Source organism: Streptomyces sp. NPDC006879, assembly GCF_042869595.1.
In the GTDB taxonomy this organism is placed as follows: domain Bacteria; phylum Actinomycetota; class Actinomycetes; order Streptomycetales; family Streptomycetaceae; genus Streptomyces.
In genome coordinates, this window is sequence record NZ_JBIAGC010000011.1 from 1 (window position 1) to 54,191 (window position 54,191).

General features: G+C 70.8%; 53 protein-coding genes, 1 tRNA gene and 2 pseudogenes (1 of these 56 running past the window's edge). 29 read left to right on the plus strand and 27 right to left on the minus strand.

The window, feature by feature from the left end:
* Nucleotides 1-648: 648 nt before the first annotated feature.
* Nucleotides 649-776: pseudogene (locus ACFYMC_RS11340) on the minus strand (IS5/IS1182 family transposase); the annotation flags it as partial.
* Between the two features lie 49 nt (nucleotides 777-825).
* Between ACFYMC_RS11340 and ACFYMC_RS11345 the strand changes: the two are divergent.
* Entirely contained in the window at nucleotides 826-1,815 is a 990-nt protein-coding gene (locus ACFYMC_RS11345; RefSeq protein ID WP_388522313.1) for a YgfZ/GcvT domain-containing protein, read from the plus strand.
* A gap of 77 nt (nucleotides 1,816-1,892) precedes the next feature.
* Here ACFYMC_RS11345 and dtd read toward each other — a convergent pair whose 3' ends face one another.
* On the minus strand, nucleotides 1,893-2,318 hold the full coding sequence (dtd, locus tag ACFYMC_RS11350; protein WP_388522316.1) for a D-aminoacyl-tRNA deacylase: 426 nt from the start codon (nucleotides 2,316-2,318) through the stop codon (nucleotides 1,893-1,895).
* 124 nt (nucleotides 2,319-2,442) lie between these two features.
* Between dtd and ACFYMC_RS11355 the strand changes: the two genes are divergently transcribed.
* On the plus strand, nucleotides 2,443-3,024 hold the full coding sequence (locus ACFYMC_RS11355; protein WP_388522319.1) for an ABC transporter substrate-binding protein: 582 nt from the start codon (nucleotides 2,443-2,445) through the stop codon (nucleotides 3,022-3,024).
* Between the two features lie 75 nt (nucleotides 3,025-3,099).
* Entirely contained in the window at nucleotides 3,100-4,392 is a 1,293-nt protein-coding gene (locus ACFYMC_RS11360) for a GNAT family N-acetyltransferase (protein ID WP_388522322.1), read from the plus strand.
* A gap of 27 nt (nucleotides 4,393-4,419) precedes the next feature.
* On the opposite strand, the gene ACFYMC_RS11365 is transcribed toward ACFYMC_RS11360, so the two are convergent.
* The 7 genes from ACFYMC_RS11365 to ACFYMC_RS11395 all read right to left on the minus strand — a co-directional run bounded on the left by ACFYMC_RS11365 (nucleotide 4,420) and on the right by ACFYMC_RS11395 (nucleotide 8,975).
* A complete protein-coding gene (locus ACFYMC_RS11365; RefSeq protein ID WP_388522325.1) occupies nucleotides 4,420-4,917 on the minus strand; it encodes a GNAT family N-acetyltransferase in 498 nt (165 codons plus the stop codon).
* A 9-nt stretch (nucleotides 4,918-4,926) separates the two neighbouring features.
* Nucleotides 4,927-5,838, minus strand: coding sequence for a class A beta-lactamase (gene bla / locus ACFYMC_RS11370; protein WP_388522328.1), 912 nt, complete (start codon nucleotides 5,836-5,838; stop codon nucleotides 4,927-4,929).
* Between the two features lie 132 nt (nucleotides 5,839-5,970).
* A complete protein-coding gene (locus ACFYMC_RS11375; protein WP_388522330.1) occupies nucleotides 5,971-6,567 on the minus strand; it encodes a dihydrofolate reductase family protein in 597 nt (198 codons plus the stop codon).
* Nucleotides 6,568-6,737: 170 nt separating this feature from the next.
* Nucleotides 6,738-7,205: a hypothetical protein gene (locus ACFYMC_RS11380; protein ID WP_388522332.1), complete on the minus strand. Its 468-nt coding sequence runs from the start codon at nucleotides 7,203-7,205 to the stop codon at nucleotides 6,738-6,740.
* 224 nt (nucleotides 7,206-7,429) lie between these two features.
* Entirely contained in the window at nucleotides 7,430-7,843 is a 414-nt protein-coding gene (locus tag ACFYMC_RS11385) for a VOC family protein (protein ID WP_388522335.1), read from the minus strand.
* 10 nt (nucleotides 7,844-7,853) lie between these two features.
* The gene (locus tag ACFYMC_RS11390) at nucleotides 7,854-8,273 is read right to left on the minus strand and encodes a helix-turn-helix transcriptional regulator (RefSeq protein ID WP_388522337.1); all 420 of its coding nucleotides are present in this window, start codon (nucleotides 8,271-8,273) and stop codon (nucleotides 7,854-7,856) included.
* A 105-nt stretch (nucleotides 8,274-8,378) separates the two neighbouring features.
* A complete protein-coding gene (locus ACFYMC_RS11395) occupies nucleotides 8,379-8,975 on the minus strand; it encodes a DinB family protein (RefSeq protein ID WP_388522340.1) in 597 nt (198 codons plus the stop codon).
* Nucleotides 8,976-9,096: 121 nt separating this feature from the next.
* Between ACFYMC_RS11395 and ACFYMC_RS11400 the strand changes: the two genes are divergently transcribed.
* From ACFYMC_RS11400 to ACFYMC_RS11415, 4 genes are all read left to right on the plus strand, one after another.
* Nucleotides 9,097-9,690, plus strand: a complete 594-nt coding sequence (locus tag ACFYMC_RS11400; protein WP_388522343.1) for a hypothetical protein — start codon at nucleotides 9,097-9,099, stop codon at nucleotides 9,688-9,690.
* A gap of 493 nt (nucleotides 9,691-10,183) precedes the next feature.
* The gene (locus ACFYMC_RS11405; RefSeq protein WP_388522345.1) at nucleotides 10,184-10,561 is read left to right on the plus strand and encodes a helix-turn-helix domain-containing protein; all 378 of its coding nucleotides are present in this window, start codon (nucleotides 10,184-10,186) and stop codon (nucleotides 10,559-10,561) included.
* Between the two features lie 26 nt (nucleotides 10,562-10,587).
* Nucleotides 10,588-11,199, plus strand: coding sequence for a hypothetical protein (locus ACFYMC_RS11410; protein ID WP_388522348.1), 612 nt, complete (start codon nucleotides 10,588-10,590; stop codon nucleotides 11,197-11,199).
* A 116-nt stretch (nucleotides 11,200-11,315) separates the two neighbouring features.
* The gene (locus ACFYMC_RS11415) at nucleotides 11,316-11,657 is read left to right on the plus strand and encodes a DUF2516 family protein (RefSeq protein ID WP_388522350.1); all 342 of its coding nucleotides are present in this window, start codon (nucleotides 11,316-11,318) and stop codon (nucleotides 11,655-11,657) included.
* Between the two features lie 26 nt (nucleotides 11,658-11,683).
* On the opposite strand, the gene ACFYMC_RS11420 is transcribed toward ACFYMC_RS11415, so the two are convergent.
* Both ACFYMC_RS11420 and ACFYMC_RS11425 read right to left on the minus strand, forming a co-directional pair.
* A complete protein-coding gene (locus ACFYMC_RS11420; RefSeq protein ID WP_388522352.1) occupies nucleotides 11,684-13,021 on the minus strand; it encodes a PP2C family protein-serine/threonine phosphatase in 1,338 nt (445 codons plus the stop codon).
* 288 nt (nucleotides 13,022-13,309) lie between these two features.
* Nucleotides 13,310-14,353: an NlpC/P60 family protein gene (locus ACFYMC_RS11425; protein WP_388522689.1), complete on the minus strand. Its 1,044-nt coding sequence runs from the start codon at nucleotides 14,351-14,353 to the stop codon at nucleotides 13,310-13,312.
* A 317-nt stretch (nucleotides 14,354-14,670) separates the two neighbouring features.
* Between ACFYMC_RS11425 and ACFYMC_RS11430 the strand changes: the two genes are divergently transcribed.
* On the plus strand, nucleotides 14,671-15,153 hold the full coding sequence (locus tag ACFYMC_RS11430) for a hypothetical protein (RefSeq protein ID WP_388522355.1): 483 nt from the start codon (nucleotides 14,671-14,673) through the stop codon (nucleotides 15,151-15,153).
* On the plus strand, nucleotides 15,150-16,379 hold the full coding sequence (locus ACFYMC_RS11435) for a hypothetical protein (RefSeq protein WP_388522358.1): 1,230 nt from the start codon (nucleotides 15,150-15,152) through the stop codon (nucleotides 16,377-16,379). The genes ACFYMC_RS11430 and ACFYMC_RS11435 overlap by 4 nt, the downstream gene beginning before the upstream one ends.
* Before the next feature lie 34 nt (nucleotides 16,380-16,413).
* Here ACFYMC_RS11435 and ACFYMC_RS11440 read toward each other — a convergent pair whose 3' ends face one another.
* Complete coding sequence (locus ACFYMC_RS11440; RefSeq protein WP_388522360.1) at nucleotides 16,414-17,226, minus strand: class I SAM-dependent methyltransferase; 813 nt, start codon at nucleotides 17,224-17,226, stop codon at nucleotides 16,414-16,416.
* Between the two features lie 297 nt (nucleotides 17,227-17,523).
* Between ACFYMC_RS11440 and mshA the strand changes: the two genes are divergently transcribed.
* Together mshA and ACFYMC_RS11450 are read left to right on the plus strand one after the other, a co-directional pair.
* Nucleotides 17,524-18,888 carry a D-inositol-3-phosphate glycosyltransferase gene (mshA, locus tag ACFYMC_RS11445; RefSeq protein ID WP_388522363.1) on the plus strand — a complete coding sequence of 455 codons (1,365 nt, stop codon included), beginning with the start codon at nucleotides 17,524-17,526 and terminating at the stop codon, nucleotides 18,886-18,888.
* Entirely contained in the window at nucleotides 18,881-19,420 is a 540-nt protein-coding gene (locus ACFYMC_RS11450; protein ID WP_388522365.1) for a YbjN domain-containing protein, read from the plus strand. Before mshA ends, ACFYMC_RS11450 begins: the two co-directional genes overlap by 8 nt.
* 45 nt (nucleotides 19,421-19,465) lie before the next feature.
* On the opposite strand, the gene ACFYMC_RS11455 is transcribed toward ACFYMC_RS11450, so the two are convergent.
* A complete protein-coding gene (locus tag ACFYMC_RS11455) occupies nucleotides 19,466-20,803 on the minus strand; it encodes an MDR family MFS transporter (RefSeq protein WP_388522367.1) in 1,338 nt (445 codons plus the stop codon).
* A gap of 149 nt (nucleotides 20,804-20,952) precedes the next feature.
* Here ACFYMC_RS11455 and ACFYMC_RS11460 point away from each other — a divergent pair, with 149 nt between their 5' ends.
* Nucleotides 20,953-21,714 carry a phosphoglyceromutase gene (locus ACFYMC_RS11460; RefSeq protein ID WP_388522369.1) on the plus strand — a complete coding sequence of 254 codons (762 nt, stop codon included), beginning with the start codon at nucleotides 20,953-20,955 and terminating at the stop codon, nucleotides 21,712-21,714.
* 140 nt (nucleotides 21,715-21,854) lie between these two features.
* On the opposite strand, the gene ACFYMC_RS11465 is transcribed toward ACFYMC_RS11460, so the two are convergent.
* Together ACFYMC_RS11465 and phoU are read right to left on the minus strand one after the other, a co-directional pair.
* Nucleotides 21,855-22,049 (minus strand): hypothetical protein, encoded by a 195-nt coding sequence (locus tag ACFYMC_RS11465; RefSeq protein ID WP_388522714.1) that lies wholly within the window; start codon nucleotides 22,047-22,049, stop codon nucleotides 21,855-21,857.
* Between the two features lie 68 nt (nucleotides 22,050-22,117).
* A complete protein-coding gene (phoU, locus tag ACFYMC_RS11470; RefSeq protein ID WP_388522371.1) occupies nucleotides 22,118-22,789 on the minus strand; it encodes a phosphate signaling complex protein PhoU in 672 nt (223 codons plus the stop codon).
* A 186-nt stretch (nucleotides 22,790-22,975) separates the two neighbouring features.
* Here phoU and ACFYMC_RS11475 point away from each other — a divergent pair, with 186 nt between their 5' ends.
* Complete coding sequence (locus ACFYMC_RS11475; RefSeq protein ID WP_388522373.1) at nucleotides 22,976-24,229, plus strand: sensor histidine kinase; 1,254 nt, start codon at nucleotides 22,976-22,978, stop codon at nucleotides 24,227-24,229.
* Nucleotides 24,226-24,906 (plus strand): response regulator, encoded by a 681-nt coding sequence (locus tag ACFYMC_RS11480; RefSeq protein WP_388522376.1) that lies wholly within the window; start codon nucleotides 24,226-24,228, stop codon nucleotides 24,904-24,906. The genes ACFYMC_RS11475 and ACFYMC_RS11480 overlap by 4 nt, the downstream gene beginning before the upstream one ends.
* Before the next feature lie 91 nt (nucleotides 24,907-24,997).
* On the opposite strand, the gene ACFYMC_RS11485 is transcribed toward ACFYMC_RS11480, so the two are convergent.
* Entirely contained in the window at nucleotides 24,998-25,618 is a 621-nt protein-coding gene (locus ACFYMC_RS11485; RefSeq protein WP_388522379.1) for a DUF461 domain-containing protein, read from the minus strand.
* Between the two features lie 639 nt (nucleotides 25,619-26,257).
* Here ACFYMC_RS11485 and ACFYMC_RS11490 point away from each other — a divergent pair.
* The 6 genes from ACFYMC_RS11490 (at nucleotide 26,258) to ACFYMC_RS11515 (ending at nucleotide 32,707) form a co-directional block, all read left to right on the plus strand.
* Nucleotides 26,258-26,740 carry a CarD family transcriptional regulator gene (locus tag ACFYMC_RS11490; RefSeq protein ID WP_003953493.1) on the plus strand — a complete coding sequence of 161 codons (483 nt, stop codon included), beginning with the start codon at nucleotides 26,258-26,260 and terminating at the stop codon, nucleotides 26,738-26,740.
* A 364-nt stretch (nucleotides 26,741-27,104) separates the two neighbouring features.
* Nucleotides 27,105-27,884 (plus strand): 2-C-methyl-D-erythritol 4-phosphate cytidylyltransferase, encoded by a 780-nt coding sequence (gene ispD / locus ACFYMC_RS11495; RefSeq protein ID WP_388522382.1) that lies wholly within the window; start codon nucleotides 27,105-27,107, stop codon nucleotides 27,882-27,884.
* Entirely contained in the window at nucleotides 27,874-28,404 is a 531-nt protein-coding gene (ispF, locus tag ACFYMC_RS11500) for a 2-C-methyl-D-erythritol 2,4-cyclodiphosphate synthase (RefSeq protein ID WP_388522385.1), read from the plus strand. Before ispD ends, ispF begins: the two co-directional genes overlap by 11 nt.
* 105 nt (nucleotides 28,405-28,509) lie before the next feature.
* A complete protein-coding gene (gene cysS / locus ACFYMC_RS11505) occupies nucleotides 28,510-29,913 on the plus strand; it encodes a cysteine--tRNA ligase (protein WP_388522388.1) in 1,404 nt (467 codons plus the stop codon).
* A 119-nt stretch (nucleotides 29,914-30,032) separates the two neighbouring features.
* A complete protein-coding gene (gene rlmB, locus ACFYMC_RS11510; protein WP_388522391.1) occupies nucleotides 30,033-30,995 on the plus strand; it encodes a 23S rRNA (guanosine(2251)-2'-O)-methyltransferase RlmB in 963 nt (320 codons plus the stop codon).
* Between the two features lie 137 nt (nucleotides 30,996-31,132).
* Complete coding sequence (locus ACFYMC_RS11515; protein ID WP_388522394.1) at nucleotides 31,133-32,707, plus strand: DoxX family protein; 1,575 nt, start codon at nucleotides 31,133-31,135, stop codon at nucleotides 32,705-32,707.
* Between the two features lie 105 nt (nucleotides 32,708-32,812).
* Here ACFYMC_RS11515 and ACFYMC_RS11520 read toward each other — a convergent pair whose 3' ends face one another.
* The 3 genes from ACFYMC_RS11520 to ACFYMC_RS11530 form a co-directional block, all read right to left on the minus strand.
* Nucleotides 32,813-33,574, minus strand: coding sequence for an NDP-sugar synthase (locus tag ACFYMC_RS11520; protein WP_388522395.1), 762 nt, complete (start codon nucleotides 33,572-33,574; stop codon nucleotides 32,813-32,815).
* A gap of 216 nt (nucleotides 33,575-33,790) precedes the next feature.
* Nucleotides 33,791-34,201: a hypothetical protein gene (locus ACFYMC_RS11525; protein WP_388522398.1), complete on the minus strand. Its 411-nt coding sequence runs from the start codon at nucleotides 34,199-34,201 to the stop codon at nucleotides 33,791-33,793.
* 414 nt (nucleotides 34,202-34,615) lie between these two features.
* The gene (locus tag ACFYMC_RS11530) at nucleotides 34,616-35,704 is read right to left on the minus strand and encodes an ABC transporter ATP-binding protein (RefSeq protein WP_388522401.1); all 1,089 of its coding nucleotides are present in this window, start codon (nucleotides 35,702-35,704) and stop codon (nucleotides 34,616-34,618) included.
* A 207-nt stretch (nucleotides 35,705-35,911) separates the two neighbouring features.
* Here ACFYMC_RS11530 and ACFYMC_RS11535 point away from each other — a divergent pair.
* Nucleotides 35,912-35,989 (plus strand) — tRNA-Thr (locus ACFYMC_RS11535).
* A gap of 354 nt (nucleotides 35,990-36,343) precedes the next feature.
* Nucleotides 36,344-38,068 (plus strand): FG-GAP repeat domain-containing protein, encoded by a 1,725-nt coding sequence (locus ACFYMC_RS11540; protein WP_388522403.1) that lies wholly within the window; start codon nucleotides 36,344-36,346, stop codon nucleotides 38,066-38,068.
* A gap of 46 nt (nucleotides 38,069-38,114) precedes the next feature.
* Here ACFYMC_RS11540 and ACFYMC_RS11545 read toward each other — a convergent pair.
* Nucleotides 38,115-39,521, minus strand: a pseudogene (locus ACFYMC_RS11545) (NAD(P)/FAD-dependent oxidoreductase).
* Nucleotides 39,522-39,674: 153 nt separating this feature from the next.
* Here ACFYMC_RS11545 and ACFYMC_RS11550 point away from each other — a divergent pair.
* The gene (locus tag ACFYMC_RS11550; protein ID WP_388522406.1) at nucleotides 39,675-40,151 is read left to right on the plus strand and encodes a GNAT family N-acetyltransferase; all 477 of its coding nucleotides are present in this window, start codon (nucleotides 39,675-39,677) and stop codon (nucleotides 40,149-40,151) included.
* 47 nt (nucleotides 40,152-40,198) lie between these two features.
* Here the strand turns inward: ACFYMC_RS11550 and ACFYMC_RS11555 are convergent, their stop codons facing one another.
* Nucleotides 40,199-41,563, minus strand: coding sequence for a CoA transferase (locus tag ACFYMC_RS11555; protein ID WP_388522409.1), 1,365 nt, complete (start codon nucleotides 41,561-41,563; stop codon nucleotides 40,199-40,201).
* A complete protein-coding gene (locus tag ACFYMC_RS11560; RefSeq protein ID WP_388522412.1) occupies nucleotides 41,535-42,908 on the minus strand; it encodes a hypothetical protein in 1,374 nt (457 codons plus the stop codon). The genes ACFYMC_RS11555 and ACFYMC_RS11560 overlap by 29 nt, the downstream gene beginning before the upstream one ends.
* A 275-nt stretch (nucleotides 42,909-43,183) precedes the next feature.
* On the opposite strand from ACFYMC_RS11560, the gene ACFYMC_RS11565 reads away from it, so the two are divergent.
* Together ACFYMC_RS11565 and ACFYMC_RS11570 are read left to right on the plus strand one after the other, a co-directional pair.
* The gene (locus ACFYMC_RS11565) at nucleotides 43,184-44,086 is read left to right on the plus strand and encodes a YhjD/YihY/BrkB family envelope integrity protein (protein ID WP_388522415.1); all 903 of its coding nucleotides are present in this window, start codon (nucleotides 43,184-43,186) and stop codon (nucleotides 44,084-44,086) included.
* A 59-nt stretch (nucleotides 44,087-44,145) separates the two neighbouring features.
* Nucleotides 44,146-44,814: a pentapeptide repeat-containing protein gene (locus tag ACFYMC_RS11570; RefSeq protein ID WP_388522417.1), complete on the plus strand. Its 669-nt coding sequence runs from the start codon at nucleotides 44,146-44,148 to the stop codon at nucleotides 44,812-44,814.
* Nucleotides 44,815-44,859: 45 nt separating this feature from the next.
* Here ACFYMC_RS11570 and ACFYMC_RS11575 read toward each other — a convergent pair whose 3' ends face one another.
* Nucleotides 44,860-45,360 (minus strand): hypothetical protein, encoded by a 501-nt coding sequence (locus ACFYMC_RS11575; protein WP_388522691.1) that lies wholly within the window; start codon nucleotides 45,358-45,360, stop codon nucleotides 44,860-44,862.
* 145 nt (nucleotides 45,361-45,505) lie between these two features.
* Between ACFYMC_RS11575 and ACFYMC_RS11580 the strand changes: the two genes are divergently transcribed.
* On the plus strand, nucleotides 45,506-46,927 hold the full coding sequence (locus ACFYMC_RS11580) for a M1 family metallopeptidase (protein WP_388522420.1): 1,422 nt from the start codon (nucleotides 45,506-45,508) through the stop codon (nucleotides 46,925-46,927).
* Nucleotides 46,928-47,072: 145 nt separating this feature from the next.
* Here the strand turns inward: ACFYMC_RS11580 and ACFYMC_RS11585 are convergent, their stop codons facing one another.
* Entirely contained in the window at nucleotides 47,073-47,648 is a 576-nt protein-coding gene (locus tag ACFYMC_RS11585; RefSeq protein WP_388522423.1) for a TerD family protein, read from the minus strand.
* A gap of 146 nt (nucleotides 47,649-47,794) precedes the next feature.
* On the opposite strand from ACFYMC_RS11585, the gene arfB reads away from it, so the two are divergent.
* On the plus strand, nucleotides 47,795-48,220 hold the full coding sequence (gene arfB / locus ACFYMC_RS11590) for an alternative ribosome rescue aminoacyl-tRNA hydrolase ArfB (RefSeq protein WP_388522426.1): 426 nt from the start codon (nucleotides 47,795-47,797) through the stop codon (nucleotides 48,218-48,220).
* 137 nt (nucleotides 48,221-48,357) lie between these two features.
* Here the strand turns inward: arfB and ACFYMC_RS11595 are convergent, their stop codons facing one another.
* On the minus strand, nucleotides 48,358-48,843 hold the full coding sequence (locus tag ACFYMC_RS11595) for a flavin reductase family protein (RefSeq protein ID WP_388522694.1): 486 nt from the start codon (nucleotides 48,841-48,843) through the stop codon (nucleotides 48,358-48,360).
* 373 nt (nucleotides 48,844-49,216) lie between these two features.
* Here ACFYMC_RS11595 and cdgB point away from each other — a divergent pair, with 373 nt between their 5' ends.
* Together cdgB and ACFYMC_RS11605 are read left to right on the plus strand one after the other, a co-directional pair.
* Entirely contained in the window at nucleotides 49,217-50,905 is a 1,689-nt protein-coding gene (cdgB, locus tag ACFYMC_RS11600; RefSeq protein WP_388522429.1) for a diguanylate cyclase CdgB, read from the plus strand.
* A gap of 79 nt (nucleotides 50,906-50,984) precedes the next feature.
* On the plus strand, nucleotides 50,985-51,977 hold the full coding sequence (locus tag ACFYMC_RS11605; RefSeq protein WP_388522432.1) for a CBM35 domain-containing protein: 993 nt from the start codon (nucleotides 50,985-50,987) through the stop codon (nucleotides 51,975-51,977).
* Between the two features lie 164 nt (nucleotides 51,978-52,141).
* On the opposite strand, the gene ACFYMC_RS11610 is transcribed toward ACFYMC_RS11605, so the two are convergent.
* Both ACFYMC_RS11610 and nagA read right to left on the minus strand, forming a co-directional pair.
* Complete coding sequence (locus ACFYMC_RS11610) at nucleotides 52,142-53,095, minus strand: 1-phosphofructokinase family hexose kinase (protein ID WP_388522435.1); 954 nt, start codon at nucleotides 53,093-53,095, stop codon at nucleotides 52,142-52,144.
* Between the two features lie 204 nt (nucleotides 53,096-53,299).
* On the minus strand, nucleotides 53,300-54,191 hold the 3' portion of the coding sequence (gene nagA / locus ACFYMC_RS11615) for an N-acetylglucosamine-6-phosphate deacetylase (protein WP_388522437.1). The gene runs 266 nt beyond the window's last position; 892 of the gene's 1,158 nt are visible here — the last part of the coding sequence; the start codon falls outside the window, past its right edge; it ends in the stop codon at nucleotides 53,300-53,302.

Genomic DNA, 54,191 nt, shown 5'->3' on the forward strand with positions numbered 1-54,191 from the left:
TGCCCCTTCCCAGGGGGTGTTGGCGGTGCCGGCCCCGGCTCGGGTGTCGTGCTCGCGCATCCACGTTATGCAGACCTGCCGCCCGCGAACTGTCCGGCATTGCGCCGGACCGGACGGTGGCCGGACCTCTGATCAGCGTCTCCGACGAACACCCCCGGACCCGGTGACACCACCCCCCAGGTCATGCCTTCGACAGGGGGACACAGCCATGCCGGGCCCAGAGGCCAGCGGCCCCATTGCGGAACCGCAGAAAACATAACGGGGGGGGCCTTGCTTGCACTTCTTGCAGTCGCCGCCCAAAGGGACGGTCGACCTACCATCGGCGGCGGCGACGCGGTCGTGCTCCCCGTCCTTAGGGGAACCAGCTGCCGCCGTCGGCAGCGCCAGACCGGTCACCGCCAGACAGACCAGAACTCCGCAGGAGGCCCATGTCCACCGCCTTGTCGAGGTGCCGCGAGTCGGCTCCGACCTGAAGGGATTTCGCATCTCACTTCCTTCCAGCTGGAATCTGCGAAATCCTTACTTCCTTAATGTGTAGTTAGTTAGGCAGTAGATTCAGCTATGTCACCCCGCTGGCTGAGGGTGGGAGCGCGCATCATCTTCGGTTCGCCCCAGCCGTGGGTGGTCGTGGTGCGGCCCATCGGCCCATCCAGCGAGGGCGAGGGCGTGCATGCGGGCGATGCCGAGCGTGGCGTGATGGACTCCACCACCCTTGGGTAGTCGCGGAGGATCTTCCAGACCTTCGTGCGGGCGAGGACGCGCTCGGCTCGGGCCTGCCGGGGATCGCAGGAGAGCCCTTCAGGGCCTGGCCGTACGCTTGGCCGTATGCAGCCTCATGCGACGTCTTCGCCGACCAGCCCCCTGCTGTCCCTGCCCGGCGCTGTTCCCGCCGAAGGGCGGGACGAGGGAGTAGCCGCCCACTACGGTGATCTCTTTCGAGAGCAGCGCTCTTTGGCGGATGGTCGCGGATTCGTTGATCTCTCCCACCGCGGCGTGATCGCCGTCAACGGACCCGAACGGCTCAGCTGGCTGCACCTGCTCCTCACCCAACACGTCAGTGACCTGCCCGTAGGACAGGCCACCGAGGCCCTGGTCCTGACCGCCCACGGTCACATCGAGCACGCGCTCTACCTCGTCGACGACGGCGAGACGGTCTGGGCCCACGTGGAACCGGGCACCCAGGAGGCGCTCATCGGCTACCTGGAGTCGATGAAGTTCTTCTACCGGGTCGAAGTGGCCGATCGCACCGCCGACTTCGCCGTCGTCCACCTCCCCGCCGGCTCCATCGCCGAACTCCCCCGGGACACCGTCGTACGGGAGACCGCGCACGGCCGGGACGTGTTCCTGCCACGCACCGAATTGGCGGGCTTCGCCGCCGAGCACGGCCCGGCCGCCGGCATCCTGGCCCACGAGGCGCTGCGCGTGGAAGCCCACCTACCCCGGCTGTCCTTCGAGACCGACCACCGCACCATCCCGCACGAACTGGGCTTGATCGGCACGGCCGTGCACCTGCAGAAGGGCTGCTACCGCGGACAGGAGACGGTCGCCCGAGTCCACAACCTGGGCAAGCCGCCGCGCCGGCTGGTCTTCTTGCACCTCGACGGCAGCGAAGTGCTGTTGCCCGCGCACGGCACCCCGATCCGGCTGGCCGCCGACGGTGAGGACGGTCGCCAGCTCGGCTTCGTCACCACCTCGGCGCGCCACCACGAGCTCGGCCCGATCGCCCTGGCCCTGGTCAAGCGGAACGTACCGGTCGACGCGGCGTTGCTGGCCGGCACGACCGCGGCCTCCCAGGAGGTCGTGGTCGCCCCCTGACGACAGCGGCCCCGGGGGAACACCGGCCCCTCGGGGCACCACGCCCGTGCACGGCGCGGCGCCCCCGTAGGACGCCGTCAGATGTCGATCAGAACCGTGAACGGACCGTGGTTGGTCAGCGTAACCCGCATGTCGGCGCCGAACCGGCCGGTCGCCACCGTGGCTCCCAGTGCCCTCAACTGTGCCACCACCTCTTCAACCAGCGGTTCGGCGACGTCCCCGGGTGCCGCCGCGTTCCACGTGGGGCGACGGCCCTTGCGCGCGTCCCCGTACAACGTGAACTGGGAGACGACCAACAGAGGGGCGTTCACGTCCGAGCAGGACTTCTCGCCCTCCAACACCCTGACGGACCACAGCTTCCGCGCCAACTGCGCGGCCTTCTCCGGGGTGTCCTCGTGCGTCACACCGACCAGGACGCACAGCCCCTCGCCGACGATCTCGCCCACTGTCTCTCCGGCGACGAGGACGCGTGCGCCGTCGACCCGCTGAACCACTGCTCGCATACCTCCTGTGTAGCAGGCGTGCACCCGTCCGGGGCCGATCGGGTGCAGCCGACTGCACGTGCACCACGGAGAGTGGCACCATGCACGCGTGCGGTTCGCCGCACCGGTCGAGGGAGACGTATCCATGCATTCATCCGGCGCCGGACACTCAGCCTCCGGTCCTGCCTCCGCCCCGGCGGCGCTGCGGCCACCGGCCCAGCGCAACGCCGAGTGCCTCACCGTGGCCCCACGCCCCGATCTGGCGCTGCTGCGACTGCCCGAGCTGCGAGCGCTGCGTCGGGAAGCACAGCGCGACGAGGCGGATCTGAGCTACGTACGCCGCATGTTGCACGGTCGGATCGACATCCTGCGCGCCGAGCTGGCCCGCCGGGCCGACCCGGAGGCGCGGGTCCTGGACCGACTGCCGGAGATCCTCGCGGACGCCCCCTCCTCGCGCAGCGCCTCGGCCCGGCACGTCACCCTGGGCACGCCGCACAGCGAGGAGGTCAGACGCCTCGCCGCGGAGATGCTCGCCGACGTGGAGCTCTCGGACCTCGCCGCCCGCACCGACGAGGAACTGCACCAGGCGATGGCCCAGTTCGTCCGCTACGAGCAGCAGGTCTCGCGTAGCAGGCAGCAGCTCCAGACCACGGCCAACGGCTGTAGCGCGGAGATCACCCGCCGGTACCGGGAGGGTGAGGCGCAGGTGGACGACCTGCTGGCCTGAAGCGCCCTGAGCACCTCGAAGGGCGCCGGTATTGCGTTTGCCAAGGGGGGCGGGGCAGCGCCTAGCGTGAGCGATATGACGCCCAGCCAGGAGACCCAGCAACCCTCACCACGCGACCTCGAAGTCCGTACCGTCCAGGAGGCCGAACTGGCCTCCTGGCTGGGAGCCGTACACGTCGGCTTCCTGACTCCGCCGGCGATGACGGAGGCCGACGTGGCCCTGCGCGCCAAGCAGTTCGACCCGAGTCGCACCCTGGGCGCCTTCGAGTCGCCGGAGTTCGGCGGCGGCTGCGTGGCCACCTTCCGCTCCTTCCCGCAGCAGATCTCCGTGCCGGGCGGATCCTTGGTGCCCGCCTCGGCGGTCTCCCAGGTCACGGTCGCCCCCACGCACCGTAGGCGCGGCCTGCTCACCCGGATGATGGCCACCGAACTGGTTGCGGCGAAGGAACGGGGCGAGGTGCTGGCCACGCTGGTCGCCGCCGAGTACCCCATCTACGGGCGCTACGGGTTCGGGCCGGCGGCCCACGTGAGCGAGTGGGAGATCGAGGTGGGCCGAGCCGGTCTTGACCGGCGCTGGTCACGCCCCGACTGTGGTGGCCGGATCGATCTGGTGGACGGTGCGCAGGTGTGCGCGGTGGGCCCCGGCCTGCACAACCGCCGGTACGCCCGGCGTGCCGGTGTGATCAGCCGGGACGCTCAGTGGTGGAGCTTGAACACCGGCCTGGAAGAGCTGTCCCACCGCCCCTGGAAGGGCACGTTCTTCGCCCTGTACCGGGCTCCGGACGGCGAGCCGGAGGGCGTGATCAGTTACCGGGCGGACGACAAGTGGGCCGACGCGAAGGTCCCGGACAACACGGTGACGGTGCTGGACATCACCGCTGCCACGGTGCGAGCCGAACGCGCCCTGTGGCACTTCGTCTGCTCCATCGACTGGGTCCAGAAGGTGCGCACCTGCCCGCTCGCCCCGGACGACCTGCTTCCGCAGTTCCTGCCGGACCCGCGGTCCGCCCGTCTGCTGACCCACGCCGACTACCTGTGGGTACGGCTGCTGGACGTCGTGCGGGCGCTGGAGGCCCGTACGTACGCGGCGGCCGGGTCGCTGGTGCTGGAGGTGGTGGACGAGGCGGGTCTGGCCGGGGGCCGATTCCGGCTGGACGCCGCGCCGGACGGCTCGGTGTGCGCGCCGACGGACGAACAGGCCGAACTGACCCTCACGGTCGCGGACCTGGCATCCCTGTACCTGGGCGACGCCTCCGCCCTCCGCCTGGCCGAGCTGGGGCGCATCACCGAGCACGCACCGGGTGCGATCGCATCTGCGGAGCTGCTGTTCCGGACCGCACTGCGCCCCTGGTGCCCGGACCTCTTCTGAGGAGCCTCAGCGGCGGGCTGCACGCTTTCAGGCCGGCAGCTCGCGCAGGAACCCGAGTCCGGCCCGGCCGTCGAGCACGACCGGGCCGGTCGGTCGGAAGCCGCTGCGGGTCAGGACCGTCCGTGAGCCGGCGTTGTCGAGCGTGGCGGCGGCGCGGAGCACCCGCAGACCGTAGTCGGCACCGGCCCGGCCGCACAGTTCCCGTACGGCACTGGTGGCCAGACCCCGACCGGCGGCCCGGGCGGCGATGCGGAAGCCGAGGTCGGCCGAGTGGTCCTCGCGGACGTCGACCAGGTTGACCCTGCCGAGGACGGCCCCGTCCTCATCGACGAGGACGTGGAAGCGGTGCTGACCGCGGTCCTGTTCTTCGAGGAGCGCGGCGTGCCGTGCGGCGAACTCCTGGAAGTAGGCGTCCCCGCGGTCGGGGACCGACGCGGCGAAGTACGCCCTGTTCTCACGTTCGAAGGCGAGCAGGGGCTCGGCGTGGTGGGCACCGAGGAGCTGGAGCGTGCAGTTCGGCGGCATCGCACTTCCTTAGGCGAGGGCGGCGGCGAGCAGCCGGGCGGTCTCGGCGACCAGCTCGTTGTCCGCAGCCGCTTCGGGCGTGGATTTGGTCGTCAGGACGGCGAGGACAAGGGGCGGCCGGTTCGGCGGCCAGGCGAGTCCCGCGTCGTTGTTGGTGCCGTACTCACCCCCGCCGGTCTTGTCTGCCACACTCCAGTCGGCCGGTAGCCCGGCCCGGAAGCGTTGGCCGCTGGTCGTGTTGGCCCGGAGCCAGTCGGTCAGTCGGGCCCGGTCCGGTGCGGTGAGCGCACTGCCCAGGGTGAGGCGTGCGTAGGTCCGGGCGATGGCCCGCGGGGTGGTCGTGTCCGTGGTGCGCCAGGGCTCGGCCGAGTTCAGCTCCGGCTCCCACCGGTCGAGCCGGGTCGTGAAGTCGCCGAGGGAACGGCAGAACCGGGTGAGGGCGGTGGGACCGCCGAGTTCGGCGAGGAGCAGGTTCGCGGCGGCGTTGTCGCTCTGACAGATGGCCGCTTCGCACAGCTGCTCGACGGTCAGGCCACCGGCGACGTTCTCGGGATCGCCGGTGACCGGGGTGTGGCCGGCGCGCTCCACGTCCTGCTGGGTGTAGTGGACGCGCCGGGCCAGGAACTCGCCCTCGCGGTCGAGGTCCCTGAGGACGGCGCCGGCGGCCACGGTCTTGAACAGTGAGCACATCGGGAAGCGCATCTCGGCGCGGTGACGCACGGTCCGGCCGGTGCCGGTGTCGTGCGCGTACACCCCGAGCCGCGCTCCGTGCTTCTGCTCCAGCTCCCGCAGCCGCCTGGTCAGCGGTGTTCCGGCGGGGTTTGCGGCATAGGCCTGCTCGGGCAGGGCCAGTGCCAGCAGGCTGCCGCCGCCCAGGGCCAGTGCGGTGCGTCGGGAGGGTCGGTGTTCCGGTCCGGGCATGTTCGCATGCGCCTCTCTAGTCAGGATCGCGACATGGGGCGATACGTGCGCGGCAGCCCCCGCGGTTCTCGTTCCGGCCGGTTCCGTCCGAGAATCGCCTCTGCTGCGTCCCGGCCTGGAGGGTGCGCCCGCCTACCGATCGGCGACCGGCCGGTAGGTGCTCACCTGCACCCCCGCGCTGCTGGTGACGGTGGAGGCCAGCGCGAGGGGGCGCAGCCCGCCGTCCTCGGGGAAGATCGACTTCCCGCCGCCCACGAGCACCGGCATGATGATCAGGCGCAGTTCGTCGACCAGCCCCTCGGTCAGCAGCGACCGCACCAGAGTGGGGCTTCCCATGACCAACAGGTCCCCGCCCGCACGGCCGCGCAGTTCCCGGATTTCCTCCATGGCCGTCGTCCCCGGGATGCGCGTGGTGTTCTCCCAGGTCAGCTCGGTCTCCTTCAGGGTGTCCGACACCACGTGCTTGGGCATGGAGTTCATCCGGTCGGCGAAAGGGCCTCCTGCCCGGTTCGGCCAGGCTGCGGCCATCGTCTGCCAGGTGCGGCGCCCGAACAGCAGCTCCTCGGCGGATTCCAGTGCCGAGGAGAAGGCACCGCCCACCACGTCTGGGTCGAAGAACGGGTGCGACCAGCCCCCGTGGGCGAACCCGCCGTCCTTGTCCTCATCGGGTCCGCCGGGCGCCTGCACCACGCCGTCCAGGCTCATGAACTCGCTCACCACGACGCGCATCTGACTGCTCCTTGCGTTTTCGCTCCGGTACTGACGACGGGTAGACCCCGTTGCCGCTCGGGAATCATCGCTGTCCGGCGCAGAGAAGCCCGTGATCTGGATCACGGCGCTCCGATGTGCATCCGGCGCGGAGGGCGTCGCGTGCGACTGACGGAGCGCCGGGCGTTCCGTCAGGAGGCGGTGTCGCGGGCGCCGCGCTCGGCCTCCAGCCAGTCCTGGTCGTGCTGCCAGGCGTAAAGGGTGCCCCCGTCGACATAGGCGTAGTACAGCCCGCAGCGCGCCGTGGCCCTCTTCCGGGCGCCGTGGGGGAACCAGTCCTCGTCCAACTGCACCTCCTTCGCCCGCCCGGTGGGCTCGGCCGTGCACTGGGTCGGGAGTTCGCCGCCCGGGAGGACCGCCTTCAGCAGGCGCTCGCCGCCGGTGGTCTTCATGGCGTACTTGACGGAGCTCGCGCCGTCCGGCAGCCAGCGGGGCACCGAGGCTCGGGCCTGCTTGGCCTGTGCGCCCGTGACGTAGGAGTCCGACTCCTGGTGCCGGTTGTCGTACCAGTCCATCGCGGCGGGTGTGGCGACCGCTGCGGCGATGCCGAGGGCGAGGACGACTCCGGTGACGGACGCGAGGACAGAGATGCGGCTCATGGTGCGTCTACTCCTTTTCGGGGAGGTTGGATGGCTCTTGGTCTGTTTTCCATCCTCCAGTCCGCCCCCGGGCGATCCGTCAGCCCACGGGTTGGACCCTGCTCCCTCTCGGGTCGCACCCTTCCCTGAGGGGAGCCCTGAGCGGATCGCGCCCGGAGCCCCGCAGCGCCCCTGGAACGTGCTGAACACAGGGCGCCGGCCCCGGGGCCAGGGCCCTGTGCGCTCTAACCGCGTGGCTGGGTGAACCTGAGGAGGTTGCCGGCGGGGTCGCGGAAGGCGCAGTCGCGGACGCCGTAGGGCTGGTCCATCGGTTCCTGGAGCACCTCGCCGCCGGCGGCGCGGATGCGCTCAAAGGTGGCGTCGCAGTCCTCCGTCCGGAAGATGACCCCGCGCAACAGGCCCTTGGCCATCAGTTCCGTCATCGTCTTGCGGTCGGCCGCGGAGGCGCTCGGGTCCGCGAGCGGTGGTTCGAGGACGATCTCCACGTCCGGCTGCGAGGGGGAGCCGACGGTAACCCAGCGCATCCCTTCGAAGCCCACGTCGTTGCGGACTTCCAGACCGAGCACGTCCCGGTAGAAGGCGAGGGCCTTCTCGTGGTCGTCGACGGAGATGAAGCACTGTGCGAGCTTGAGGTCCATGCTCACCACGCTACGTACCGACGTCGGTGCCCGCTTCTCCGTTCCTGATCGGCCGAGTGTGGATCTTGGAGAGGCAGGCCGGGATGGCGGCGCCGTCGCCGTGGTCCCGCGCCCGGTAGGCGCTGGGGCTCTCACCGACCAACTCGGTGAAACGTGAACTGAACGAGCCCAGGGAAGTGCAGCCGACCGCCATGCAGACCTCCGTCACCGTCAGGTCGCCGCGTCTGAGCAGCGCCTTGGCCCGCTCGATGCGGCGGGTCATGAGGTAGCTGTACGGAGTCTCCCCGAAGGCGGCCCGGAAGCTGCGTGAGAAGTGGCCCGGCGACATCAGGGCTGACCGCGCCAGCGCCGGCACGTCCAGCGGCTGCGCGTACTCGCGGTCCATCCGGTCGCGCACCTGGCGCAGCCGGACGAGGTCGGAGAGGGACACCCCCGGCACGTTACCGGCCGCCGCGAAGCCGCACGAGCCCTGGCATGCGCGGGGCCGTAGCAGTCGCGGGTGGGGAGGCTCGGCCTGGGGCCGGGGGACGGGCCCTCAGGGGGCGATCCGCCCGGCTTCCCGGGCCGCCCTCTCCAGCTGCCCCCGGTACCCCTCCCACCAGGTCGGATCACCCGGGGCCATGCTGTGCCCGCTCTCGCTCACCCCGACGGCGCCGTCGACGAGCTCCCGCAGGATGTCCGCGTGACCTGCGTGCCGGTGCGTATCGGAGATCACGTACACCACGGCGCGGTGCAGGCTCAGCTCACTGCGGTGCTCCGGCCACCACGCCACCTTGCCGACCGTGTCCAATGCCAGGGCCTCGATGGTCGCGTCGGAGTGCGCCCATGCCCGGCGGTAGAGGTCCACGATCCCTCCGCGCGACTCCTCGGCGGCGGCCCACATGTCCGCGTTGGGCTCGGCGTCCTCTCCGAGCCAGGGCAGTGGCTCACCGGGGGGCCGCCCGAAGCTGTCACCGAGGTAGCCCAGTTCCACGCCGGCCACGTGTTTGACGAGGCCCAGCAGGTTGGTGCCGGTCGGCGTCAGCGGGCGGCGGGCGTCGTACTCCGAGAGCCCCTCAAGCTTCCACACCAGCGCGTCGCGGGCTGACTGCAGGGAGCGGCGCAGGTCGGCCTTCATGTTCGATTCGGTCATCGGACCACTATGGGCCCCGCGCGACCCGGTGCGGGCGTGCCGAGATCGCCCGCCAAGAATTCGAGTCGACGTGGGCCGTTGCGCGAGAGACCCTCGACGCGGATCGCACCGAGGAGACGACTTGATCACGGAGTACCAGCAGAAGCTGCGCGAGCGGTATCTCGCCGCCACCGTCATGCCGGCTCCCGAGCCGTGGCAGCCGGTGATGGACCGCAGGACTCCTATCGGGGGCCTTGTCGGTATTGGGTTCGCCGTCCATCCCGACAGCGGACACGACCTCGTCATGGTCGTGTCCGGCGACGGCCGTGGACTCTTCGACGCGGTCACCGGCGAGAAGATCGCCCGCGACCGGGACCCGGACCCGGACACGAGCACCCCCGACGGCCACCCGGACCTCACCTGCCCCGGGCTCGGCCCGATCGCGGGCGTCCCGGTACGCATAGCCGGACTCTTCGGCGGGGGCCTGCACAGCACCACGCCGGACGGATGGACCCTGGACGTCGTCAGCCCCGAGTGGCCCCACGACCGCGTCATCCTCTCCGCGGACGGCGGGTCACACAAAGGAACGGCGGGAGGGACGTGGTGGCACGTCTTCCACTGCGAGTACTCGGAACTGCGCGCAGCCGGGTTCTCTCCCTCCGGCCTGACCCTGGCGGTCGCCACCAGCAGTGACCTCACCCTCTGGACCCGACCTGAGTTCCACCTTGACGACTGAGACAACGGGACCGCACGCGGGAGGACGGCGGATGGATCGGGCGGAACTCGCCGGGATGCTACGAGACCAGACCACGGCCTGCGTAGTCGCCAGAGCGGCGCTTCTCGACGGAGGCGACTTCGTCGTATGGGACGGCCGCGTTCCCAGTCAGGAGCCTGCCGGCATCTACGCGGCTCGCCTGCGACGGACGAGGAAGCGAGGTACTGAGACTCTCGCCTTGCCGTCCACCGTCGACATCCTCACCCGGCTCGAAGCCGCTCAGGTCAGGATCGGCTGCATCTTCTCACCGGACCGGACGTGGGCCTTCACGCTCTTCCTCGCCGACGACGCCAGCGCAGTCCTCGCCTGCACGGGAGTCCACCAGGCTGGGCGGTGGCAGGTGTCCTGCTCAAGTGACAGCTGTCTTGCTCAGTCACACACGGGCAACCGTTGTGCGAACACTTTTGCAAGCGGTGTGCTTGCAAAAGTTAGCAACAAGGGGGAGTATCGACGCATGGCATCGCTCAACGTCGGCAATCTCGGCGGCTACCTACGGGAGCAGCGTCGGCAGGCGCAGCTCTCGCTGCGGCAGCTGGCGGAGGCCGCGGGGGTGTCAAACCCCTACCTCAGCCAGATCGAGCGCGGCCTGCGCAAACCGAGCGCGGACATCCTCCAGCAGTTGGCGAAGGCCCTGCGGATCTCTGCCGAGACCCTCTACGTGCAGGCCGGAATCCTCGACGAGCGGGCGCCCGACGAAGTCGAGACGCGGGCCGCGATACTCGCCGATCCCTCGATCAGTGAGCAGCAGAAGCAGGTACTGATCCAGATCTACGAGTCGTTCCGCAAGGAGAACGCGCTCGATATCGACGAAGAGATGCCACCGAGCGACTGAACCGAGATCCGGGAGGACCACCAGTCATGGCCATCACTGATGACCTGCGCAAGACCTTCGCCGACCCGACTCCCCTCTACTTCGCCGCTGGCACGGCTGACCTCGCCGTGCAGCAGGCCAGGAAGCTGCCCGGTCTGATCGAGCAGCTGCGTGTCGAGGCCCCCTCGCGTATCGAAGCCGTACGCAACGCCGACCCCAAGGTCGTTCAGGGGAAGGCCCAGGAGAAGGCCAAGGAGGCCCAGGCCGCCGTCACCGCGAAGGTGAGCGAGGTCATGGAGTCCTTCGACACCGACCTGAAGAAGCTGGGTGAGAGCGCCCAGGACCTGGCGCTGCGTGGCGTGGGTGTGGCAGCTGAGTACGCCGTCAAGGCCCGCGAGACCTACGAGCGGGTCGCCGAGCACGGTGAGCTCGCGGTGCGTACCTGGCGCGGGGACCTGACCGAGGAGATCGTCGAGTTCGCCGAGATCGTCGAGCCGGAGCCCGCGCAGAAGCCCGCGCAGAAGTCGGCGGAGCCGGCCGCCGTGGCGGTTCCGGTGCAGGAGACGAAGCCCGCAGAGGCCAAGCCGGCGCGGAAGCCCGCGGCGCGGAAGACCGCGGCGAAGAAGTCCGCTCCGGCCACGGAGCCGGCGGCGGAGTGATCCGGCGGGGAGCCGCGTCAAGATCGGGCCGACGGACCGGGCACCTGGGAGGGTGTCCGGTGCGTTGTCCGAGTACCTTGGCCGCGAGGCCAATTTCCACATAGGCGGTGCATGGCATGTTGCTCGAAGGATTCAACATCTTCACGGGGTTGCTGTTCGCGGCGATGCTGGTCCTGGCGGCCGTTGCCTTCGGCTTCGCCGCTTTTGCGCGCGAGGACGCCTACCGAGCGGCGGGCAAGCAGACCAAGCCGTTCTGGCTGGTGATCCTCGGGATCGCCGTGCTGGTGAACCTGCTGCTACCGATGCTCTTCCTCCAGATCGCCGGGCTGATCGCCTCGATCGTGTTCATGGTGGACGTGCGTCCGGCGCTGAAGCAGGTCTCGGGCGGAGGAGGCGGTGGCGGTCGCCGTGGCAGCAGTAGCGACGGGCCGTACGGGCCGTACAACGGCGGTCGCTGACAGCGGGGCCGTGGGTCCTCGCGGGCTCAGCTGCGGCGGCCTGATTCGCGGTCGAGCAGCACCACGGCCACGTCGTCGGTCAGCTCACCGCCGTTGAGCCTGCGCGCCTCGGTCACGGCGGAGTCCAGGAGGGCCTCTCCGCGCAGGCCCTGTTCCAGGCGGCTGTTGATGATCGACACCATGCCGTCCTGTCCGAGCCGTTCGGTGCCCTCGCCGATCCGGCCTTCGATCAGGCCGTCGGTGTAGAGCATCAGGCTCCATGTGCCACCGAGCTCCACCTGGCGGCGCGGCCAGCGGGCCCGTGGCAGCAGGCCGAGTGCCGGACCGTTGTTCTCGTAGGGCAGCAGTTGGGCGGGCAGGTCGGGGCGCAGGACCAGTGGGGCGGGGTGTCCGGCGAGGCAGAGGCCGGCGCGCCGTCCGTCCGAGGCGATGTCCACGGTGCACAGGGTCGCGAAGATCTCCTCGCTGTCCCGTTCCGCCTCCAGTACTTCCTGGAGGGTGGACAGCAGCGCGTCCCCGCACAGCCCGGCCAGGGTCAGCGTCCGCCAGGCGATCCTCAGTTCCACGCCGAGGGCAGCCTCGTCGGGGCCGTGCCCGCAGACGTCGCCGATCATCGCGTGGACGGTCCCGTCCGGGGTGCGGACCACGTCGTAGAAGTCCCCGCCGAGCAGCGCGCGGCTGCGACCGGGGCGGTAGCGGGCCGCGAAGTGCAGGTCCGAGCCCTGGAGGAGCGGGGTGGGGAGAAGGCCGCGTTCGAGGCGGGCGTTCTCCTGAGCGCGCAGTTTCGATTCTGCAAGTTTGTACTGGGCGATGTCGGCACGTTTGCGTTCCACTGCGTAGCGGATCGCCCGGGTCAGCAGGCGGTTGTCGAGCTCGTGCCGGAACAGGTAGTCCTGGGCGCCCACCCGCACTGCTTCCGCGGCCCGCTCGGTGTCGTCCTCGGCGGTCAGGACGAGCACGGCGTGCCGTGGCGCGAGGCGTAGGACCTCCCGCAGGGTCGCCAGTTCGTCCTCGTGGGGCCCGGTGGGCGCGGTCGGGCCGGTGGCCGGCGCGAGTCCGCGGGAGCTGGCGTGCCCTGGTGCGCCCACCACCGCGGCCATCGGTGCGAGTGCCTGCCGATTCTGGAGCGACAGGTCGAGCAGGATGCAGTGGACGTCGTCGGTGAGGAGACGTTCGGCTTCGGTGAGGTTGCGTGCGGTGCGGATCCGGATCCGGTTGCCGGCGGCGTCGAGCATTTCCGGGACGGTGATCCCACCCATCGGGTCGTCTTCGATGACCAGCAGGGTGAGGGTTCCGGTGGGCAGAGCGGCCTGACCGCTGTCCGCGGCCGGGACGTCCCTCTGCCGCGGTACGGGTACGGGCATCGTCTCGCTTCCTTCCCTCCCCCAGGGGTGCGGTGACGGGCGCCGGGCGGCGCCACATCAGATCGGGACCATAGCGGTAGCCGCCACGGAATCGGAATGGCCAGGGAAGATCGGCGATGGTCGAATGCCCAATCCACCGGGGAAGGCGGGGCGGGGGATGACGAACGTCACCCCCGTGCGGCATGCGGATGAGACCTGCGCCACGGGGTCTGTGCCCGGCTCGTGGCGGGTGCGTGGAGTGCCGCGCGGGTGGTCGGGGAGGCACTCTGGCCCCGGCCCGGCGCGGGCTCAGCCGGACTCGGGGCGGACCACCGCGAGGATCGGCATCGAGCCGGCGCCGGCCATGGTGATGTTGCGCCCCGGGCGGGGGGCGTGGACCATCTTGCCGTCGCCCACGTACAGGGCGACGTGGCTGGCGTCCTTGAAGTAGATGATGAGGTCGCCCGGGCGCATGTCCTTGACCGCCACCTTGGGGAGCAGGCGCAGCTGCTCCTGTGAGGTGCGCGGGATCTTCGTGCCGGCCGCGAGCCAGGCCTGGGAGGTCAGCCCCGAGCAGTCGAAGGTGTCGGGGCCGGCGGCGCCCCAGACGTAGCGCTTGCCGATCTGCTTGATGGCGTAGGCCACGGCTTGCCTGCCGGCTTCGGTGGCAGTGCCCTTCGTGTCCTTCAGCGCACCCGAGTTAAGCCACTTGCGTTGCTCGCGGTACTCCTCTTCGCGTTCCAGTTGGAGGAGGCGGGCCTTCTCCTCGGCTTCGAGCCGGTCCTCCAGCTGCTTGGCGGCGGCGATCTTCTCGGTGACCTCCCGCTTCGCGGCTTCCTTCTTCCGCAGGTTGGCTTCCAGCGTCCGATAGTGGGAGCTGGCGTCCGAGGCGTACTGCTGGAGGTCGAGTTGGCTGCGCTGGAGTTCGCTGATCACGTCCATGGTGGCTCGGTGGCCCTGCTGGAGCCGTCCGGCGCCGCTGAGGAACCGTTCGGGGCTGTTGCTCAGTGCCAGTTGGGCGCCCGGAGGCAGGCCGCCGGTGCGGTACTGGGCGCGGGCGGCTGCCCCGGCGCGGTTCTTGAGGTCGTCGATGCGGGACTGTCCCTCTGCGATCCGGCGTGCGACGGTGACGATCTGGTCGGACTGTCGCTTGGCCTCTTCGCCGGCGAGGTTGTACGCGTCGGTGGCCGACGCCGCCTCGCGGTACAGGTCCCGTATCTCCTTGCGCACCTGTTCCAGGGGGGCGTTGGTGACGGGCTCGGGCCGTGGTTCGGCGTGCGCCGTGACCGGGATGCCCAGGATGGCCGTGGCGCAGATCAGCGTGAGCACGCTGACCCCGTGGCGTCGGTTCACAGTCCCCCCTCGGACGGTGATGCGGTCGTCGGTCGCGCCGGTCGGGTCAGTCGGCTGGACCGTCATCTGATTTACCGTCAGTAACTTGTTGTCAACGGATGGATGGTGCCATGACTCCCGGCAAACCGACAGCCCCCTGCACCCCTGGGAACCCACCCGCCGCCACATCATTCCAAAGCGCCCCCACGGGCCGGCCCGCCCCCCGACCAACGTCACCGCAGGCGCTGTCGGTTCCCCATCCGCCACCCGGCCGGCTCCTAGCTGTGCCAAGGTGAAGCGACGGCCCTGGGGTCCCGCCCGGGGGAGGGGAGCACACCGTGGACCAGCCGCCCGCACCTCGATCACCGGACCACCTCGCCGGACTCGCCATCCGTTTCGACGCCGACGCCGCCGATGCCGACGGCCTTGCCCGCGACCTCGCCGAATGGTTCAACGACGACGAGGACCTCGGCGGGCTGGCCCGCCTGGTGATGGACCCTGCCAAGCCCGGTGAGATGGGAGCCCTTGCAGAGGCAGTGGAGTTGATCACCGCCGCCGAGTCACTGCTCACCATGGGCACCGGGGCCTTCGGTCTGTGGCTCGCGCAGCGAGTGAAGAACCGCCAGATCAGCTTCCAGGTCACCCGTGCGGACGGCACGCGGATGCACGCCACCGCCGACCGCAAGGACCTCGGTGAAGTGGTCGCGAGAATGGAGCAGTTCGTCACGGATACGGACCCGGCGCAGGCCGCGTCCGACCGGGAGGGCGGCGGCGGCCACGGCGATCCGACGGGCTCCGGAATGACCGAGGGGGCCAGTTGAGCCGTACGGACAGTGCCGACTGGGGCATCCGGGTTCCGGACCGTGACAGCTCCCGGGCCGTGCTCACCGCCACGGCCACCCACCAGACGCCAAGCGAACTCCTTCCAATCCCCCAGGTCTCGGCGAACCTGACGGACCTGGAGGCCTCCCTCACCGGGAAGTCAGGACTCTTCGACCCGGCCCACGTCCAGGCCCTGCTCGATCCGGCGTCCGCGGACGCGGTCCTCGACGCGCTCCCCTCGCCCGGTTCCGGCACCGAGCTCGACCTGCTCCTCTTCTACTACGCCGGGCACGGGTTGTTGAACGAGGACAAGCAACTGTGCCTGGCCCTGCCCGGCTCCGAGGACAGGGTCGGCCGTACCACCCGCACCTCGTTGCCGGTCAGCGCCGTCTTCGAGTCGATGAAGGGCGTACGGGCGCACTACCGGGTCGCGATCTTGGACTGCTGCTTCTCGGGGAGGGCCGTGGACGCCGCCTCCGCCTCACACATCCACCTGCTGACGGCGACCGGCCCGACCCGCAAGGCGCACGCCGAAGCCGGCCGGCGGCACACCGCCTTCACCGAGGGACTGCTCCACCTCCTCGACCACGGCATCCCGGACGGCGGCCGTCACCTGGACCTCGCCACCGTCTACCGCCGCCTCGGCGTCAGCTTGCCGGCTGCCCGGCCGGCGCGGCCGACCCCGGCCCAGCGGTCGGTGAACTTCAGCGGGGACCTCGCCATCGGCGCGAACCCGGCCCACGGGACGGCCCTGACCCGTCAGGGCCTGATGGCCCGCGCGCGGTTCGCCGGCGAACTGCGGGACCTGGGGCGCCTCTCCGACCGGAACCCGGGCCAGGCCCTGAGGCTCCTCCAGGCGGTGCAGCTGATGTCCGAGGTGGTCACGGACGGGATGCGGGCCTTCGCCCACGACGACCCCGGCATCCTCGCCTACCGCACCACGCACGCGAGCATGACCGCGCAGGCGGGGGCGGTGGCCGAGGCGGTCGAACTCCTGGAAGTCGTCGTCCGCGACTGGGAGACGGTCGCTCCCCCCGGTGACGCCGGGCTTGAGGCCGCTCGTGCCTGCTGGAACCACTGGCTCGGCTCGCCCCCCGGGGGCGAGCCGCAGGCCGCCCGGGAGGCGGGCGGGCCGGAAAGGGCCCGCCCTTCGCAGGTCGGCGCGGGACTCGCGGCGATCGAGCTGTTGGCGCGGATGGTGGGGACGGCGCGCACCAAAGTGTGACGTCTCTCCGGGCCCCGGTGGGTGGTGGCCGGGCTCAGGACCAGTCGGGTCGAAGCGCGTCCCAGCGCACCGTGAGCTCACCCTGCCGCCAGCGTCGCGGCCCGTCCGTGACGGGCCAGTCGGCGCAGAGCGCACTCGCCGTGCGGATCCAACGCTGGCGCGCGCTGAGCGTGGCGTAGGGGGCGGCGGCTGCCCAGGCCCGGTCGAAGTCGCGGAGGAAGGCGTGTACGGGCTCGCCTGTGACATTGCGGTGGATGAGTGCCTTGGGGAGCCGTTCTGCCAGGTCGGAGGGGCGCTGTAGCGAGCCCAGGCGGGTCGCGAAGGTGACCGTGCGCGGCCCTTCGGGGCCCAGCGCCACCCAGACGTGCCGGCGCCCGATCTCGTCGCAGGTGCCTTCGACCAGTAGCCCGCCCGGCGCCAGCCGGTCGCACAACCGACTCCAGACCGCCGCGACCTGCTCCTCCTCGTACTGGCGCAGCACGTTCGCGGCCCGGATCAGCGCCGGACGCCGTTGATCAGGCAGTGGCACCTCGAAACCGCCGTGCCGGAAGGTCAGGCCGTCCCGCTCGTACGGCTGCGCCGCAGCGACCCGGGCGGGCTCGATCTCGATGCCGACGACCCGGACGGCAGGGGCGGCGGCGCGCAGCCGGGCCAGGAGCTCCACCGCTGTCCAGGGCGCCGCGCCGTAGCCGAGGTCCACCGCCACGGGGTCGGGAGAGCGGCGCAGTGCGGCTCCGTGGGTCGCGGCGATCCACCGGTCCATGCGGCGCAGGCGGTTCGGATTGGTGGTCCCGCGGGTGACGGTCCCCACGGGGCGGGAGGGGGCGGGGGAGCGGGGCGGGGCCATGTCCACGAGGGTATGCGGTGGTCCCCGGCGGTCCGCTCCGGACGGACCGCCGGGGGCGCCGGCCACCGCTGTGAGGCCGCGGTAACTATTTGGCAAAGGGGAAATGCGGTCCGACCTGTTGTTGTTGACACCAGCCGGAGGTCCGCGGGTGCAGGCAGGAAGCACGATGCGCCCTCCCTGTGTCATGCCCGCAGTGCCCCCGTGGCGCTCGGGCCCGCCGGGCCGGGCAGCAGGACGGGACAGCATGCAGGTAGCTCAGAGCAGAACATCAGCGCCCAGAGCGAGAGGACCGGTCGCGTGAGTCAGTACGTGTCCCGGCTCGGTGGCAGGCTCGCCGCCGGGCGCTCGCCGCTCGGCACGCCGCCCCGGCTGAGGCTGCCGGTCCACCACCGCAAGCCGCGCCGGATCGCCATGCTCAGCGTGCACACCTCGCCGCTGCACCAGCCGGGCACCGGAGACGCGGGCGGCATGAACGTCTACATCGTCGAGCTCGCGCGCCGTCTTGCCGCGATCAACATCGAGGTGGAGATCTTCACCCGGGCCACCGCCGGCGGCCTCGATGCCGTGGTCGAACTCGCGCCCGGCGTCCTGGTGCGGCATGTGGATGCGGGCCCCTACGAGGGGCTGGCCAAGGAGGATCTGCCGGCCCAGCTGTGCGCCTTCACCCACGGCGTGATGCAGGCCTGGGCCGGGCACCGGCCCGGCTACTACGATCTGGTGCACTCGCACTACTGGCTCTCCGGCCATGTCGGCTGGCTGGCCGCGGAACGCTGGGGCGTGCCTCTGGTGCATGCCATGCACACCATGGCCAAGGTCAAGAACGCGGCCTTGGCCGCGGGGGACACCCCCGAGCCCGCTGCCCGGGTCATCGGCGAGACGCAGATCGTCCGGGCCGCGGACCGTCTGATCGCCAACACCTCGGAGGAGGCCGACGAGCTGGTTCGGCACTACGAAGCCGATCCCGGCAAGGTCGCTGTGGTGCACCCCGGAGTCAACCTGGAACGTTTCCGCCCGGCGGACGGCCGTGCTGCCGCCCGGGCCCGGCTGGGGCTGCCTCAGGACGCGGTGATCCCGCTGTTCGCGGGCCGCATCCAGCCGTTGAAGGCCCCCGATGTGCTCCTGCGCGCGGTCGCGGAGCTGGTGAGGCACGATCCGTCGCTGCGGTCCAGGCTCGTGGTGCCCGTGGTGGGCGGGCCCAGCGGCAGTGGACTGGCCCGGCCGGAGGGCTTGCAGAAGCTCGCGGCGAAGTTGGGCATCGCGGACCTGGTGCGTTTCCAGCCGCCGGTAGGGCAGGACCGTCTGGCCGACTGGTTCCGCGCCGCATCGGTCCTGGTCATGCCCTCCTACAGCGAGTCCTTCGGGCTGGTCGCGATCGAGGCGCAGGCCGCCGGCACCCCGGTACTGGCCGCCGCGGTCGGCGGGCTGCCGGTCGCGGTCCGCGACGGCGTGACCGGCATGCTGGTGGCCGGTCACCAGCCACACGACTACGCCGAGCGTCTGCGTCGCTTCATCGAGGAGCCGCAGCTCTCCGCCACGATGGGCGAGGCGGCGGCGCGGCACGCCCGGGCCTTCGGCTGGGACACGGCCGCTTCCGGCACGGCGGACGTCTACACCGCGGCCATGTCCGAGCACCGCCGTCGCGTACGCTCCCACCATGGCTGACAGGATCGACACCGGTATCGCACAGGTCATCGAATCCGCGCTGGCTGGGGCCGGTTTGGAGTGGGAGACGGCGGAGCCGGGCTCGTACGTGGTGAAGCTGCCCGGCACCCGCAAGCTGTCCACCACCTGTTCCTTGCGGATCGGCCAGCACTCGCTGTCGGTGAACGCCTTCGTCGTCCGCCACCCCGATGAGAACGACGCCGGAGTGCACCGCTGGCTGCTGGAACGCAACCTGCGCCTCTACGCGGTCAGCTACGCCATCGATCGGCTCGGGGACATCTACCTGGTGGGCAAGCTGCCGCTGTCGGTGGTCACCGAGGAGGAGATCGACAAGATCCTCGGCACGGTCCTGGAGGCCTCGGACGGTGTCTTCAACACCCTGTTGGAACTGGGGTTCGCCGGCGCCATCCGCCGCGAGTACGAGTGGCGGATCTCCCGCGGGGAGTCCACCCGCAATCTCGAAGCCTTCAAGCACCTGACCGACCCGTTGGCGCAGCGCGCCTCCGGGCCGTCCACCCCTGGGGCCCCCTGAGGCCCCCTGGGGCAACGGGGGGATACGGCCCCAGCGGGCCGGCTCTCAGGAGACCGCCTCCTTGGCGGGTACGCCCGTGGTGCCCTGTGGCGCCGGGCTTCCGTTGACCGGGGCGGGCAGCCTCTCGTGGTCCCCGGCGGGCGTGGGTTGTGGCGGGTCGCAGACGACCACCGAGACGTCGTGCCGCGGCAGGTTCCGCATCAGGAGCCAGTAGCCGGCTCCGGCGAGGGTGCCCAGTACGGTCGTCGCTCCCCACAGCGCAGGGGCGCCGTAGTGGTCGATCGCGAAGCCGGCCAGCAGTGGCGCGACGAGCGAGGCCACCGCCCAGGACATGGTGTAGACGCCCTGGTAGCGGCCCCGGCCATGAGTCGGGGAGAGGCGGACCACCAGACTGGTCTGGGTCGGTGAGTTGACGATCTCGGCCAGGGTCCAGACGGCCACGGTCATGGCATAGACGGCCAACGATCCGGCGAACGCGGTCAGACCGAAGCCGTAGCCCGCCAGGAGCGCCGAGATCACCAGCAGCTTCTGCGGGTCACGGTGCTCGATGAACCGGGTCACCGGAATCTGCAGGACGACGATCAGGACACCGTTGACGGCCACCACCAGGCCGTAGTCGGCGGGGGTGAAGCCCTCGGCGCCCATGGCGACGGGCAGGCCCACGGAGCCCTGGGTGAAGATCAGGGAGATGAGGAAGGACAGCCCGACCACTCCCATGAAACGGCGGTCCCGCAGCACCGTGCCCAGGCTCACGGCTGGTGGTTCGCTGCCCGTGCCCTCGGACTTCAGCGGTCGTGACTCGGGCAGCTTCACGTACACCAGAACGGCGCACACGAGGGTGAGGGCAGCCTCTCCGAGGAACCCGGCGAGGTAGCTGTACTGGGCGATGAACCCGGCGGCGACGGAGGAGACGGCGAAACCGAGGTTGATCGCCCAGTAGTTGAGCGCGAAGGCCCGCACCCGGTCTTCGGGGCGGACGATGTCGGCCATCATCGCCTGCACCGCGGGGCGGGAGGCGTTGGAGGTGACGCCGACGAGGAAGGCGGCGGCTGCGATGGTCAGGGGATGCTGCATGAAGCCGAGCAGTGCCACGGCGGCGGCGGTGGAGGTCTGGGAGAGCAGCAGGGTGGGGCGGCGTCCGAGCCGGTCCGTCATCACGCCGGAAACCAGGGAGGAGATCACGCCGCCCAGGCCGTGCAGGGCGACCACGAGCCCGGCGAAGGAGGCGGAGTAGCCGCGTTCCAGGGTGAGGTAGAGCGTGGTGAACGTGGCGACGAAGGCGCCGAGACGGTTGATGAGGGTGCTCGTCCATAGCCACCAGAAGGCCGGAGGTAGTCCGCTGACGCTCTCGCGTGCGGCGCGTCTGAGGCTGGCGACGGACATGTTCCCCCCATGGTGTAAGTGTCAGTCATGCGCACCGCACATTACGCAGGAGGGGTTCTGGGGGGCCACCGAATTAACTTGCTCATCTACCGTCGCGTAGCTATCCGGCCGCGCGCGGGCGCGTTACCCCGTCCATTAGGCTCGTACGCATGGCCGACGCACCGTACAAGCTGATCCTCCTCCGTCACGGCGAGAGCGAGTGGAACGCGAAGAACCTGTTCACCGGTTGGGTGGACGTCAACCTCAACGAGAAGGGTGAGAAGGAGGCGGTCCGCGGCGGTGAGCTGCTGAGGGACGCCGGTCTGCTCCCCGACGTGGTGCACACCTCGCTCCAGAAGCGCGCCATCCGCACCGCCCAGCTGGCGCTGGAGTCGGCGGACCGCCACTGGATCCCGGTGCACCGTTCCTGGCGTCTGAACGAGCGCCACTACGGCGCCCTCCAGGGCAAGGACAAGGCCCAGACACTCGCCGAGTTCGGCGAGGAGCAGTTCATGCTCTGGCGCCGCAGCTACGACACCCCGCCGCCGGCCCTTGAAGACGGCACCGAGTTCTCCCAGAGCGAGGACCCGCGCTACGCCTCCATCCCGCCGGAGCTGCGGCCCAGGACCGAGTGCCTGAAGGACGTCGTCGTCCGCATGCTGCCGTACTGGTACGACGGCATCGTCCCGGACCTGCTCGCCGGTCGTACGGTGCTGGTCGCCGCGCACGGAAACTCCCTGCGCGCCCTGGTCAAGCACCTCGACGGGATCTCCGACGAGGCCATCGCGGGCCTTAACATCCCCACCGGCATCCCGCTCTCCTACGAGCTCGACGCCGACTTCAAGCCCCTCAACCCGGGCGGCACCTACCTCGACCCGGAGGCCGCCGCAGCCGCCATCGAGGCCGTCAAGAATCAGGGCAAGAAGAAGTAAGTTTTGTGATCATGCCCCCGACCTGCGCATACGGCGCGGGGCGGGGGCCGATACACGACCAAGCTCCCTGCCGGCGGGAACCTCCGCCGGCAGGGAGCTTGGTCGTACCCGGGCCCGAGCGTGCCGGGGTCAGTAACTGGTCAGCCGCATTGGCAGGGGGCGCCGGACTGGCAGCCGCAGCCGCAGCCGGAGCCGCAACCACAGGCGCCGAGCAGCGGGAGACGGACCACTTCGACGGGCTGGGGCTCGGGTTCGGGGGTGGGCAGGGGCGAATCGGCCATGGGGTCCTCCTCGAAGGCGTACTGCTGTGAGGCGTCGTACTGCCTGCTGCTCATTGCATGCCCAGTGCTGCGGGCGCGTCAACGGCGCATTGGGTCGGGACTTCCCCGGGCGGGCCCTCGGGTCAGGAGGTCTCGATGGGGGCCTGGAGCTCGTCGGCGTGCTCACCGGTGACCAGGTACACCACGCGCTTGGCCACGGACACGGCGTGATCGGCGAAGCGCTCGTAGTAGCGGCCCAGCAGCGTCACGTCCACGGCGGTCTCGATGCCGTGCTTCCAGCGGTCGTCCATCAGGTGCTGGAAGAGCGTGCGGTGCAGCTGGTCCATCTCGTCGTCGTCGGTCTCCAGTTGGAGGGCGAGGTCGACGTCCTTGGTGATGATGACCTCCGCGGCCTTGGCCATCAGGCGCTGGGCCAGCTGGCCCATCTCCAGCAAGGTGGCGTGCAGGTCGCGCGGGACCGCGGTGTCGGGGAAGCGCAGCCGGGCCAGCTTGGCCACGTGCTGGGCGAGGTCGCCGGAGCGCTCCAGGTCGGCGCTCATCCGCAGGGAGGTCACCACGATCCGAAGGTCGGTGGCGACGGGCTGTTGGCGGGCGAGGAGCGCGATGGCCCTGGCTTCCAGGTCGTGCTGGAGGTCGTCGATCTTCTGGTCCGCGGCGATCACGCTCTCCGCGAGCTTCAGGTCGGCGTCGAGCATGGCCGTCGTGGCTCGCCCGATCGCGGACCCGACGAGCCGGGCCATCTCGACCAGGCCTTCGCCGATGGAGTCCAGTTCCTCGTGGTACGCGTCCCGCATGGTGTCCCTCTCTTTTTCCTTCGGAGGCTGGCGGCCCCCACGCTCCCACGGTCCGTCGCTGACGCGTCGGGAGCCGACACCGCAAGTGAACCAACTCCGTCCCCATGGTGAACTCTGGGCGACGACTGTTCGAGCTGCCACCCGAACGGCTGTGGAAGTGTCGCCGACGCTGCTTAACCTGGACACATGGACGTGAACGCGGCGGTCGCCGCAGCGGCAGCGATCGCCGGGTTGTGCACCGGTGTCATCGCCATGCTGGCGTTCCGCTGGAGCGAGCGCGACCAGGCCCGCCCCACCAGGAGCTCCATGCGCCCGGACATCAACGCGGTACTGCCCCCCGGTGTGGACACCGTCCTCTCCGTCCTGCGCTCCTCCGCCGTGGTCCTCGACGAGGCGGACGCGGTGGTCAAGGCCAGCTCGGCGGCCTACGCCCTCGGCCTGGTCCGCGGGGGCAAGCTGGCCGTGGAACCGATGCTGCACATGGCCCGCGACACCCGCCGGGACGGCGAGATACGACAGGTGGAGCTGGAACTACCGCGGCGCGGTACGGGGCGCGGGGAGGCGCTGGCCGTATCGGCCCGGGTGGCTCCCCTCGGTTCCCGACTGGTGCTGCTGCTGGTGGAGGATCTCACCGAGGCACGGCGGATCGAAGCGGTGCGCCGGGACTTCGTCGCCAATGTCTCCCACGAGCTGAAGACCCCCGTGGGAGCGCTCTCCCTGCTCTCGGAGGCCGTCATGGACGCCCACGACGACCCCGAGGCCGTCACCCGCTTCGCCGGGCGCATGCAGATCGAGGCGACCCGCCTGACCAATCTGGTCCAGGAACTCATCGACCTCTCTCGGGTGCAGAACGACCACCCGCTGGACGACGCGGAGTCGGTGCGGGTGGAGGAGCTGGTCGCCGAGGCCATCGACCGCTGCCGCCACACGGCTTCCGCCAAGCAGATCACGATGGCCGCGGGCGGCACCGCCGACCTCTGCGTATGGGGGCATCGTGGACAGCTCGCGGCGGCGCTCGGCAATCTCGTCGAGAACGCCGTGAACTACAGCCCGGCCCATACCCGTGTCGGCATCGCCGGCCGCCGGGTCTCCGCGCCGGGCGGAGAACTGATCGAGATAGCCGTGACCGACCAGGGCATCGGCATTCCCGAGAAGGACCGGGAGCGCATCTTCGAGCGCTTCTACCGAGTGGACCCGGCCCGCTCCCGCGCCACGGGCGGTACGGGGCTGGGGTTGGCCATCGTCAAACACGTGGCCGCCTCTCACGGCGGTGAGGTCACCGTATGGAGCTCGGAAGGACAGGGGTCCACCTTCACCCTGCGCCTGCCGGAAGCCGCACTTTCGCGCGGCAGCGGCTCCCGCGGTCCGGCCTCAGCGCCCGCTGTACATCACCTGAACGGCCCAGAACCAGTCATCCCTGCTCCGGAGGTCCTTCCGTGACCCGAGTGCTCGTCGTCGAGGATGAGGAATCCTTCAGCGACGCCCTGTCCTACATGCTCCGCAAGGAGGGTTTCGAGGTCGCCATCGCGGCGACCGGTCCCGAGGGGCTCGACGAGTTCGAGCGCAACGGTGCCGATCTCGTCCTCCTCGACCTGATGCTGCCCGGACTGCCCGGTACCGAGGTGTGCCGGCAGCTGCGCGGCCGTTCGAACGTGCCGGTCATCATGGTGACCGCGAAGGACAGCGAGATCGACAAGGTCGTCGGGTTGGAAATAGGAGCCGACGACTATGTGACCAAGCCCTTCTCCTCGCGTGAGCTGGTGGCCCGCATCCGTGCGGTGCTGCGCCGCCGCGGCGAGCCGGAGGAGGTCACCCCGGCGGCCCTGGAAGCGGGGCCGGTGCGCATGGACGTGGACCGGCACGTGGTCACCGTGGGTGGCGGCAAGGTCGATCTGCCGCTGAAGGAGTTCGACCTGCTGGAGATGTTGCTGCGCAACGCGGGTCGGGTGCTCACCCGGATGCAGTTGATCGACCGGGTCTGGGGCGCGGACTACGTGGGTGACACCAAGACCCTGGACGTCCACGTCAAGCGACTGCGCGCCAAGATCGAGCCGGACCCGAGCGCCCCGCGCTACCTGGTCACGGTCCGTGGGCTGGGCTACAAGTTCGAGCCCTAGGAAATCTTGCTACCTGCACGGAAGGCGCCCCCACCCGAACGGGTGGGGGCGCCTTCCGTGCAGGACGGGCGGCCGTCAGGGGCCGAGGGGCTCAGTGGCCCGACTCGTGCTCAGCGTCCTCGCCCTCGGCGCCGTGCTCGCCTTCACCGGCCGGGGTGGTCGAGGCCGAGGCCGAGGGGGTCGCGGTGGGCGCCGGGCGCTCCGTCGGGCCCCAGCTGTCGAAGTACCCCTTGGCGGGGACCACGAAGGCGTTGATAGCGACGTCGCCGGTCTTGCTCAGCCCGAAGGTGAGCTTCTGGGCGTCGCCGTCCTTGACCGACTCACGGCCGCCCTGGATGGTGGCGGAGGCGTTGCCCTTGCCGCCGAGCACGACCGAGCCGCCGGCGGGGACGGTCACCGGTCCGCTGCCCTGGGCGGCGGTCAGCTTGATCGTGCCGGGCCCGCCGTCCAGCTTGATGTTCTCCAGTGTCTCTGCCGAGTCACCGGCGTTGAAGATCGTCGCGGAGACCACGGCCGGACCCTCCGCGGAGGCTTCGGGCTGAGTGATGACCAGAGCGTTCTGGATCTTCACGTCGCCGACGGTGACCTCGGGGTTGTCCGGCTTGACCTCCATCGTCTGGGCGTTGAGGCCCGCACCGCATGCGGAGAGCGAGGCGATCGAGAACACGATGGCGACGGCGGCGAGGGCGCCGCGTCGAAGGCTGCGGCTCACGGCGGCGGCAACTCCTTGGACGTACGGACGAAAGGCTGGCAGGTGGAGCGTGGCTGTCGCGCCCATCGGGAGGTAAAGAGCCCCTAAGGGTGCGTCAGCGGGCTTAGGTTACCGAGCCCCCCGTCGCCTTCGGCACCCGACCCTCCGCAGGGCCGCCAGCCGGGCTAGTGCAGGTGGGCCGGATGCCTCCGGGTCGCCTCGGCTCATCTCCGTATTCGCGTGCCCTTCACTTAGCGATCGCATATCGCCAGTGATCAATTCGGCGGCCTTAACGGATGTAACTCCCTCGCCGTTCTTCGGGCGAGAACCGGAGTGTCTTCTCCGGGCGTCGTGATCAATTTCCGATTGCGGCCGGACGGGCGGTTGCCAGTCGAACGGACTAGTGGAGATTCCTCAGTTCCGGTGCGACAAACCGGGACGTACGTCACTTCACGCCGGTGCATCCGGGTGGGTAGTCTGGGTGTTTGAGGTGGCCCGCACAGCTGCCCCGACCTGCGGATACCCCCCTCGGGAAGCCCTTCGCAGCACGATCGCATCCTGGTTGTCAAGCCCCGAGATATGCCCTGACCTGCGAAAACGCCATTCAGAACAGTCCGTTCTCGTGTTACCCTGGATAGCCACGGAAGGGGTACCTGTCACATGACGTTCAAGGTTGGCGACACCGTGGTCTATCCCCATCACGGGGCCGCGCTGATCGAGGCCATCGAAACTCGCCAGATCAAAGGCGTGGACAAGACCTACTTGGTGCTCAAGGTCGCCCAGGGCGACCTGACGGTTCGTGTGCCAGCGGACAATGCGGAGTTCGTCGGCGTTCGCGATGTGGTCGGGCAGGATGGGCTGGACCGGGTCTTCGAGGTGCTGCGTGCACCCTACGCGGAGGAGCCCACTAACTGGTCTCGCCGCTACAAGGCAAATCTGGAGAAGCTCGCCTCCGGCGATGTCATCAAGGTCGCCGAGGTAGTGCGCGACCTGTGGCGCCGCGAGCGCGAGCGCGGACTCTCCGCAGGTGAGAAGCGGATGCTGGCGAAGGCACGCCAGATCCTCGTCAGTGAACTCGCCCTCGCGGAGAACACCAACGAGGACAAGGCCGAGGCGCTCCTCGACGAGGTCCTCGCCTCCTGAGGTCTTCCCGCAAGAAGGCTTTCACGAGCACGGACCGTCACACGTCCGATTGTGCCGCGGTGCCCGATGACGGAGCTTCCCGTCGCCGGGCGCTGCGGCATGTCTGCACCCGATGGATCCCGAGTCTCCTCGGAACGCACCGGGTGCACGTCTGAGCCCGGCAGATCCCACCCCGCCCGGACCGCGACCCGGCGCCGAACGCACACCAACGCGCTGGCACGGGTGAACATGAACTGCTTACGGGCACGTCCGCACCCGGCCGGCGTCACGGAAAGGGTCCGCCCGGGTGTCGTGCCCGACACGCTGAAGGCCATACCCATGTCGGTCGAGGGCACAAACCTGGCCGCACTTCCCGGAGCAAGCGATGTCTGACGAACCGCGCCCCGACCACCCCCCAAGGACGGCTGCGGTCATTCCCGCAGCCGGCCGCGGCGTACGTCTGGGCCCCGGCGCCCCCAAGGCGCTGCGCTCCCTGGGCGGCACGCCCATGCTGATCCACGCGGTACGCGCGATGGCGCAGTCCCGAGCCGTGTCCCTGGTGGTGGTGGTCGCTCCGCCCGACGGCGCCACGGAGGTCAAGAACCTGCTGGCGGAACACGCTCTGCCGGGGGACGCCCCGGGGAGCGGCTGGGCCGGCGCTGACCTCCTCGTCGTACCCGGTGGTGACACCCGGCAGGAGTCGGTGAGTCGAGGGCTCGACGCGCTGCCCGACTGGGTCACCGACGTGTTGGTGCACGATGCGGCCCGCCCGCTGGTCCCGGTGGAAACCGTCGACTCGGTGATCGAGGCGGTTCGGGACGGGGCACCCGCCGTGGTGCCCGCGATGCCGCTGGCCGACACCGTCAAAGAGGTCGAACCCGCTCCTGACGGGGCGCCGGAACCGGTCGTCGCCACCCCCGAGCGGTCCCGGCTGCGCGCGGTGCAGACCCCGCAGGGCTTCGACCGCGACACCCTGGTACGCGCCCACCGGGAGGTCCGGGTGGGCGGGGAGGGTGCCACCGACGACGCCGGCATGGTGGAGCGGCTCGGGGTGCCCGTCGTACTCGTCCCTGGACACGAGGAAGCCTTCAAGGTGACCCGCCCGCTCGACCTGGTCCTCGCCGAGGCCGTACTCGCCCGTAGGAGGGCCACCGATGGCTACTGATCCGCAGTTGCGACACCAACCCGCCCCTGCCGTGCTGCCCCTGGTCGGGATCGGCACCGATGTGCACGCTTTCGAGCGTGGACGCGAACTGTGGTGCGCGGGCCTGCTGTGGGACGTCGACGCGAGCGAGGGCTACGGGTTGGCCGGGCACTCCGACGGTGACGTCGCGGCCCACGCGGCCTGCGACGCCTTGTTCTCCGCTGCGGGTGTGGGGGACCTCGGGGCGCACTTCGGAACCTCCAGGCCCGAGTGGTCCGGCGCCTCCGGTGTGACCTTGCTCGCCGAGGCCGCCCGGATCGTGCGCGCCGCCGGATTCGAGATCGGCAACGTGTCCGTCCAGGTCATCGGGGTGCGGCCGAAGGTCGGCAAGCGCCGCGAAGAGGCCCAGAAGGCCTTGGGGGCGGCCGTGGGGGCACCCGTTTCGGTCTCCGGTACGACGACGGACGGACTGGGGCTGACAGGTCGGGGCGAGGGGCTGGCGGCGATCGCCACCGCCCTGGTGTACCGCGCCGCCGGGTAACCTCCGCCGCCGGTAGCCGTCGGGGCGCGGCACTTCGGCAACGAGGTGCCCCGCGATGTGAAAAGGGTCGCGGGGCACTGCGCCGCGCCCACTACCCTTGTTGCCGTGACTATTCGCCTGTACGACACCAGCGCCCGGCAGATCCGCGATTTCACCCCGCTCACACCGGGCTGTGTCTCGATCTACCTGTGTGGCGCCACCGTGCAGGCCGCCCCGCACATCGGGCACATCCGCTCCGGACTGAACTTCGACATCATGCGCCGCTGGTTCGAGTACCGCGGTTTCGACGTCACCTTCATCCGCAACGTCACCGACATCGACGACAAGATCATCACGAAGTCGGTTGAGCAGGGCCGCCCGTGGTGGTCCATCGGCTACGACAACGAGCGTGCCTTCAACTCCGGTTACGACGCGCTGGGCTGCCTCCCGCCGACCTACGAGCCGCGTGCCACCGGTCACGTCACCGAGATGGTCGAGATGATGCGTGGCCTGATCGAGCGCGGTCACGCCTACGAGGCCGACGGCAACGTCTACTTCGACGTGCGTTCGTTCCCCGGCTACCTCGCGCTGTCCAACCAGGACCTGGACGATCTGCGCCAGCCCTCCGGCGAGGGAGAGACCGGCAAGCGCGACCCGCGTGACTTCGCCATGTGGAAGGCCGCCAGGCCCGGCGAGCCCTCCTGGGAGACGCCCTGGGGCCGTGGGCGTCCCGGCTGGCACCTGGAGTGCTCGGCCATGGCGCACAAGTACCTCGGGGAGGCCTTCGACATCCACGGTGGTGGCCTGGACCTGATCTTCCCGCACCACGAGAACGAGATCGCGCAGGCCAAGGCCTTCGGCGACGAGTTCGCGCGCTACTGGGTGCACAACGCCTGGGTCACCATGAGCGGCGAGAAGATGTCCAAGTCGCTGGGCAACTCGGTGCTGGTCTCCGAAATGGTCAAGCACTGGCGTCCCGTGGTGCTGCGCTACTACCTGGGCACCCCGCACTACCGCTCCATGATCGAGTACAGCGAGGAAGCACTGCGCGAGGCCGAGTCGGCCTACGCGCGGATCGAGGGCTTCGTGCAGCGGGTGCTGGAGAAGGCCGGCGCGGAGGTGGCCCCGGCCGCCGAGGTTCCGCCCTCCTTCGCCGCGGCCATGGACGACGACCTCGGGGTGCCGCAGGCCCTGGCGATCATCCACAACACCGTCCGGCAGGGAAACTCGGCGCTCGCCGCCGACGACAAGGAATCCGCCATCGCACGGCTTGCTGAGGTCCGGGCCATGCTCGGCGTACTCGGCCTCGATCCGCTGGACGAGCGGTGGGCCGGTGCCGAAGGCGATCGCGGTGCGGAACTGCACGGCGCGGTCGACACCCTCGTCCGGCTCGTCCTGGAGCAGCGCGAGGCCGCCCGGAGCCGCAAGGACTGGGCGACCGCCGATGCCATCCGCGATCAGCTGACGCAGTCCGGTCTGGTCATCGAGGACAGCCCGGCGGGCCCGCGGTGGACCCTGGGTCCGCGCTGAGCCCGCCCCCGGTGGGCGCCCTGTGGGGCGCCCCGGGGCGCCCCACAGGTGCCGCCCCGGCTCGCGGGCGGCACACTTACATACGTATTCGCATTCCGCAGCAAGGAAACAGGTAGGTCATGGCCGGGAACAGCCAGCGCAGGAACCGCCGAACGTCCAACAAGAAGGGCGCGACGGTGGGCAGCGGTGGCCAGCGGCGCAAGGGCCTGGAAGGGCGCGGCCCGACGCCGCCCGCCTCCGAACGCAAGGGACACAAGAAGAACCGCATCGCCAACGCCCAGGCCAAGCAGGCGGCGCGCCGCCGCCCCGCGCCGCGGCGGGGTGGCCCGAAGGGCACCAGCGAGATGGTCGTCGGCCGTAACCCGGTCTTCGAGGCGCTGCGCGACGGCGTGCCCGCCACCACCTTGTACGTGCAGCAGTTCATCGACAACGACGAGCGGGTGCGTGAAGCCCTTGCCCTCGCGCAGACCCGCGGCAACATCAACCTGATGGAAGCCCCGCGCCCCGAACTCGACCGGATGACCGGCGGGCTGAACCACCAGGGCCTGGTGCTCCAGGTGCCGCCGTACGAGTACGCCCACCCCGAGGACCTCACCGACGCCGCGTACGACAACGGCGAGGACCCGCTCATCGTCGCCCTGGACGGGGTGACCGACCCGCGGAACCTGGGCGCGATCGTCCGCTCGGTGTCCGCCTTCGGCGGCCACGGCGTGGTGATCCCCGAGCGTCGGGCGGCCGGCATGACCGCCGGTGCCTGGAAGACCTCGGCGGGCACCGCCGCCCGTACCCCGGTCTCCCGGGTCACCAACTTGACGCGGGCCCTGGAGGCGTACCAGAAGGCAGGCATCACCGTGGTCGGCCTGGCGGCCGAGGGTGAGCACGAGGTCAGTGACCTTCAGGCGCTCGGCGGTCCGGTCGTGGTCGTCGTCGGCAGTGAGGGCAAGGGCCTGGGGCGTCTGGTCGGGGAGACCTGCGACTACCTGGTGCGCATCCCGATGCCGGGCGGTGCCGAATCGCTGAACGCGGGCGTCGCCGCCGGCGTGGTGCTGTACGAGGCCGCCCGTCGTCGCGCTGCACGCTGACAGCCCCTCCCGCGCCCCTGTCCGGTGCGCGACTCCGCCCGACCGGGTGACCGCCGGGCGGAGTAAACCTGCCTTGACGGACCTCGGACAGATCCGCCCCGTCAAGGCAGTGTCCTAAACACTCATCACTCGGTTAGATGAGTGTGGACACCAGAACTCCCCGGTTCGACGACCAGCCCGCACTGAGCATGGTCAAGGTGCCGTGCGACCCTGCACAGGTCATCGTCAACCACGCCAGCTTCCGCGTGCAGCTCGCCGTCAGCAGCCGCCCCGCGCCCGTCCTGCAGGCGAGCGTCCCGGCGATGAGCGGCGCCGGCGCGCGCCGCCGGGCGCCCGTCGTGTGGAGCGGCAAGTCCGCGCCCGGGGACCTCGGAGGGACGACCGGACTGCTGCGCGCCGTCCGGGAGGCCGGCCGGACCGCCTCCGGTGCCCAGGCAACCGCCTCCGACGGAGCGTCCTTCGACGGTGGGGCCACCCAGGTCATCCCCCGGCTCGACCTGGCCGAGGACACCATGCCGACGCCCACCGTCATCGGTCCGCGCACCGGTGGCGAAGCCCCGGACACCCGGCTGATCCCGCCGGTGAGGCAGGCCGTGGGCGCCTACGACGCCGATCCCACCGGCTCCGGCGACCGTCGTGGCGGGGCGGCCGACGGCCTGACGGACCCGCAGGCCCGCGCCGCCGCGCGCCGTGCCGGCGCCTCGGGCGAGCAGGTCCGGCACGCCTACTACCCGGACCGGCGGATGAACCTGGGCGTGGTGCTGCTGCCGCTGCGCGTGTTCCTCGGCTTCATCTCCATCTACGCGGGCATGGGCAAGCTCTGCGACCCGGTGTACTTCGACGGCGGCGAACGCGGCTCCATGGTCACCTGGTTGCAGTCCCTGCAACCCTGGGCGCTGGCCGAGCCGTTGCGCGACTTCGCCCTGCACCATCCGGTGGGCGCCGGCCTTACGGTGGCCTTCCTCCAGGTCATCGTCGGAGTACTGACCATCTTCGGTCTGTGGCAGCGCTTCGCCGCCTGCTTCGGAGCCCTGCTCTCCGCGGCCCTGTTGATGACCGTCAGCTGGCGGACGCTCCCGGCCTACGACGCCCCGGACATCATCTACCTCGCCGCCTGGAGCCCGCTGATCATCGCCGGTGCTCCCGTCTACTCCCTGGACGCCCGCCTCGCGGGCGAGGCCTGGCGCAAGCTGGGACCGCGTTCGCACATCTGGCAGCTGCGTCGCCGGGTGCTGCGCCGTGGTGCGCTGATGGCCACGGTCATCGTCGGCTTCACCCTGATCCTCGGGTCGGTGCTCGGCGGGGCCGTACGCTCCACCACGGTGGTCACGGTGCCCGGCCCCGGCCAGCCCCCCGCCAACTACCTGCCGGGTCAGCCGCTGCCGCAGGAGTCCGGGACGGAGGCGAAGCGCCCGGCCAAGAAGAAGGCCCGCAAGAAGTCCGTCGAACCCTCCGCCGAGGCGTCCACCTCGCCCACGGCGGAGCGCAGCACTCCGGAGGCGGCGCGGGAGACCAGCACCGCCGGTGCGCAGTCCCCGACGGCCACCCAGGGCGCCCGGGGCGCCGAGACCAGGGAGAGTCCCACTCAGTCGGAGCCGCAGGAGCCCCCGTCCTCCACGTCCGCCGGCCCCTCGGCCTCCGGCGGGACCACGGGTGGCGGCGAGGAGGAAGCGGAGAAGAAGCCCGGTCTCGTGGGCGGCCTGCTCGGCTGAAGCCCTGCTGGAGAACGGACGGCCCGGCGCGCAGGAGGCGCGCCGGGCCGTCGGCGCGCGGGACCGCGGTGAGGACCGCTCTCGGTCCAGGAAGCCGGTGCGCGCTCAGGCGGGCACGTGGGAGGCGAGCTCCTTCGCGGCCTCGGTGAGGTCCTTGGCGGTGTCGATGGCCCGCCAGTACGAGCCCTGCGGAAGCGGGAAGCCGGCCAGCCGGCGTTCCCGCGCCAGGCGGGGGAAGGTGGTCCGCTCGTGATCGCCGCGGTCCGGCAGCAGCGTCGCGAACTCGGCGGAGAACACGTAGACGCCGGCGTTGATCAAGTAGGGAGAGGGCGGGGACTCGATGAAGTCGAGCACGTGTCCGAACTCGTTGGTTTCCACCGCTCCCCACGGGATGCGCGGCCGGGCCAGGGCGAGCGTCGCGGTGGCCGCCCGCTCCTCGTGGAAAGCGGCCATCTCGCGCAGCGAGAACCGGGTCCAGATGTCGCCGTTGGTGGCGTACCAGGGCCGGTCGGGGTGGGGGAGGCGCGCGGCGGCGAACTTCAGGCCGCCGCCGCGACCGAGCGGTTCCTTTTCGACGACGGTGGTCACGCGCAGCGGCAGTTCCGCCGACTCCAGCCATTCCTGGAGCACTTCCGCGAGGTGGCCGCAGGAGATGACGGCGTCGGTGACGCCCTCGGCGGCAAGCCAGGCCAGTTGATGGCCGATGATCGGAACCCCGGTGCCGGGGATCTCGACCATCGGCTTGGGCCGGTCGTCGGTGTAGGGCCGCAGGCGTGAACCCTGTCCGCCCGCCAGGACCACGGCCTGGGTGGGCGTACTTTCGAGCGCGCTGGCGGACGAGGGTGAAGCCGAGGGATCTGCCGTCATGCGGGCCAGCCTATGCGGACGGCGGAAACGGCGAGGAGGGGGGGGGGGGGGGGGGGGCGGGGGGGGGGGGGGGGGGGCCGGGCCGGGCGGGGGGGGGGGGGGGGGGGGGGGGGGGGGCCGGCGGGCGGGGGGGGGGGGGCGCCCCCGGGGGCGGGCCCCCCCCCCCCCCCCCCCCCCCCCCCCCCCCCCCCCCCCCCCCCCTCCTGCTGTGCGGGCTCAGTCGGCCTGGGAGACACCCGCGGCGAAGGAGGTGTCACAGACGGGGCGGGCGTAGGACTGGGCCTTGGTCGGCCCGTAGACGCCGACGGCGGCGCGGCCGAGGGCGCGGGCGATGTCCTTGCAGTGCTCCGCGAGTGAGGGCCTGCGATCGACCTCCTGCTGGAGGTGCGTCAGCACGTCACCGGGGTTCTTCTCCTGCAGTTCGGTCAGCAACTCGTCGCGCAGGACGTCTTGTTGCGCGCGGGTCTTGGCGCGCGTGGAGACGTCCTCGGCGGCGGCGGTGACGATCTGGGACTGGGACCTGTCGGCCCAGGGAACCATGGTGACCGCGAGGGTCCCGGAGAGGACCAGGACGACGGGCAGGACCAGGGCGAGAGAACGGCCGATTCGGCGGGCTGTGTGGGTCACGGAGGCGAGCGTAGCGCTCGGTGAAGATATGGCGACATTTAGTCACCCTGTCGAGGGATGGTTCGATAGGTCCTTTCGAAGGGGGTGTTGACGTACAGCGCTCGAAATGGCTGTTCTGTCAGGGTATTTCAGTACCTGTCTGTCACCTGTCCGTCGAGGTTCTGCCGTCCCCGAGCGCCGTGTTCCCTTTGTTTCAAGGGCTCGTGCGGGGCCCTGCCCCGCGTTCGCGGTCGGAAGCCCGAACGCCACCCGGTTGGCCTCCCGCTGATCCGCCGGCTGGTCCAGTGCCCGCCGCGCGCCGTTCTTCGTACCGGTTCGTGTCGACGGGAGCGCGTGGAACGCAGACGGCCGCGTCCCCCGGCGCGTAGGCACCGGGGGACGCGGCCGTCAGCCGGCGTCAGGTGGCCGGGTGGGTCACTCCCCGAGCCGCTGGCCCGTCGAAGTGGCGAACACGTGGATCTCGTCGGCGCGCGGCACCACGTGCAGTACGGAGCCCTTCTCCGGCACCTGGCGGCCGTGAACCCGCACGACCAGGTCCTGCTGGGCACCGCCGACCGAGGCGGTGCCGTAGACGTAGCCGTCGGCGCCCAACTCCTCGACCACGTTAACGGTGATCGCCAGACCGCCCTCCTCGACCAGGTCGAAGTGCTCGGGCCGGACGCCCACCGTGACGGTGAGGTCGCGCAGGCCAGTGGCCGCGCTCAGGGCCTCACGCGGGACCGCGAGCAGACTTTCGCCGAACTTCACGCCTCCGTCGGCGATCGGCACCTCCACGAGGTTCATGGCCGGCGAGCCGATGAAGCCGGCGACGAAGAGGTTCGCCGGGCGGTCGTACATGTTGCGGGGGGTGTCCACCTGCTGGAGGAGGCCGTCCTTCAGTACGGCGACCCGGTCGCCCATGGTCATGGCCTCGACCTGGTCGTGCGTCACGTACACGGTGGTGATGCCGAGGCGGCGCTGGAGGCCCGCGATCTGGGTGCGGGTGCTCACGCGGAGCTTGGCGTCCAGGTTCGACAGCGGCTCGTCCATGAGGAACACCTGCGGTTGGCGCACGATGGCCCGCCCCATGGCCACGCGCTGGCGCTGGCCGCCGGACAGGGCCTTCGGCTTGCGGTCCAGGTACTCGGTGAGGTCGAGGATCTTCGCGGCCTCCTCCACCTTCGCGCGGATCTCGGCCTTGTTCACGCCGGCGATCTTCAGGGCGAAGCCCATGTTGTCGGCGACCGACATGTGCGGGTAGAGGGCGTAGTTCTGGAACACCATGGCGATGTCCCGGTCCTTGGGCGGAAGGTGGGTGACATCGCGGTCACCGATGCGGATGGCGCCGCCGTTGACGTCCTCCAGGCCGGCGAGCATGCGCAGGGAGGTCGACTTGCCGCAGCCGGAAGGGCCGACGAGGACGAGGAACTCGCCGTCGGCGATCTCTATCTCCAGCTCGTCGACGGCGGGCTTGGTGGCTCCCGGGTAGAGCCGGGTCGCCTTGTCGAAAGTGACAGAAGCCATGGTGATGTACCCCTTCACCGGCAGGAACGTGCCGGACGATCCGAGTAAAGGAAGGTTGTTTGGTCTAGTCCACCAGGGTGGACCGTCTGTGACGCTACCCGGCGACGTCCGTTCTGTCAGCAGCTGGGGGGTGACGATTTCGCCACCCGGGCCCGGCGCACGCTGTGTAAAGTGAGCACCCCCGTGCCCGGTGCGTCCGAGCGCGCTGCCTCCTTAGCTCAGTCCGGCCAGAGCACCGCACTTGTAATGCGTAGGTCGTCGGTTCGAATCCGACAGGAGGCTCCACAGGAGCCCAGGTCGCCTCACCCGCGGTCTGGGCTTTTTCCGTGCTCGGGCCATGGGCGGGGCAGGGAAGGCAATGCGCCGCGGGCTCGATGGCAGGACCCACCCGCAGGCTCGCCCCCGGCCCGCGGGAGGTGGCCGAAGCCGCCCCGCGGTGGGCCGCGGTGGCAGGCAACCTTTGTGAGGGGGCCCCCGTCTTGGGGGGTACGGGGGCGGTGCGGGGCCGTGGCCGGGGCCGAACGGCGTGCAGGCGGCCGGAGTTGCGTCCCGGTGCGGCCGGCGCGGCCCGCTGAGCCATGAGGGGAACATGGCGCTGCCGCGGCAGCATGATGCCGCCATTGACCGTATGGAGCGCGGATGCGCGAAATGATGGGCCTGGGCGCACGGCGCCTGGGAGTTCTCGGGGGCGTGGCGGCGCTGGTCGTCACGGCGGGCGTCGCGAGCACCGCATCGGCTGCTGGCGACGACGGCTACGCCTTCACCATCCTCGACCACGTGATCGCACCGGGAGACGAGCAGGGGGCCTCGCTGCGACCCGACTACGTGCAGGGCACCCCGGACGGCACCCTGGTGTACGCGTTCAGCCGCAAGGCGTTGACGGACCAGTCCTGGAGCGGCGGAGGACTGCCGGCCGGCACCAAGGTGCTGCTGGACTCGCAGTGCGCCGCCCTGCCAGGGGCGAAGGGCGTCTACACCTGTCAGACGGGCGAGGACACGGGGTACGTGGGCCCGCGGGTGACCACCGCGCGCAGCGCCGGCAATGTGACCGTTCACGTGGGCGTGGCCTACGCACCTGCCGGTTCGGACGTCGCGCAGGCGGTGAAGAGGGCGCAGCTGGCCAAGAGCGCGCCGGTCAAGGGCCGGGTGGAGGCTCATTCGGTGCGGGTGCTGACCGAGGAGAGGGCGCGGCTCAACACCCTGAAGCTGTCGATGCCGCGGGTGGTCGCGGGCCGCACCACGACGCACTCACTGAAGCTGCACGCGGTGGACAAGGGTCGGCTGCGCCTCGGCTTCGGCCCGTCTCAGGGCTTCCGGCAGTGGGACCGGGGCGAGCTGAAGGTCAGCGTCACTTCGGTCACCGGCGGTGGGCGGCCGGCGGCTTGCACGTTCACGCGCGGTGAGTTGCGGTCCCTCTGGGAGGGGGGTGGCATCACTTGCGAGGTGAAGCCGGGCGATGTGACGATCAAGTACGCGTTGAAGGCGGAGGCGAAAGCGCCCGCCTGGAAGATCGACACCTATGCCACCTACGAGGTGTACACCTCGGGCTGGAACAACCCCGATACGAACGGGACGTTCACGGTGAAGAGCCCGGTCGCGGTGAAGGAGCGGCACCAGTTGCTGGCCCGGGACCGCGCGGGTCAACTGGTCTCGTTCGAGGGCACCGGCCGGGCCGCGCGCCCGTTCGGTGGCGGGCAGCTGCTGGCCGAGGGCTGGGGGCGCTACACCGCCGTGACCAAGCTGGCTCCGGTGACGGTGCAGGGTACGGGCGGTTCGGTCGTCGGCCGGGATCGGGCCGGTGCGCTGTGGTACTACGACACCGATGGCGAGAGCGGCCTGTGGGGTCGCAAGAAGGTGTCCACGGGCTGGAACGCCTACGACGTTCTGGAGGGCGTCGGTGATGTGACCGGTGATCGGAAGCCGGATCTCCTCGCCCGTGACAGCGCGGGCGTGCTCTGGCTCTTCCCCGGTACCGACCGGACCAGCGCTCCCTTCTTCGGCCGCAGGGTGAAGATCGGCACAGGCTGGAAGAAGTACGACCGTTTCGTGGGTGCGGGTGATCTGACCGGTGACGGTAGGGCGGACCTCCTGGCCCGGGACTCGGCCGGAGCCCTGTGGCTACGCAAGGGGACGGGGCGGGCCGCTGCACCCTTCGGGCCGAAGGTGAAGGTCGCCGGGTCCTGGAAGAAGTACGACCGTTTCGTGGGTGCGGGTGATCTGACCGGTGACGGTAGGGCGGACCTCCTGGCCCGGGACTCGGCCGGAGCCCTGTGGCTACGCAAGGGGACGGGGCGGGCCGCTGCACCCTTCGGGCCGAAGGTGAAGGTCGCCGGGTCCTGGAAGAAGTACGACCTGTTGTTCTGAGCGCCGGGGCGCAGGGGGCGGGCTCCGGTCCCCTGCGCCCGTCGGTTCAGTGTCGTCCGGAGATCCGGTCCGCCAGTCGGGCCAGGGGGGCCGTCCGCGCACTCGCGCTGGCGGCCTCCTTGCGGTCGGCGGCACGGTAGGCGGCGTACAGGGCCTGGACTCCGAGCCAGCGCAGCGGCTCCGGCTCCTAGCGGCGGACCCGGTGGTTGACCCACGGCAGCGCGGTCAGCTCGGTGGCGCCACCGCGTCCGGAGTCCTGCTGGACGAGGTCGCGCAGGGTGCGTGCGGCGAGGTTGGCCGTGGCGACCCCGCTGCCGACGTAGCCACCGGCCCAGCCGAGGCCGGTGCTGCGGTCCAGGGTGACGGTCGTGCACCAGTCGCGGGGGACGCCGAGGACGCCCGACCAGGCGTGCGCGATCGGGGTGTCGGCGACTTGCGGGAAGAGGCGGAGAAGGACCTCGCGCAGGGCCTCGATGGTGGCGTCCTGCGTTCGGCCGTCGTTGTCGGTCCGGGAGCCGTAGCGGTACGGGACGCCCCGGCCGCCGAGGGCGATCCGGTCGTCGGCGGTCCTCTGGGCGTAGATGTAGGCGTGTGCCGCGTCACCGAGGGTCTCGTAGCCAGCCCAGCCGATCTGCCCCCAGAGCGCCGCGGACAGCGGTTCGGTCACGATCATCGACGAGTTCATGGGCAGCCAGCTGCGCCGGTGGCCCTTGAGGGAGGCGGTGAAGCCTTCCGTGCAGCGCAGCACGTATCGGGCGCGGACCGTACCGAAGGGGGTGGTGGCGCGGCCCTGGGCGATCTCGGTGACGGGGGTGGACTCGTGGAGGCGCACGCCGAGACGTTCGCAGGCGGCGGCCAGGCCGGTGACGAGCTTGGCGGGCTGGATGCGGGCGCCGTGCGGGGTCCACGTGGAGCCGAGGGCCCCGGCGATCCGGATGCGGGCGGCGGTGGCCTCGGCGTCGTACAGTTCGCGGTCGCGTTCGCCGAAGGCGGTTTCGGCCTGGTGGAAGGCTTTGAGCCGGGCGAGCTGGGCCGGGGTGTAGGCGACTTCGAGGACTCCGCCGCGGTGGACATCGGCTTGGATGCCTTCGGCGGCTGCGGTGTCGATGACTTCGGTGACGGTGTCGTTCATCGCCCGTTGGAGGCGGGCGGCGGCCTCGTGGCCGTGGCTCGCGGCGTACCGGTCGCGGCCGGCGACGCCGTTGTAGAGCCAGCCGCCGTTGCGGCCGGAGGCTCCGTAGCCGCAGAACTTCTGTTCCAGGACGGTGATGTTCAGGCTGGGTTCAGCGCGCTTGAGGTAGTACGCGGTCCACAGACCGGTGTAGCCGCCGCCGATGATGCAGATATCGGCGGTGGCGTCTTCGGTAAGGGGGGCGCGGGCGGTGGGCAGAGCGTGCTGGTCGAACCAGAAGGAGATGCCGCCGTTGACGGTGGTGCGGGTGGCGCTCGTCATGAGGAGTTGGTACTCGCGATCGCGCCGTGACGGCCAGTGGCAAGATGTCGATGATTCGCCCACCGGATCGGTCCTTGTGTCCGGACCAGGGGGTGGGGCGGCAGATCGCGGAAGGCCCGGCCCGGCCTTCGCGGCTCGTCCTAGGGTGGCCCCATGATTCGTATCGCGACCGCCGCCGATGTGCCCGTCATCCACCAACTGGTCAAGGAACTCGCCGAGTACGAGCGGGTACCGCACGAGGCGAAGGCGAGCGAGGAACAACTCCGCGAGGCCCTGTTCGGCGAGCACCCGGCGGCCTTCGCGCACCTTGCCGAGACCGAGGACGGCGAGGTCGCCGGCTTCGCACTGTGGTTCTTGAACTTCTCTTCCTGGCGAGGCGTCCACGGCATCTACCTGGAGGACCTGTACGTGCGCCCGCACCTGCGGCGCGGCGGCCATGGGCGGGCCCTGCTGACCGAACTGGCCCGCATCTGCGTGCAGCGCGGGTACGGCCGTCTGGAGTGGGCCGTACTGAACTGGAACGCGCCTTCCATCGAGTTCTACAAGTCCCTGGGTGCGCTGCCGCAGGACGAGTGGACGGTGTTCCGGCTGACGGACGAGGCCCTCACCGGCCTCGGCGGGCCCAGCTGAACGCCAGGGCCGGGACCGTCCGGCGCGGGTGAGGGGTTCTGCCGTCCTCAGAGCCAGACCGGCGCGTCCTGGCCCCACCGCGAAGGCCGGCGCGTCCAGTCGGTGGGTACCGACCCGCCCAGCGGTGGCCGCGCGTAGCGCAACGGGCCGTAGGCCGAGTCGGCCTCGGCAAGGTACGGATCGGGGACGTGTCCAGGGCCGGATGCGGGGCGCCCTTCGACTGCTGGCACGTCCCGGAGCAGCCAGGACGCCGTACCGACCAGGGACAGGTCGATCAACCGGCCGCCGCCCTCTGCCAGAGCCCGCAGTACCGCCGCCGCCAGCAGGTATCCGGTGCCGTGGTCGAGTGCCTGCGCGGGCAGCGTGCCGGGGTGCCCGTCGGCATCCGCCTCGGCCGCGGCGATGCCGTACCCGGCCTGCACCAGCGAGTCGAAGCCGCGCCGCCCGGCCCAGGGGCCGGTCCACCCCCAGGCGCAGAGGCGGGCCACCACCAGGCCCGGGCGGCGTTCCGCCAGTGCCTGCGCAGCGAGCCCGAAGCGGTCCAGTGCCCCGGGGCGGTAGCCGGTGACCACGACGTGTGCCTGGGCGAGTAGCTCCTCGAAACGGGCGCGGTCCGCGAAGTGCGCGAGGTCCAGGCGGGTGGAGCGCTTCTGGAAGCCGGTGTCGGTGTGCGTGTCCGCGTCCTCGGGCAGCGCGGGGGAGTCCACCCGCAGTACGTCGGCGCCCAGCAGCCCCAGGACGCGGGTGGCCACGGGGCCGGCCAGCACCCGGGTCAGGTCCAGGACCCGTACGCCGGTCGCCGGCAGCGGGCTTTCGCAGGCCGGTAGCGGGATGTCGCCGCCTTCGGCTGTGGTCCGCAGCAGTGGGTGTGGACCTCCGGGGGCGGTCGTCACGGCCACCGCGAGCCCGCCGGCCGCATACGCCGCCTCCTGGACCTCGACCGCGGTGCGTTCGGCCACGGCGGCCCGCAGTGCCTCCACCGGCCGGGCGGAATCGGCGACTGCGAGGGCCGAGAGGAGGCGCGCCCGGTGGTGCGGGTAGTTGGCGTGGGTGCGCACCCATCCGTCGCGGGCCCGCCAGAAGCCGGACAGTTCGGCGAACGCTTGCGGCGCGCGCCCGGCGATCCGCAGGTGCCGTTCGCTGTGGAAGGCGGTGGTGACTGCTCCTTCGTCCACCCGCAGCGGGGTCGTCGAGCGGGGCCCGCGGCCTTGCCGTACCGCGGCGAGTTCCGCCGCGGCCAGGGAACAGGCGCCGACGGTGGCCCGTGCCAGGCCCGGTACCGGCAGGGTGCCCCTGCCCAGTCCGCTCACGCCGTGGTAGCTGACTTTGGCGGCGAGTTCCGGTGCACCGCCCAGCGCCTTCCAGGCCTGGGCGGTGGCGGGGTCAGTGTTCCCATGGTCTGTGGTCGTCATCGGGCAATTCTGTGATCTTGGGGGGCGGTGCACCAGCCTCCGGTTCCGCGGCGAGGAACTCCACCACGGCCAGGGCGAAGAGCAGGGTCAGGGCCAGCCCGATGACCACCCAACCGGTGGGGTAGCTCCACAGGAAGTAGACGAGCACCGTCACGGCCACCAGGATCCAGGTGATCCAACCGCGCCGGTTGCGGACGAAGGCGCCCACCGGGGCGGTCCGTAGGCCGGCCCGGTCGGCGGTGTCCCGCACCGAGTGGATACCGGAGTCCCACAGCTGTCGGGAGAGGGTGGCCCAGCGGCTCGGCCCCGTCAGCCAGGCGGCGAGGGCGACCACCACGCCGGCCGCCACCGTGGTGCGGACGGTGGTGCGCAGGTAGCGGGTCAGGATGTCGTACACCGACTCCGCGGCGGGCTGCGAGACGCTGTCGGGCAGGGCGTTGAGGTACACCACCCGGAAGATGGTCAGGGCGGCGCCGAGCACCAGCATCGCGAGGGCCAGGCACAGGGCGGCGGTGATCAGCACCCGGCGGCGGTGCTGGGCGAGCAACACTCCGGCGGCCAGGAACAGCACCGAGAGCACGGGCAGCCAGAACCCGACGATCTCCAGCAGCCGGAAGGCGGTCTTGACCTTCCCGATGTTGTCCGCCTGCAGGATGGTGAATTCGGTGTGCACCTCGGGGATGTTCGAGGCGAGGGTCATGCCGTCGGCGATCAGGCGCTGTTTGACCTGTTCCACCAGGGGGCCCAGGTCGAGGGTCACCGAGTCGTTCTGGATGTTGACGGTGCTGTTGTCGCTGCCGGTGAGGGCCTTGACCACGGCCGTGTGGATCCGCCGGTTGGCTTCGGTCCAGATCTGCTCGAAGGCCCCCGAGGCGATGATGTCCTGGGTCCGGTCCTGCACGAAGCTGCGCACCGCCCCCTCCAGGGAGTTCCCGAGCAGACCGAGCGCCTTCTCCAGGCGGGGGCGGTCCGCGGGCGCGGCGGTTTCCAACAGGCTGGGTACGTCGACGTACTTCATCACCTCGTTGGTGACCCGGTTCGCCACCGCTGCCTGGATGTCCGGGTCGGAGGCGAGCGGTGCGACGGTGGCCACGTACCGGTCGGTGTCACCGACCTGACTGGACGTCCAGGCGGCGACGCCGGCCAGCGGTGCCAGGAGACAGCCGATGACGATCAGCAGCACGCAGAAGAAGGACCGCCACCGGTGGTGGGGCGTGCGGGCGGCCTGGTCGGCCTCCAGAGCGGCCACCCGGCCGCGCAGCTGCTCCAGCTCGGAGCGCTCCGGGTCGGGGTCGGTTGGGCGGCGGGGTTCTCGCTCCGGGCCGGTCGTACCGTCGTCCGCCATCGTCCGTCCTCCCCTGCCTCCAGGTCTGGCTGCCAGCAGACCGTGGTGGCCGGCCGGCCGCGAGCCGTCCGCGCCCGTACGGATGAACGGGCCCGGCCCGTCGTGCTGCTGCCAACCGGACGATCCCGGGATGCCGCCCTGGTTCCCGGGCGGCACCCTGGCGAGGGGCGAGGGCGCGAGGAAAGGAGCACCGCCTTGGGCACTACCGGACGGAGGACTGGACCGAGCTTCACGGGGCGGGGCGATGACCGCGCCGGCCCGACACCGGCCCGTTGATGGCTCGGAGCTCGTTGCTGCGGCCGTCCTGGTGGCGCAGCAGGACGGCGCGGCTGGTCGCGCGGGCGCAGCGGGTTCACGCCCGGACGGAGAGCCGCTTCCCCGTCGTGACCCATCTCGCCGACCGGATGCTGGCCGTGAACATCTTCGACTCGGCCACCCGGCTGGCCGCCCAGTGTTTCCTGACGGCCGTTCCGCTGGTCTTCGTCTTCGCCTCGTTCGCGCCGCAGGTGCTGCGTGAGCAGTTGGTGGCCTCGGTCCGTGCGGTGTTCGGGCTGAGCGGTGCGGCCAGTGCCCAGTTGGAGGCGGTGTTCCGGCCGCAGAGCGAGGACCTCCAGCAGGCCACCGGTGTCGTCGGCGCGCTGATGGTGCTGTTGTCGGCCACTGCCGTGAGCCGCGCCATGCAGCGGCTGTGCAAGCGGGCCTGGGGGATTCCGCGGTCCGGTCCCCGGGTGGCCGTGTGGCGGTGGCCGGTGTGGATCGGGGTGTGGCTGTTGGTCCTGGTCGTGCAGGCCCCGCTGCGGGACGGTTTCGGGGCGGGTCTTGGGGTGGCGGTCGTGGTCACCTTCGTCTCGCAGACCGCCTTGTGGTGGTGGACCCAGCACCTGCTGCTGGGCGGTCTGGTGCGTTGGGTGCCGCTGCTCCCCGGGGCGGTGTTCACGGCCGCCGCGGTCACCGCCCTGTCCCTGGGCGCGGGCTTCTACATGCCGCGGGCCATCGACCGCGCGCTGTCCGCGTACGGTCCGGCCGGTCCGGTGTTCGTGCTGCTCTCCTGGCTGATCGTGGTGTGCGTGGCGGTGGCCGTGGGGGTCAGTACGGGTGCGGTGGTCGCCCAGGAGGGTGCGGTGGCCAGATGGCTGGGCAGCCCGCCCCCGGGGTGGCTCGACCAGCGGCCTCGTTGAGGGCGGGGTCCGGCTCTCCTGGGCCGGCTGTTGTCACACCCGTGGCGCACGATGGGCGCATGGCACGAGGACATGACGTCGTACGGGCGGCCCGCAGGCCCGAGGTTCGGCTGCCGGAGCTGTTGGGCTGGGGCCAGGGGGCGCTTGAGGCGGACGGGGATTACGACGGCCTGTCGATCGACGGGCTGGACTTCGGCGGACAGCAGGCGAGGGGGGCGCGTTTCCTGGACTGCCGGCTGACCGGCTGCGCCTTCGACGAGACCGGGTTGAGCCGGGCCCGTCTGGTGGACTCGGTCCTGGTGGACGTGCGGGGTGTGGGCACTGATCTGGCGGAGGCCTCACTGCGCGACGTCGAGGTACGGGAGGCCCGGCTGGGCGGGGTGCAGGCGCACGGGGCGCGCTGGGAGCGGGTCCTGGTCTCCGGCGGGAAGATCGACTACCTGAACCTGCGCAAGGCGCGGTTGACGGACGTGGTTTTCGAAGGGTGCGTCCTGGTGGAGGCGGACTTCGCGGGGGCCCGCCTGGAGCGGGTGGAGTTCCGGGACTGCGTGCTGCGGGGAGTGGATTTCAGCGGGGTGTCGATGGCGGACGTCGATCTGCGGTTCGCCTCCGAGCTGGACATCGCGCGGGGGGTGGAGCGGTTGGCCGGGGCGGTGATCAGCCCGGCGCAGCTGCTCGACCTGGCGCCGGCGTTCGCCGCCCAGATCGGGGTGCGGGTGGCGGGCTGATCCGGTCCCGGGGCAGATCGGGCCTTGGTGGTTTGGTCGGCGGGCTCAGGCGATGCGGGGGAAGCGGGCCTGTAGGTCCCAGATCGCCGGGTTGTCGCCGAGGCCCTCGTGCATGTCGGTGAGGTCGGCGATCAGGTCGTGGAGGAAGTCCCGGGCTTCGCGGCGCAGCAGTCGGTGGCTGAAGGTCAGCGGTGCCTCTTCGGCCGGCATCCAGTCGGCTTCCACGTCGACCCAGCCGAAGCGTCGCTCGAAGAACATGCGGTCGCTGGACTCGGTGAAGTCCAGTTCGGCGTACTGGCGGGTGGAGGAGCGGCTGCCGCGCGGGTCGCGGTCGAGTTGTTCGACGATGTCGCACAGGGCCCAGGCGAAGTCGAGCACGGGCACCCATCCCCAGGCCGTGGACACCTCCCGGTCCGCCTTGGTGTCGGCGAGGTAGACGTCCCCGCAGAACAAGTCGTGGCGGAGCAGGGCCACCGACGCCGACCGGTAGTCGGTCTGCGGGGGGTCAGGGAAACGCCGGGAGAGGGAGTAGCCGATGTCGAGCACGTAGCGAATCGTCCCACGGGCGGACTCGATCGCCCGCGCCCGGGCCTGTGGCACCTGGCGGTCCGTCGAACCGCGCGGCCCAGGGGGCAGCCGTCGCGCCTTGGCGCCGGCGACCGTGCCGGGGCCATCCGATTAGGATCGAGGAGTGGATCACTGGAGCCCGCGGCACCTCGTTCGCCCCACCGTCGCCGTGCTGCTCGCGCTCGGCCTGGGTTCTGCCTGCACGAATGGCGCGGTGCAGGGCCGACCGGGGGCTTCGACGTTGCGTGACCCGTACTTCCCGAGGGCGGGCAACGGCGGGTACGACGTCACCCACTACGACCTTGATCTGCAGTACGCGCCCGAGGAGGGGCGGATGACCGGCCGGGCGGAGATCACCGCACGCGCCGAGCGGAGCATGAGCGCCTTCAACCTGGACTTCGACGGAATGGACGTCGGGGGCGTCGAGGTGGACGGCAAGCCCGCGCGTTTCAACCGGGTCGGCCAGGAGCTGACGATCCGTCCGGCCGACGACCTCAAGGCCGGAGGGACCTTCCGCACCGTCGTCCGCTATGCCGGTGTCCCCAAGACGATCGAGGACCCGGACGGCTCGGAGGAGGGTTGGATCGCCACCGAGGGGGGCGCGATCGGTGTCGGTGAACCGGTGGGTTCGATGGCCTGGTTCCCCGGCAACCACCACCCGTCGGACAAGGCCACCTATGACGTCGCCGTCACCGTCCCCGCCGGGTACGAGGCCGTATCCAACGGCTCCTTGACGGCCCGTGCGACACAGGGGGGCAAGAGCGTCTTCCGCTGGCGCAGCGCCGAGCCGATGGCCAGTTACGTGGCGACGCTGGGCATCGACAAGTACCGGATCTCCACGGCTGCCACGGCTTCGGGCATCCCCGTCTACACGGCGGTCGATCCGGGCGAGGCCGAGAAGAGCGAGGCCGCCCTCAGGCGGCTCCCGGAGATCGTCGAGTGGTCGGCGCGCAAGTTCGGGCCCTACCCCTTCGCCTCCACCGGTGCGGTGGTGGTCTCCGGGGGCGCTCTCGGCTACGCCCTGGAGACGCAGACCCGCCCGGTGTTCCCCGGGGCGCCGAGCGTGGACCTCGTGGTGCACGAGATGGCCCACCAGTGGTTCGGGAACTCCGTGACTCCGGCGTCCTGGAAGGACATGTGGCTCAACGAGGGCTTCGCCACCTACGCGCAGTGGCTGTGGTCCGAGGAGCACGGTGGCCCGACCGCACAGGAGTACTTCGACGCCTTCTACGAAGGCGACACCGAGTTCGACGAGGAGGCGGACGAGGAGGAGGTCTGGGCCTTCCCGCCGGCCGAGCCTCCCGCCGCCGAGAACATCTCCGATCCGCCCGTCTACCAACGCGGGGCGATGGTGGTGCACCGGCTCCGGCAGGAACTGGGGGAGGCTGAGTTCTTCGCCGTGGTCCGCGGATGGACCACGGACCACCGGCACGGCAACGCCAGCACGGCTGACTTCACCCGGTACGTGGACAAGCGGGCCGCAGTGGACCTGAGTGAGCTCTGGGACTCATGGTTGTACGGCCAGGACAAGCCCGAGTTGCCCTGAGCCGGCGCATCGGGGCCCGTGGGCGCCGTGCAACCGCTGGCGGGGCCGGGCGCCATGGCCAAGGGGCAGGAACCGGACGGTTGGTCCGGCCCCTGCCCCTGGGTGCTCCGGCCGCCGCGGGGCGGCGGATCAGCTGGCCCCTGTCTTAGACGTTGACGCCGAAGTCCTGGGCGATGCCGGTCAGGCCCGAGGCGTAGCCCTGGCCCACGGCGCGGAACTTCCACTCGGCGCCGTTGCGGTACAGCTCGCCGAAGACCATGGCGGTCTCGGTCGCGGCGTCCTCGCTGAGGTCGTAGCGGGCGATCTCGCTGCCGCCGGCCTGGTTGACCACGCGGATGTACGCGTTACGGACCTGGCCGAAGTTCTGGCTGCGGGATTCGGCGTCGTAGATGGAGACCGGGAAGACGATCTTGTCCACATCGGCCGGCAGGCCCGCCAGGTTGACGTTGATGGCCTCGTCGTCGCCGGCGCCCTCACCGGTGCGGTTGTCGCCGGTGTGCACGATCGTCTGGTCCGGGGTGGACTTGTTGTTGAAGAAAACGAAGTGGCTGTCGGAGACGACCTTGCCCATGGCGTTGACCGCGATGGCGGAGGCGTCCAGGTCGAAGTCGGTGCCCGTGGTGGTGCGGACGTCCCAGCCGAGGCCGACCGTGACGGCGGAGAGACCCGGCGCCTCCTTCGTCAGCGAAACGTTGCCGCCCTTGGACAGGCTTACTGCCATTGGGATGTCCCCTTCTCGTCGGTGTGCGGAGCTTCCACGAAGCTACCGCTACCCGTCCCAACGCGGAGCAGCCACCCACAGTTCCCTCCTCCGTAACGGGTGAAATGCGGATGACGCCCGGCGGTCCGGACGGCGATGATGGGGGCATGCCTGGTCCCTACGTCATCCGTGGTTCGGTCGTCCTGCCGGAGTCCGAGCTCCAGTGGCGCTTCTCGCGCTCCTCCGGCCCGGGCGGACAGCACGTCAACACCAGTGACTCACAGGCCGAGCTGCGCTTCGACCTCGCCGCCACCGAAGCGCTGCCGCCGGTGTGGAAGGAGCGGGCGCTGGAGCGGCTGGCGCCCCGCCTGGTGGGCGGCGTGGTCGTGGTGCGGGCGTCCGAGCACCGTTCGCAGTGGCGCAACCGGGAGATGGCCATGGTCCGCCTGGCCTCGTTGCTCGCGCAGGCCACTGCGCCGCCGCCCAAACCGCGTCGGCCGACTCGGATCCCGCGGGGCATCAACGAGCGGCGCCTGCGCGAGAAGAAGCAGCGCGGGGACACCAAGCGGGGCCGTTCGGGCCGTGACTGGTAGCGCGCCGCGTCCTGGCGCCGGGCAGCGTCGGCGCCCGGGCGCCGGCGGACGGTGGCTCCGCGCTCTGAGGGCCCCCGACCGTGCGGGTGGCGTGGAGTGGTCCTGCGCCCAGCGGGGGCACACAGTCGCACTGGCCGTCAAGGAGCCAACTGCCGGTACTTGCCGCGGAAGTAGGCCAGCGGAGCGCCCTGTGGGCTGGGCGTGGCTGCTGTCAGCACCCGGCCGATCACCAGGGTGTGGTCACCCGCGGCCACCCGGTCCTCGGTACGGCATTCCAAGGTGGCCAGTGCGCCGCCCATCAGGAGCGCGCCGGAGGCCTCGCCGCGTACGTGCGGTACGTCCTCGAAGAGCAGCCGGTCGCTGATCCGGCCCTTCATCGCGAACCTGCCCGCCACGTGACGCTGACTCTCCGCCAGTACGGAGGCGCCCCACAGCGGTTGTTCGGCCAGCAGATCGTCCATGCGGGAGCCCTCGCGCAGGCTGACCACCACCAGGGGTGGCTCCAGGGACACCGACATGAACGCGGTGGCGGTCATGCCCACGTCCTCGCCGCGTGGCCCTTGGGCGCTCAGCGGCGGTTCATGGGCGGTGATCAGCACCACGCCGGCGGCCAGCCGGGACATGGCGGCGCGGAACTCTTCATTGCTCACCCCTTCAGGATGAACGGTTTTCGGTCTCGTCTTCAGCACGTCCGAAACGCTAGTCTTCGCTCCCACGCGCCCGCATCCGGCCTGAGGACGAGGCGGAGCCGGGCGGGAGGCCTAGGTCGTACGGCCACCCCGTGTCCCGCATGGCATTGCCCGCACGTGCCCTTCCGGTTTGCTCCGGAAAAGAGGCCGAACCTCCTCACCTGATGTGACTTGAGTCACAGAGAGCAAGATTTGTTGACCCTGTGTACCGGGCGCACAGCTCACTGTGATTCAGTGGGGCGGACAACGCAACGAAACGCCGAATAACAATCTGGAGTTGCTGTCGAGGTCTCGGGGAGAGCGAACAATGGAGACCGAGTCGGAGCCGTACGTCCGTCTTGCGACCCTGCGGCAGCTGCACCAGGTCGTAGCCGAACTGAACAAGGCCCGCAGCCTCGCCGACACCCTCCAGGCAGTCGTCGACGGAATCGTCAGCGGTCTCGGCTATGAGCTCGCCTGCGTGAACCTCGTCCGTCCCGACGGTGACCTCGTGGTCGCCGCCCTCGCGGGGAACCCCGCCGCGGAGGCCCTCATCACCGGCCGGGTCGGTTCCCGCGCCTCCTGGGACCGCCGTCTGTCGATGGGCGAGTCCTGGGGCGGGTTGCGCTTCATCCCGCACACCGAGGGCTGGGTCCTCATCGAGGACGACGTGCCGCAGTGGCACACCGAGGGCCCCGAGCCGCGCTTCGAAGACGAATGGCACCCCGAGGACCGCCTCTACGCCCCGATGTACGCCTCCGGCGGGGAGCTGCTGGGCGTGATCTCGGTGGACAAGCCCAGAAACGGGCGGCGGCCCGGAGCCTGGGGGCAGGAAGCGCTCCAGATGTACGCCTTTCAGGCCGCCATTGCGATCAGCAACGCCCGGCTCCGCGCAAACATGCAGCGGGCCCTGGTCCGGCTGGAGCGCGAGCAGCAGGCGCTGCGGGCCAGCGAGGAGTCCTTCCGGCAGGCCTTCGAGTACGCGCCGAGCGGCATGGCGATCGCCGAGATGGGCGGTGACCAGCACGGGCGGCTGTTGCGCACCAATGACGCCCTGTGCCGGCTCCTGGGCCGCCCGGCGTCGGTGATGCGCCGCTATTCCTTTTCCGACCTGGTGCACCCCGAGGACATCGGCACGCTGCTGCGGACCTCCGCCGAGGGCGGGCGGGCGGAGCTGCGGCTGGCCCGGCGGGACGGTTCCTACGTGTGGGTGTCACTGCGCAACTCGGTGGTCGCCGACGCCGCCGACGGGCCGCGTTTCCTGCTCACCCACGTCGAGGACATCGAGGAACGCAAGCGGCACGAGCTCCAGCTCGCCCACCGGGCCAGCCACGATTCGCTCACCGGGCTGCCCAACAGCGCGGAGTTGCGGTCCCGCCTGAGCGCGCGGCTGTGCCGACGACCCCAGCAGTCCACCCAGGCCTCCGCGGTGGAGGCACTGGACGCGGCCTTCGAGGGGCGGGACGCCTTCGAGGGCGGGGCGGCGGTGGGGCCGCACGGCTTCCCCGTCGACGGCTACGGGGCTGACGGCTACCCGGCACCGGACGGCTACCGCGTCGACTCCGGCTACGACCACCACGTCCACACCGTGGCCCCGGCGTCCGACCTCGATGACGGGACCAAGGGTCTCGCGGTCCTCTTCTGCGACCTCGACGGCTTCAAGTCGATCAATGACCGTTTCGGTCACCACACCGGTGATGCCGTGCTCATCGAGGTGGCCCGCCGGCTGACCAACGGGGTGCGGGACGGGGACACCGTCGCGAGGCTCGGCGGGGACGAGTTCGTGGTCCTCGCGGACGGGCTCGGCGCAGCCGATGCCGCCGATCTCGCGGTGCGGCTGCGCAACGCGATCATCCCGCCCATCCGGGTGGACGGTCGGGCGGTACGGGTGGGAGCCTCCTTCGGGATCGGCTGGGCAAGTTGTGGGATGTCCGCCGACGAAGTGCTTCGCTCAGCTGACCAGCGGATGTACATCGAGAAGCGGTCGCGCTCCAAGGCCCAGAGAAGGGCTGGTTGACCGAGGTGAGCGTTCGCCTCGGGCCCGGGAGAGTGCCTGTTCGATGTAGGCTCCCGGGGGTCGAAAGGATGGACCCGCGATGACGACGCCCGCGAACAACGGCCCGAACAACGGCGCGAGTGCGCCCGATGACGACGATCCGTTCGGCTACCTCTACGCGGACGGTCAGGCAGCCGGTGCCACCCCGCCCACGCACGGTGGCGGCTACGGCTACCCCGGTCCGTCAAACGGCCAGCCGCGGGTGCCGCGGACGTCCTACAACCAGGTGCGCACCGTGGGGGAGCGTCAGTACGGCGCCCGTCAGCAGGCCCCCGCACAGCAGCAGCCGCACTACCAGGCTCCCGAGGCCATCCAGGCCGGCGGGTACGGGGTGCCGCAGCAGCAGCCGCCCTACGGCGGCCAGCCTCCGGCGGCCCCGCCCCAGCACCACGAGGAGCCCCGCCGGGACTCCAGCCGTAGGGGTCTGCTGATCGGCGCGGTCGCCGTGGTGGGAGCCGTGGTGATCGGCATCGGTGTGGCCTGGCTCTCCGACAAGGGGGACACGAAGGGCGCTCCGGTCGACGACGCCTCCCCGCAGGCGACCTCCGCTCCCCAGACCCCCGGCGACAAGGCGGAGCCGAGCAAGGCGGCCCCGTCGAAGGACGCTTCGCTGCCGAAGTCGGACGCGGCCACCGGCTCCGGCCTGGTGCTCACCGGAGGAGCCGTCCCGGAGACGGAGATTCCCGGTGCCAAGGCCGCTGGCGGCAAGTACGTGGGCGGCTTCAACCAGGTCGGCGCCGCGGTGACGTGGACGGTGGAGGTGCCCAAGTCCGGCGAGTACAAGTTCCGGACGTACTACGGAGTGCCCGGCAAGGACGCCACGGCCACGCTCTCGGTGAACGGAACGGCGCAGACCCGTGAACTGCGGCTGCGTAATCACGCCAAGGCCAAGGAGGGGGATTGGGAGAAGGGTTGGACCTACACCTTCAACTACATCAACCTCAACAAGGGCACCAATGAGATCAAGGTTTCCTGCGAGCAGGGCAACCAGTGCGAGGCCGTGATCGACCAGTTCAAACTGGAGCCCCGCTAAGGGCTCCGGCCAGCGCGGGCGGCCGGGAGGGACGTTCGCAACACGCCCTAGAAGCGTCCTGAAGATCTTGAAATCACGCCCGGCTTGTACCGGTTCATGGCGATTGATATTAGCGGGCAATCCGGGGCGAGCCGGGCAGTCGAAGCAAGATCTTCATCGGTCTTCTAGGGCCGAGTTGAGGGTCCTGGCCCCGGATCTGGAGTGAGGGCGCTCACCACGACGTCGGCGAGCAGTGCGGGGTAGGCGCCGGTGTCGAAGGCGCGGCTCGCGGGCGGGGGCAGTGCTGTGGCCGCCACCGCGGTGGCCCGGGCCAGCCGGGAGGGCCAGTTCTCTCCCTCGACCAGGGCCGACAACAGGCCGGCGGTGGCGCAGTCGCCGGCTCCGGCGGCCCCTTCGCCCTCCGCGGGGCCGGGCGGGATGGCCTGCCAGCTGCCTTCCCCGGTGGTGGCCAGCAGACCGTTCGGGCCGAGAGCGGTGACCACGGCGTGGGCGCCTCGGCGGCGGGCGGCACGGGCGGCGGCCAGGGGGTCGCGGGCGCCGGTGAGTTGGGCCAGTGCCTCGACGGTGGGTCGGGCCACGTCGGGCCGTGCGGCGATGCCACGGCGCAGCGGCTCTCCAGCGGTGTCCAGGAGGACCGGTACGCGGGCCGCGCGTGCGGCCCGGACCAACTGCGCGTAGGCGCCCACCGGAAGGCCTGGGGGGAGGCTGCCGCAGAGGGCCACGGCGCGTGCCTGCGGCAGGGTCTTGGAGTACTCGATCAGGAACCGTTCCCATTCGCCGGTGGAGATGTGGGGGCCCGGCTCGTGGAAGTGCGTGGGGCCGCCGCCCGAGCGGTCGACGATCCTCAGGATGCGGCGGCTGTCCGCGGCGCAGGGGACGAACGCGTCGTGCACGGCCGTGCCGGCGAGCAGGGTGCGTACGGTGGCGCCTGTGGCGCCGCCGGCGAATCCGGTGGCGACCACTTCGTGGCCGAGGTCGGTCAACGCCCGGGAGACGTTCAGGCCCGTGCCGCCGGGGCGTTCGGTACCGGGGCCGGCCTGGTGCGAGCGGTGCGGGGCGAGCCTGGGCACCTCGTAGGTCACATCGAGTGCGGCATTCAGCGTGACGGTCAGGATCATCCGTCTTCACCCCCCGGTTCCGGCCACTTCGTTCAGGCCACTGACCGGGGATGATGTCAAACGGAACGTGGCCGGCCCAGGGTGCGGACCGGCCACCGTCCCAAATGAGCTGCGTTCCGCCACTCCTGAGGGGTGTTCAGCGGAGCTGCTCCCTCAGCACCGCTCCGCGGACCGTCAGGGCCCCGCGGGACCGCTGGCGGAAGGTCAGTTCGACGTCAGCGGGTTGCGGACCCACTCGCCACGGCGCATCACGCCCTTCAGGGTGAACTCGGCGTCCAGGACCACCAGATCGGCGTACTTGCCCGGCTCCAGGGAGCCCACTTCCGTGGACAGGCCGAGCAGCCGTGCCGGGTTGGCGGAGATCGCCTGCACCACGTCCTCGACCGGCAGGCCGTCCACCGTCACGGCCCGTTTGAAGGCGGTGTCCAGGGTCAGTGTGGAGCCGGCGATGGCGCCGCCCTCGACGAGTCGTGCCACGCTGTCCTTGACCTCGACCTCCAGGGGTCCGAGGTGGTAGATGCCGTCCCCGAAGCCGGCGGCGTCCATCGCGTCGGTGATCAGCGCGACCCGGCGTGGACCGGCGTGGTGGAAGGCGAGTTCCAGCATCGCCGGGTGCAGGTGGGTGCCGTCGTTGATCAGTTCTACGGTGACCCGCTCGTCCTCCAGCAGCGCGGCGATCGGCCCGGGGGTGCGGTGTGCCAGCCCCGGCATCGCGTTGAACAGGTGGGTGGCCACGGTCGCGCCGGCGTCGATGGCCCGTACGGCCTGTTCGTAACTCGCGTCGGTGTGCCCGATGGCGGCGATCACCCCGTGGTCCGCGAGCATCCTCACCGACTCAAGGCCGCCGGGCAGTTCGGTGGCGAGAGTGAACATCCGGGCGCTCCCGTGCGCGGCGTCCATCAGCTTGCGCACTTCGGCGGGGTCGGGGTGGCGGAGCAGGTCCTCCTTGTGCGCGCCCTTGCGGCAGGGGGAGATGAAGGGGCCCTCGAAGTGGATGCCGGCCAGGTCGCCCTGCTGGACGAGTTCGGCGAGCAGGGCGGCCCGGCGGGCGAGGGCGTCGAGTTCGCCGGTGACCGTGGAGGCGACCAGGGTGGTG

Excerpts from the sequence above, each read along its gene's own strand:
- ACFYMC_RS11345 (WP_388522313.1), top strand. The coding sequence starts at position 826 with ATGCAGCCTCATGCGACGTCTTCGCCGACCAGCCCCCTGCTGTCCCTG.
- dtd (WP_388522316.1), bottom strand. The coding sequence starts at position 2,318 with ATGCGAGCAGTGGTTCAGCGGGTCGACGGCGCACGCGTCCTCGTCGCC.
- ACFYMC_RS11355 (WP_388522319.1), top strand. The coding sequence starts at position 2,443 with ATGCATTCATCCGGCGCCGGACACTCAGCCTCCGGTCCTGCCTCCGCC.
- ACFYMC_RS11360 (WP_388522322.1), top strand. The coding sequence starts at position 3,100 with ATGACGCCCAGCCAGGAGACCCAGCAACCCTCACCACGCGACCTCGAA.
- ACFYMC_RS11365 (WP_388522325.1), bottom strand. The coding sequence starts at position 4,917 with ATGCCGCCGAACTGCACGCTCCAGCTCCTCGGTGCCCACCACGCCGAG.
- bla (WP_388522328.1), bottom strand. The coding sequence starts at position 5,838 with ATGCCCGGACCGGAACACCGACCCTCCCGACGCACCGCACTGGCCCTG.
- ACFYMC_RS11375 (WP_388522330.1), bottom strand. The coding sequence starts at position 6,567 with ATGCGCGTCGTGGTGAGCGAGTTCATGAGCCTGGACGGCGTGGTGCAG.
- ACFYMC_RS11380 (WP_388522332.1), bottom strand. The coding sequence starts at position 7,205 with ATGAGCCGCATCTCTGTCCTCGCGTCCGTCACCGGAGTCGTCCTCGCC.
- ACFYMC_RS11385 (WP_388522335.1), bottom strand. The coding sequence starts at position 7,843 with ATGGACCTCAAGCTCGCACAGTGCTTCATCTCCGTCGACGACCACGAG.
- ACFYMC_RS11395 (WP_388522340.1), bottom strand. The coding sequence starts at position 8,975 with ATGACCGAATCGAACATGAAGGCCGACCTGCGCCGCTCCCTGCAGTCA.
- ACFYMC_RS11405 (WP_388522345.1), top strand. The coding sequence starts at position 10,184 with ATGGCATCGCTCAACGTCGGCAATCTCGGCGGCTACCTACGGGAGCAG.
- ACFYMC_RS11410 (WP_388522348.1), top strand. The coding sequence starts at position 10,588 with ATGGCCATCACTGATGACCTGCGCAAGACCTTCGCCGACCCGACTCCC.
- ACFYMC_RS11415 (WP_388522350.1), top strand. The coding sequence starts at position 11,316 with ATGTTGCTCGAAGGATTCAACATCTTCACGGGGTTGCTGTTCGCGGCG.
- ACFYMC_RS11420 (WP_388522352.1), bottom strand. The coding sequence starts at position 13,021 with ATGCCCGTACCCGTACCGCGGCAGAGGGACGTCCCGGCCGCGGACAGC.
- ACFYMC_RS11440 (WP_388522360.1), bottom strand. The coding sequence starts at position 17,226 with ATGGCCCCGCCCCGCTCCCCCGCCCCCTCCCGCCCCGTGGGGACCGTC.
- ACFYMC_RS11450 (WP_388522365.1), top strand. The coding sequence starts at position 18,881 with ATGGCTGACAGGATCGACACCGGTATCGCACAGGTCATCGAATCCGCG.
- ACFYMC_RS11455 (WP_388522367.1), bottom strand. The coding sequence starts at position 20,803 with ATGTCCGTCGCCAGCCTCAGACGCGCCGCACGCGAGAGCGTCAGCGGA.
- ACFYMC_RS11460 (WP_388522369.1), top strand. The coding sequence starts at position 20,953 with ATGGCCGACGCACCGTACAAGCTGATCCTCCTCCGTCACGGCGAGAGC.
- ACFYMC_RS11465 (WP_388522714.1), bottom strand. The coding sequence starts at position 22,049 with ATGAGCAGCAGGCAGTACGACGCCTCACAGCAGTACGCCTTCGAGGAG.
- phoU (WP_388522371.1), bottom strand. The coding sequence starts at position 22,789 with ATGCGGGACGCGTACCACGAGGAACTGGACTCCATCGGCGAAGGCCTG.
- ACFYMC_RS11475 (WP_388522373.1), top strand. The coding sequence starts at position 22,976 with ATGGACGTGAACGCGGCGGTCGCCGCAGCGGCAGCGATCGCCGGGTTG.
- ACFYMC_RS11490 (WP_003953493.1), top strand. The coding sequence starts at position 26,258 with ATGACGTTCAAGGTTGGCGACACCGTGGTCTATCCCCATCACGGGGCC.
- ispD (WP_388522382.1), top strand. The coding sequence starts at position 27,105 with ATGTCTGACGAACCGCGCCCCGACCACCCCCCAAGGACGGCTGCGGTC.
- ispF (WP_388522385.1), top strand. The coding sequence starts at position 27,874 with ATGGCTACTGATCCGCAGTTGCGACACCAACCCGCCCCTGCCGTGCTG.
- rlmB (WP_388522391.1), top strand. The coding sequence starts at position 30,033 with ATGGCCGGGAACAGCCAGCGCAGGAACCGCCGAACGTCCAACAAGAAG.
- ACFYMC_RS11515 (WP_388522394.1), top strand. The coding sequence starts at position 31,133 with ATGAGTGTGGACACCAGAACTCCCCGGTTCGACGACCAGCCCGCACTG.
- ACFYMC_RS11520 (WP_388522395.1), bottom strand. The coding sequence starts at position 33,574 with ATGACGGCAGATCCCTCGGCTTCACCCTCGTCCGCCAGCGCGCTCGAA.
- ACFYMC_RS11530 (WP_388522401.1), bottom strand. The coding sequence starts at position 35,704 with ATGGCTTCTGTCACTTTCGACAAGGCGACCCGGCTCTACCCGGGAGCC.
- ACFYMC_RS11540 (WP_388522403.1), top strand. The coding sequence starts at position 36,344 with ATGCGCGAAATGATGGGCCTGGGCGCACGGCGCCTGGGAGTTCTCGGG.
- ACFYMC_RS11550 (WP_388522406.1), top strand. The coding sequence starts at position 39,675 with ATGATTCGTATCGCGACCGCCGCCGATGTGCCCGTCATCCACCAACTG.
- ACFYMC_RS11555 (WP_388522409.1), bottom strand. The coding sequence starts at position 41,563 with ATGACGACCACAGACCATGGGAACACTGACCCCGCCACCGCCCAGGCC.
- ACFYMC_RS11560 (WP_388522412.1), bottom strand. The coding sequence starts at position 42,908 with ATGGCGGACGACGGTACGACCGGCCCGGAGCGAGAACCCCGCCGCCCA.
- ACFYMC_RS11565 (WP_388522415.1), top strand. The coding sequence starts at position 43,184 with ATGGCTCGGAGCTCGTTGCTGCGGCCGTCCTGGTGGCGCAGCAGGACG.
- ACFYMC_RS11570 (WP_388522417.1), top strand. The coding sequence starts at position 44,146 with ATGGCACGAGGACATGACGTCGTACGGGCGGCCCGCAGGCCCGAGGTT.
- ACFYMC_RS11585 (WP_388522423.1), bottom strand. The coding sequence starts at position 47,648 with ATGGCAGTAAGCCTGTCCAAGGGCGGCAACGTTTCGCTGACGAAGGAG.
- arfB (WP_388522426.1), top strand. The coding sequence starts at position 47,795 with ATGCCTGGTCCCTACGTCATCCGTGGTTCGGTCGTCCTGCCGGAGTCC.
- ACFYMC_RS11595 (WP_388522694.1), bottom strand. The coding sequence starts at position 48,843 with ATGTCCCGGCTGGCCGCCGGCGTGGTGCTGATCACCGCCCATGAACCG.
- cdgB (WP_388522429.1), top strand. The coding sequence starts at position 49,217 with ATGGAGACCGAGTCGGAGCCGTACGTCCGTCTTGCGACCCTGCGGCAG.
- ACFYMC_RS11605 (WP_388522432.1), top strand. The coding sequence starts at position 50,985 with ATGACGACGCCCGCGAACAACGGCCCGAACAACGGCGCGAGTGCGCCC.
- ACFYMC_RS11610 (WP_388522435.1), bottom strand. The coding sequence starts at position 53,095 with ATGATCCTGACCGTCACGCTGAATGCCGCACTCGATGTGACCTACGAG.